Annotated in this window: 50 protein-coding genes and 5 pseudogenes (2 of these 55 only partly in view); 27 read left to right on the forward strand and 28 right to left on the reverse strand. The window is 59.2% G+C overall.

The features are described 5' to 3' along the window. From ACKFRY_RS10275 to ACKFRY_RS10330, 12 genes and pseudogenes are all read left to right on the forward strand, one after another. Positions 1 to 1,062 (forward strand): annotated as a pseudogene (locus tag ACKFRY_RS10275) (MFS transporter); it begins 134 nt to the left of the window's first position. A gap of 67 nt (positions 1,063 to 1,129) precedes the next feature. Beyond that, positions 1,130 to 2,575 carry a bifunctional UDP-N-acetylglucosamine diphosphorylase/glucosamine-1-phosphate N-acetyltransferase GlmU gene (gene glmU / locus ACKFRY_RS10280; RefSeq protein ID WP_316981125.1) on the forward strand — a complete coding sequence of 482 codons (1,446 nt, stop codon included), beginning with the start codon at positions 1,130 to 1,132 and terminating at the stop codon, positions 2,573 to 2,575. A 15-nt stretch (positions 2,576 to 2,590) separates the two neighbouring features. Further along, positions 2,591 to 3,565: a ribose-phosphate diphosphokinase gene (locus ACKFRY_RS10285; protein WP_005323655.1), complete on the forward strand. Its 975-nt coding sequence runs from the start codon at positions 2,591 to 2,593 to the stop codon at positions 3,563 to 3,565. 243 nt (positions 3,566 to 3,808) lie between these two features. After that, positions 3,809 to 4,462 (forward strand): 50S ribosomal protein L25/general stress protein Ctc, encoded by a 654-nt coding sequence (locus ACKFRY_RS10290; RefSeq protein ID WP_005329025.1) that lies wholly within the window; start codon positions 3,809 to 3,811, stop codon positions 4,460 to 4,462. A 91-nt stretch (positions 4,463 to 4,553) separates the two neighbouring features. Further along, complete coding sequence (gene pth / locus ACKFRY_RS10295) at positions 4,554 to 5,084, forward strand: aminoacyl-tRNA hydrolase (protein ID WP_408921328.1); 531 nt, start codon at positions 4,554 to 4,556, stop codon at positions 5,082 to 5,084. Positions 5,085 to 5,089: 5 nt separating this feature from the next. Then, a complete protein-coding gene (locus ACKFRY_RS10300; RefSeq protein WP_408922803.1) occupies positions 5,090 to 5,950 on the forward strand; it encodes a fumarylacetoacetate hydrolase family protein in 861 nt (286 codons plus the stop codon). Positions 5,951 to 6,026: 76 nt separating this feature from the next. Next, positions 6,027 to 6,914, forward strand: coding sequence for a polyphosphate kinase 2 (gene ppk2 / locus ACKFRY_RS10305; RefSeq protein WP_150851573.1), 888 nt, complete (start codon positions 6,027 to 6,029; stop codon positions 6,912 to 6,914). Positions 6,915 to 6,943: 29 nt separating this feature from the next. Beyond that, positions 6,944 to 8,104, forward strand: a complete 1,161-nt coding sequence (locus tag ACKFRY_RS10310) for a sensor histidine kinase (protein ID WP_408922804.1) — start codon at positions 6,944 to 6,946, stop codon at positions 8,102 to 8,104. Positions 8,105 to 8,114: 10 nt separating this feature from the next. Continuing rightward, positions 8,115 to 8,774 carry a response regulator gene (locus ACKFRY_RS10315; protein WP_150851424.1) on the forward strand — a complete coding sequence of 220 codons (660 nt, stop codon included), beginning with the start codon at positions 8,115 to 8,117 and terminating at the stop codon, positions 8,772 to 8,774. An 87-nt stretch (positions 8,775 to 8,861) separates the two neighbouring features. Beyond that, on the forward strand, positions 8,862 to 9,575 hold the full coding sequence (locus tag ACKFRY_RS10320) for an ATP-binding cassette domain-containing protein (protein ID WP_200436277.1): 714 nt from the start codon (positions 8,862 to 8,864) through the stop codon (positions 9,573 to 9,575). 82 nt (positions 9,576 to 9,657) lie between these two features. After that, positions 9,658 to 11,049 (forward strand): hypothetical protein, encoded by a 1,392-nt coding sequence (locus ACKFRY_RS10325; protein ID WP_234447488.1) that lies wholly within the window; start codon positions 9,658 to 9,660, stop codon positions 11,047 to 11,049. 18 nt (positions 11,050 to 11,067) lie between these two features. Then, positions 11,068 to 11,187: pseudogene (locus tag ACKFRY_RS10330) on the forward strand (HNH endonuclease); the annotation flags it as partial. 31 nt (positions 11,188 to 11,218) lie between these two features. On the opposite strand, the pseudogene ACKFRY_RS10335 reads toward ACKFRY_RS10330, so the two are convergent. The 6 genes and pseudogenes from ACKFRY_RS10335 to ACKFRY_RS10360 form a co-directional block, all read right to left on the reverse strand. After that, positions 11,219 to 12,455 (reverse strand): annotated as a pseudogene (locus ACKFRY_RS10335) (IS3 family transposase). A 218-nt stretch (positions 12,456 to 12,673) separates the two neighbouring features. Then, on the reverse strand, positions 12,674 to 13,018 hold the full coding sequence (locus ACKFRY_RS10340) for a pentapeptide repeat-containing protein (protein ID WP_366512268.1): 345 nt from the start codon (positions 13,016 to 13,018) through the stop codon (positions 12,674 to 12,676). A 3-nt stretch (positions 13,019 to 13,021) separates the two neighbouring features. After that, positions 13,022 to 13,576 (reverse strand): hypothetical protein, encoded by a 555-nt coding sequence (locus ACKFRY_RS10345; protein WP_239274536.1) that lies wholly within the window; start codon positions 13,574 to 13,576, stop codon positions 13,022 to 13,024. A gap of 318 nt (positions 13,577 to 13,894) precedes the next feature. Beyond that, complete coding sequence (locus ACKFRY_RS10350; protein WP_200435976.1) at positions 13,895 to 14,488, reverse strand: recombinase family protein; 594 nt, start codon at positions 14,486 to 14,488, stop codon at positions 13,895 to 13,897. 343 nt (positions 14,489 to 14,831) lie between these two features. Beyond that, entirely contained in the window at positions 14,832 to 16,286 is a 1,455-nt protein-coding gene (locus tag ACKFRY_RS10355; RefSeq protein WP_394371996.1) for a glyceraldehyde-3-phosphate dehydrogenase, read from the reverse strand. A 64-nt stretch (positions 16,287 to 16,350) separates the two neighbouring features. After that, positions 16,351 to 17,334 (reverse strand): nitronate monooxygenase, encoded by a 984-nt coding sequence (locus tag ACKFRY_RS10360; RefSeq protein WP_234447410.1) that lies wholly within the window; start codon positions 17,332 to 17,334, stop codon positions 16,351 to 16,353. Between the two features lie 35 nt (positions 17,335 to 17,369). Between ACKFRY_RS10360 and pth (ACKFRY_RS10365) the strand changes: the two genes are divergently transcribed. Then, entirely contained in the window at positions 17,370 to 18,017 is a 648-nt protein-coding gene (pth, locus tag ACKFRY_RS10365; protein ID WP_200435978.1) for an aminoacyl-tRNA hydrolase, read from the forward strand. Positions 18,018 to 18,026: 9 nt separating this feature from the next. On the opposite strand, the gene ACKFRY_RS10370 is transcribed toward pth (ACKFRY_RS10365), so the two are convergent. Then, positions 18,027 to 18,719 (reverse strand): TrkA family potassium uptake protein, encoded by a 693-nt coding sequence (locus ACKFRY_RS10370; RefSeq protein ID WP_200435979.1) that lies wholly within the window; start codon positions 18,717 to 18,719, stop codon positions 18,027 to 18,029. Then, positions 18,712 to 20,064, reverse strand: coding sequence for a potassium transporter TrkG (locus tag ACKFRY_RS10375; protein WP_200435980.1), 1,353 nt, complete (start codon positions 20,062 to 20,064; stop codon positions 18,712 to 18,714). The genes ACKFRY_RS10370 and ACKFRY_RS10375 overlap by 8 nt, the downstream gene beginning before the upstream one ends. 80 nt (positions 20,065 to 20,144) lie before the next feature. Between ACKFRY_RS10375 and ACKFRY_RS10380 the strand changes: the two genes are divergently transcribed. Beyond that, entirely contained in the window at positions 20,145 to 20,981 is an 837-nt protein-coding gene (locus tag ACKFRY_RS10380; protein ID WP_200435981.1) for an SDR family NAD(P)-dependent oxidoreductase, read from the forward strand. 24 nt (positions 20,982 to 21,005) lie between these two features. Continuing rightward, the gene (locus tag ACKFRY_RS10385; RefSeq protein ID WP_408922805.1) at positions 21,006 to 22,640 is read left to right on the forward strand and encodes a peptide chain release factor 3; all 1,635 of its coding nucleotides are present in this window, start codon (positions 21,006 to 21,008) and stop codon (positions 22,638 to 22,640) included. 72 nt (positions 22,641 to 22,712) lie between these two features. On the opposite strand, the gene ACKFRY_RS10390 is transcribed toward ACKFRY_RS10385, so the two are convergent. Both ACKFRY_RS10390 and ACKFRY_RS10395 read right to left on the reverse strand, forming a co-directional pair. Then, on the reverse strand, positions 22,713 to 24,278 hold the full coding sequence (locus tag ACKFRY_RS10390; RefSeq protein WP_408922806.1) for a TrkA C-terminal domain-containing protein: 1,566 nt from the start codon (positions 24,276 to 24,278) through the stop codon (positions 22,713 to 22,715). 152 nt (positions 24,279 to 24,430) lie between these two features. Continuing rightward, on the reverse strand, positions 24,431 to 25,300 hold the full coding sequence (locus ACKFRY_RS10395) for a patatin family protein (protein WP_408922807.1): 870 nt from the start codon (positions 25,298 to 25,300) through the stop codon (positions 24,431 to 24,433). A gap of 25 nt (positions 25,301 to 25,325) precedes the next feature. Here ACKFRY_RS10395 and ACKFRY_RS10400 point away from each other — a divergent pair, with 25 nt between their 5' ends. After that, positions 25,326 to 25,667 (forward strand): hypothetical protein, encoded by a 342-nt coding sequence (locus tag ACKFRY_RS10400; protein ID WP_408922808.1) that lies wholly within the window; start codon positions 25,326 to 25,328, stop codon positions 25,665 to 25,667. Between the two features lie 197 nt (positions 25,668 to 25,864). Here the strand turns inward: ACKFRY_RS10400 and ACKFRY_RS10405 are convergent. The 5 genes and pseudogenes from ACKFRY_RS10405 to ACKFRY_RS10425 form a co-directional block, all read right to left on the reverse strand. Further along, positions 25,865 to 26,341: pseudogene (locus ACKFRY_RS10405) on the reverse strand (gluconokinase). Between the two features lie 108 nt (positions 26,342 to 26,449). Next, complete coding sequence (locus ACKFRY_RS10410; protein WP_408922809.1) at positions 26,450 to 26,836, reverse strand: hypothetical protein; 387 nt, start codon at positions 26,834 to 26,836, stop codon at positions 26,450 to 26,452. A 48-nt stretch (positions 26,837 to 26,884) separates the two neighbouring features. Beyond that, a complete protein-coding gene (locus tag ACKFRY_RS10415) occupies positions 26,885 to 27,133 on the reverse strand; it encodes a homocysteine S-methyltransferase family protein (RefSeq protein ID WP_408923429.1) in 249 nt (82 codons plus the stop codon). 7 nt (positions 27,134 to 27,140) lie between these two features. Continuing rightward, positions 27,141 to 27,290 (reverse strand): hypothetical protein, encoded by a 150-nt coding sequence (locus tag ACKFRY_RS10420; protein WP_005329068.1) that lies wholly within the window; start codon positions 27,288 to 27,290, stop codon positions 27,141 to 27,143. Between the two features lie 18 nt (positions 27,291 to 27,308). After that, the gene (locus ACKFRY_RS10425; RefSeq protein WP_250413253.1) at positions 27,309 to 27,848 is read right to left on the reverse strand and encodes a hypothetical protein; all 540 of its coding nucleotides are present in this window, start codon (positions 27,846 to 27,848) and stop codon (positions 27,309 to 27,311) included. A 301-nt stretch (positions 27,849 to 28,149) separates the two neighbouring features. Between ACKFRY_RS10425 and ACKFRY_RS10430 the strand changes: the two genes are divergently transcribed. Together ACKFRY_RS10430 and ACKFRY_RS10435 are read left to right on the forward strand one after the other, a co-directional pair. Further along, positions 28,150 to 28,527, forward strand: a complete 378-nt coding sequence (locus tag ACKFRY_RS10430; protein ID WP_408922810.1) for a hypothetical protein — start codon at positions 28,150 to 28,152, stop codon at positions 28,525 to 28,527. 19 nt (positions 28,528 to 28,546) lie between these two features. After that, positions 28,547 to 29,086, forward strand: a complete 540-nt coding sequence (locus ACKFRY_RS10435; protein WP_408922811.1) for a gamma carbonic anhydrase family protein — start codon at positions 28,547 to 28,549, stop codon at positions 29,084 to 29,086. On the opposite strand, the gene ACKFRY_RS10440 is transcribed toward ACKFRY_RS10435, so the two are convergent. After that, a complete protein-coding gene (locus ACKFRY_RS10440; RefSeq protein ID WP_408922812.1) occupies positions 29,083 to 29,736 on the reverse strand; it encodes a hypothetical protein in 654 nt (217 codons plus the stop codon). The genes ACKFRY_RS10435 and ACKFRY_RS10440 overlap by 4 nt on opposite strands. Before the next feature lie 233 nt (positions 29,737 to 29,969). Here ACKFRY_RS10440 and ACKFRY_RS10445 point away from each other — a divergent pair, with 233 nt between their 5' ends. From ACKFRY_RS10445 to ACKFRY_RS10455, 3 genes are read left to right on the forward strand one after another with little or no spacing between them, the layout of a single operon-like run. Continuing rightward, complete coding sequence (locus tag ACKFRY_RS10445; protein ID WP_408922813.1) at positions 29,970 to 32,348, forward strand: MMPL family transporter; 2,379 nt, start codon at positions 29,970 to 29,972, stop codon at positions 32,346 to 32,348. Beyond that, complete coding sequence (locus tag ACKFRY_RS10450) at positions 32,341 to 32,940, forward strand: TetR/AcrR family transcriptional regulator (protein ID WP_408922814.1); 600 nt, start codon at positions 32,341 to 32,343, stop codon at positions 32,938 to 32,940. The genes ACKFRY_RS10445 and ACKFRY_RS10450 overlap by 8 nt, the downstream gene beginning before the upstream one ends. 42 nt (positions 32,941 to 32,982) lie before the next feature. Further along, positions 32,983 to 34,158, forward strand: a complete 1,176-nt coding sequence (locus ACKFRY_RS10455) for a DUF6882 domain-containing protein (RefSeq protein WP_408922815.1) — start codon at positions 32,983 to 32,985, stop codon at positions 34,156 to 34,158. Here ACKFRY_RS10455 and ACKFRY_RS10460 read toward each other — a convergent pair. Further along, positions 34,135 to 35,178, reverse strand: coding sequence for an enoyl-CoA hydratase/isomerase family protein (locus ACKFRY_RS10460; RefSeq protein WP_408922816.1), 1,044 nt, complete (start codon positions 35,176 to 35,178; stop codon positions 34,135 to 34,137). The genes ACKFRY_RS10455 and ACKFRY_RS10460 overlap by 24 nt on opposite strands. 69 nt (positions 35,179 to 35,247) lie before the next feature. Between ACKFRY_RS10460 and ACKFRY_RS10465 the strand changes: the two genes are divergently transcribed. Next, the gene (locus tag ACKFRY_RS10465; protein WP_408922817.1) at positions 35,248 to 36,045 is read left to right on the forward strand and encodes an HAD family hydrolase; all 798 of its coding nucleotides are present in this window, start codon (positions 35,248 to 35,250) and stop codon (positions 36,043 to 36,045) included. A gap of 120 nt (positions 36,046 to 36,165) precedes the next feature. Then, the gene (locus ACKFRY_RS10470) at positions 36,166 to 39,918 is read left to right on the forward strand and encodes an acyltransferase family protein (RefSeq protein WP_408922818.1); all 3,753 of its coding nucleotides are present in this window, start codon (positions 36,166 to 36,168) and stop codon (positions 39,916 to 39,918) included. A gap of 188 nt (positions 39,919 to 40,106) precedes the next feature. On the opposite strand, the gene ACKFRY_RS10475 is transcribed toward ACKFRY_RS10470, so the two are convergent. Further along, on the reverse strand, positions 40,107 to 40,430 hold the full coding sequence (locus tag ACKFRY_RS10475) for a putative quinol monooxygenase (RefSeq protein ID WP_005323747.1): 324 nt from the start codon (positions 40,428 to 40,430) through the stop codon (positions 40,107 to 40,109). 88 nt (positions 40,431 to 40,518) lie between these two features. Next, the gene (locus ACKFRY_RS10480) at positions 40,519 to 41,109 is read right to left on the reverse strand and encodes a hypothetical protein (RefSeq protein WP_408922819.1); all 591 of its coding nucleotides are present in this window, start codon (positions 41,107 to 41,109) and stop codon (positions 40,519 to 40,521) included. 165 nt (positions 41,110 to 41,274) lie between these two features. Here ACKFRY_RS10480 and ACKFRY_RS10485 point away from each other — a divergent pair. Further along, positions 41,275 to 42,190, forward strand: a pseudogene (locus ACKFRY_RS10485) (AEC family transporter). Between the two features lie 7 nt (positions 42,191 to 42,197). On the opposite strand, the gene ACKFRY_RS10490 reads toward ACKFRY_RS10485, so the two are convergent. Beyond that, positions 42,198 to 43,931, reverse strand: coding sequence for an alpha/beta hydrolase (locus ACKFRY_RS10490; RefSeq protein ID WP_408922820.1), 1,734 nt, complete (start codon positions 43,929 to 43,931; stop codon positions 42,198 to 42,200). Continuing rightward, on the reverse strand, positions 43,898 to 45,706 hold the full coding sequence (locus ACKFRY_RS10495; protein WP_408922821.1) for an ABC-F family ATP-binding cassette domain-containing protein: 1,809 nt from the start codon (positions 45,704 to 45,706) through the stop codon (positions 43,898 to 43,900). Before ACKFRY_RS10495 ends, ACKFRY_RS10490 begins: the two co-directional genes overlap by 34 nt. Positions 45,707 to 45,798: 92 nt before the next feature. Between ACKFRY_RS10495 and ACKFRY_RS10500 the strand changes: the two genes are divergently transcribed. Beyond that, a complete protein-coding gene (locus ACKFRY_RS10500) occupies positions 45,799 to 47,130 on the forward strand; it encodes a hypothetical protein (protein WP_408922822.1) in 1,332 nt (443 codons plus the stop codon). Here the strand turns inward: ACKFRY_RS10500 and ACKFRY_RS10505 are convergent, their stop codons facing one another. From ACKFRY_RS10505 to ACKFRY_RS10520, 4 genes are all read right to left on the reverse strand, one after another. Further along, the gene (locus ACKFRY_RS10505; RefSeq protein ID WP_200435989.1) at positions 47,131 to 48,111 is read right to left on the reverse strand and encodes a 4-(cytidine 5'-diphospho)-2-C-methyl-D-erythritol kinase; all 981 of its coding nucleotides are present in this window, start codon (positions 48,109 to 48,111) and stop codon (positions 47,131 to 47,133) included. Then, complete coding sequence (gene rsmA, locus ACKFRY_RS10510; RefSeq protein ID WP_316981113.1) at positions 48,112 to 48,972, reverse strand: 16S rRNA (adenine(1518)-N(6)/adenine(1519)-N(6))-dimethyltransferase RsmA; 861 nt, start codon at positions 48,970 to 48,972, stop codon at positions 48,112 to 48,114. Positions 48,973 to 49,044: 72 nt separating this feature from the next. After that, on the reverse strand, positions 49,045 to 50,226 hold the full coding sequence (locus tag ACKFRY_RS10515; RefSeq protein ID WP_250409561.1) for a resuscitation-promoting factor: 1,182 nt from the start codon (positions 50,224 to 50,226) through the stop codon (positions 49,045 to 49,047). A 285-nt stretch (positions 50,227 to 50,511) separates the two neighbouring features. Further along, positions 50,512 to 51,366 (reverse strand): TatD family hydrolase, encoded by an 855-nt coding sequence (locus ACKFRY_RS10520; RefSeq protein ID WP_005323765.1) that lies wholly within the window; start codon positions 51,364 to 51,366, stop codon positions 50,512 to 50,514. Between ACKFRY_RS10520 and ACKFRY_RS10525 the strand changes: the two genes are divergently transcribed. Both ACKFRY_RS10525 and ACKFRY_RS10530 read left to right on the forward strand, forming a co-directional pair. After that, positions 51,365 to 51,859 carry a GNAT family N-acetyltransferase gene (locus ACKFRY_RS10525; RefSeq protein ID WP_005323767.1) on the forward strand — a complete coding sequence of 165 codons (495 nt, stop codon included), beginning with the start codon at positions 51,365 to 51,367 and terminating at the stop codon, positions 51,857 to 51,859. The genes ACKFRY_RS10520 and ACKFRY_RS10525 overlap by 2 nt on opposite strands. 10 nt (positions 51,860 to 51,869) lie before the next feature. After that, positions 51,870 to 52,370: a GNAT family N-acetyltransferase gene (locus ACKFRY_RS10530; protein ID WP_005323769.1), complete on the forward strand. Its 501-nt coding sequence runs from the start codon at positions 51,870 to 51,872 to the stop codon at positions 52,368 to 52,370. Positions 52,371 to 52,497: 127 nt separating this feature from the next. Here the strand turns inward: ACKFRY_RS10530 and metG are convergent, their stop codons facing one another. The 3 genes from metG to rsmI form a co-directional block, all read right to left on the reverse strand. Beyond that, complete coding sequence (gene metG, locus ACKFRY_RS10535) at positions 52,498 to 54,330, reverse strand: methionine--tRNA ligase (RefSeq protein ID WP_084771677.1); 1,833 nt, start codon at positions 54,328 to 54,330, stop codon at positions 52,498 to 52,500. Positions 54,331 to 54,482: 152 nt separating this feature from the next. Then, a complete protein-coding gene (locus ACKFRY_RS10540) occupies positions 54,483 to 56,339 on the reverse strand; it encodes a BCCT family transporter (RefSeq protein WP_408922823.1) in 1,857 nt (618 codons plus the stop codon). A 246-nt stretch (positions 56,340 to 56,585) separates the two neighbouring features. Continuing rightward, positions 56,586 to 57,408 carry the 3' portion of a 16S rRNA (cytidine(1402)-2'-O)-methyltransferase gene (gene rsmI / locus ACKFRY_RS10545; RefSeq protein WP_408922824.1) on the reverse strand. It continues 32 nt past the right edge of the window, so the window shows 823 of its 855 coding nt (coding positions 33-855); its start codon lies beyond the right edge, outside the window; the stop codon is at positions 56,586 to 56,588.

Genomic DNA, 57,408 nt, shown 5'->3' on the forward strand with positions numbered 1-57,408 from the left:
GCTCACCCCTATCCGCGAGTCCGGTTCGATGCTCCCGCAGGCGGCGCTGACCCCGTGGGTGACTACCTATAGGGCCCGCAAGCGCCTGTGGATTATCGGTTCGCTGGGACAAGCGGTATCCGCCGCGGTCATCGCGCTCGCGGCATTTTTACCCGCGGGGCGGTATTGGGCGTGGTGGTGCTGGTGGCCTTGGCGGCGCTGTCCCTCTTCCGCGCGCTGTGCTCGATTGCGGGCAAGGACGTGCAAGCGCGCACGATTTCTAAGGGCGCACGCGGCCGAGTGACCGGTAGCGCGGCAGCCCTCGGTGGCGGTGCCACTTTGCTGACCGGCATTATCCTTTACTTTCTCGGCGAGCTCAGCATTCCCATGATGGGCACGGTCCTCGCCGTTGGTGCGGCCACGTGGGCCATTGCCGCGTGGGTCTTTTCGCACGTGGATGAGCCGGTGCCAGAGGAAGCCGAAGGGGGCATCGATAAGCGCTGGTGGCAAGATACCTGGCAGCTTTTTACCAGCGACGGCCAATTTCGTAACTTCGTCATCGTCCGCGCGCTGCTGCTCGTTTCGGCGCTATCGACCTCTTTTATTGTGCTGCTCAGCAGCAACCTTTCTGGGCTCTACGGATTCGTGCTAGCTTCCGGCCTAGCCTCCCTGGTGGGCGGGCGCATCTCCGGCGTGTATTCGGATAAGTCCTCTAAGAACACCATGGCCGTGGGCGCGGCCGTGGCTTCCGTCGTGCTGGTGCTTTTGGTCGCCAGCTCGCACTGGGCACCGGATGCGGTCAATGCCTGGGTCATGCCGATTGGCTTCTTCGCCGTGAACCTGGCGCACACGGCTATTCGCGTGGCGCGTAAGACCTACGTGGTGGATATGGCCGGCGGCGACAAGCGCACCCAGTATGTGGGTGCGGCCAATACGATGATGGGCGTTATCTTGCTTATCGTCGGTGGCATTTCCTCCGTGGTGGCACTGGCCGGACCTGAGGCGGCGCTGCTCTTCCTTGCCCTCATTGGTTTCCTCGGTGTGTGGCGCGCCCGCGGCCTGAAAGAGGTTTCTCACACATAAATCGCACTTGGGCTATAGGATGTAGTCCGGATAAGAATCAGACTCGACCCCAGGAGTTCAATAACCCGTGGTAGCAACAACCTCGTGTGCTGTCGTCGTCCTTGCGGCTGGCGCCGGCACCCGCATGAAGTCCACTAAGCAGAAGACCTTGCATGAGATTGGCGGTCGCACTTTGCTCGGCCACGCTCTGCATGCTGCGGCCGGGATCAACCCGGAGCGCATCGTGACGGTGGTGGGCCACCAGCGCGATCAGGTCTCCCCCGCCGTGGATGCCATCGCCCAGGAGCTGGACTGCGAGGTACTGCAGGCGGTGCAGGAAGAGCAGCTGGGCACCGGTCATGCCGTGGCCTGCGGCTTGGAGCCGATTCCGGACTTCGAGGGCACCGTCATTGTCACCAACGGCGATGTCCCGCTGCTTACCCCAGAGACCATCGAAGGCCTGCGCACCACCCACACCGAGCAGGGTAACGCGGTCACTGTGCTCTCGATGCGCCTCGATGACCCGACCGGTTACGGCCGCATCATTCGCGCTGAGGACGGCAGCGTGTCTGCCATCGTGGAGCAAAAAGATGCCACCGAAGAACAGCGCCAGGTCAATGAGGTCAATTCCGGCGTTTTCGCCTTTGATGGGCGCGTGCTTGCCGACGCCCTCCAGAAGCTCGACTCCAATAACGCCCAAGGCGAGCTATATATCACCGATGTGCTGGAGATCGCCCGTACCGCTGGGCACGGCGTCGGCGCGCACGTAGCAGCAGATCCGGCCGAGCTCGCGGGCGTCAATGACCGCGTGCAGCTTGCCGCTGCCGGCCGTGAGCTCAACCGCCGCATGGTAGAAAAAGCGATGCGCGGTGGCGCCACCATCGTGGATCCGGAAACCACCTGGATTGGTGTCAACGTCACCGTGGGCTCCGATGTCATTATTCACCCAGGCACGCAGCTGTGGGGCGCTACCAGCATCGCCGATAACGCCGAAATCGGCCCCGACACCACCCTGACCAATATGCAGGTGGGCGAAGGCGCTTCCGTCGTGCGCACCCATGGCAGCGATTCTGTCATCGGCACCAACGCTAAGGTCGGCCCGTTTACCTATATCCGCCCGAAGACCGTGGTGGGCGAGGACGGAAAGCTCGGCGGCTTCGTAGAGGCAAAGAACGCCCAGATTGGCCGCGGCTCCAAGGTTCCACACCTGACCTATATCGGCGATGCCACCGTGGGCGAGCAGTCCAATATCGGCGCTTCTTCCGTCTTTGTAAACTACGACGGCGTAAACAAGCATCACACCACCATCGGCAGCCACGTGCGCACCGGTTCTGACACAATGTTTATCGCTCCGGTCAATGTCGGTGATGGCGCATACTCCGGTGCGGGTACAGTAATTAAAGACGATGTTCCTGCGGGAGCACTCGCAGTCTCCGGTGGCAAACAGCGCAACATCGAGGGCTGGGTTCAAAAGAAGCGTCCGGGTACGCCCGCGGCTGATGCCGCAGCCCGTGCGCAGGACAACGAAAAGTAAGGGGCATATTCTCCCATGACTGGCAAGGTAACTGGTAGCAGCAAGAACATGAAGCTCTTCTCTGGGCGTGCACACCCAGAGTTGGCAGAGGCTGTGGCTAAGGAGCTCAAGACTGATCTGGTTCCTACGACCGCCCGCGACTTCGCCAACGGCGAAATCTTCATTCGCTTTGAAGAGTCCGTGCGTGGCGCCGACTGCTTCGTAATGCAGTCTCACACCCAGCCGCTCAATAAGTGGCTGGTAGAGCAGCTCATCATGATCGATGCTTTGAAGCGCGGCTCCGCTAAGCGCATCACCGCCATCCTGCCCTTCTACCCATATGCACGCCAGGATAAGAAGCACCTGGGCCGCGAGCCTATTTCTGCCCGCCTGGTGGCAGACCTTCTGCAGGCTGCCGGCGCGGACCGCATCGTGTCCGTGGACCTGCATACCGATCAGATCCAGGGCTTCTTCGATGGCCCGGTCGATCACATGCACGCTCAGCCCATCCTGACCGATTACATCAAGTCCAAGTACGCCACCGATAACATCACCGTGGTTTCCCCGGATGCTGGCCGCGTGAAGGTGGCAGAAAAGTGGGCCCACGACTTGGGCGATGCCCCGCTGGCCTTCGTGCACAAGACCCGCTCCAACACTGAGGCCAATAAGACGGTGTCCAACCGTGTGGTCGGCGATGTAGAGGGCAAGGACTGCGTGCTTCTCGACGACATGATTGACACCGGTGGCACCATCGCCGGCGCCGTGCGCGTTCTGAAGGACGCCGGTGCGAAGAAGGTCATCATCGCCTGCACCCACGGCGTCTTTTCCGATCCAGCCCGCGAGCGCCTGTCCGAGTGTGGCGCGGAGGAAGTTATCACCACCGATACCCTCCCGCAGTCCACCGAGGGCTGGTCCAACCTCACGGTGCTGTCCATTGCACCGCTGTTGGCACAGACCATCCACGAAATCTTTGAGAATGGTTCCGTAACCACCCTCTTCGATCGCGCCTAAAGCGTATGGCCGCCGAGATTTCCCTCGGCGGCTTTTGATTTGCTTCTGGTGCACGTGCTAATCTAACTCAGTCTCGGCGAGGGCGACCTCAGGATGAGGAAGCCGTTATCGACGCGATTGAAGTTAGAGCATGTTGCTTTTTATATACGCCTGCGATGACTCGTCCAAGACGTCCATCGGCAGGCTTTCGTCGTTTTTATCGCGTTGGCCGCGCCGCACTACTTTAACTAAGGAGAATGAAGCATGGCACAGCGCCCAGTAATTAAGGCTGAAGCACGTACCGAATTTGGCAAGGGTGTCGCACGCCGCCTGCGTCGCGAGTGGAAGGTTCCAGGCGTCATCTACGGTTCCCACCAGGAGCCGGTCCACTTCGCAGTTCCGCTGCTGGACATCCAGTCCCTCGTCCGCAACAACGGTGTTAACGCCGTTCTGGAGCTGGAGATTGACGGCGAGCAGTACCTGACCATGGTTAAGCACGTTGACCAGAACGTCCTGACTTTCGACATCGACCACGTTGACCTGCTGGCTATTAAGCGCGGCGAGAAGGTTGAGGTTGAGGTTCCGGTTACCCTGACCGGCGAGCCAGCTGCAGGCACCATGCACATCCAGGATGCTGACGTACTGCTGGTTGAGGCAGACGTACTGAACATTCCGGAGGAGATCGAGGTTTCCATCGAGGGCCTCGAGGACGGCGCAGTTATCACCGCGGGCGACGTCACCATGCCGGAAGACACCACCCTGGTGGCAGAGGAAGACACCGTTATCGTCTCCATCTCCCTGCCTGAGGTTGATGAAGAGCTCGAGGAAGCAGCCGAGGCTGCTGAGGAAGGCGGCGCTGACGCTGGCGCCGAGTCCGCAGAGGATTCCGAGGAGTCCGCTGACTCTGACGAGGAGTAATCCCCTCCCCTTCACACGCATAGGCCGCCGTGAGATTCGCTTCTCGCGGCGGCCTTGCCGTTTTCTCTCTGCCTATGAGACAATTGAGCGCGTGACTCCACTTCTCGTAGTAGGCCTTGGCAACCCCGGCCCCAAGTACGCAGGCACTCGACACAATATCGGCTTCGATGTGGCAGATGAACTCGCAGGAGAGCTCATGAGCGGTTTTTCTGTACACAAAAAGACCAACACCGAAGTCGCCGAGGGCATAGCTGGCGGCCGCAAGATTATCTGCGCAAAGCCACGGTCCTTTATGAACCTTTCCGGCGGGCCGATCAAAGCTTTGGCCCAATACTTTCATCTCTCCGCCGCCGACATCATCGTTGTTCACGATGAGCTAGAGCTCGATTTCGGCACCATTAAGCTCCGCCAAGGCGGCGGCGACCATGGCCACAATGGGTTGCGTTCAACCACAAAGTCCCTGGGCACCAAAGACTATCAGCGCCTTTCGGTAGGAATCGGGCGCCCACCGGGGCGCATGGACCCTGCTTCGTTTGTGCTCAAGCCTTGGGCAAAGCAAGAAAAGGCAGAAATCCCCATCCTTTGCGCCGACGCGGTCGAGGAAATCTTGCGCGTAGGATAGTCGCCATGAAATTGGCTACCCTACGCACTGGCTTTGGAACTTCCGCTATCCGCATCGACGGCGATAACGTGGGAGTTGAGTTGGATTATGAGGACGTGGGCCAGCTGCTGCGCAGCGAAGATTGGCGCAAGGCCGCCCAGCTTTCCGGCGAGCCCGTGGTCTTTGACCACGCTGATTTGGAAGCCGTCGTGCCAGCTCCCGGCAAGGTCATCTGCGTGGGGCTCAATTACGCCAAGCACATCCGCGAGATGGGACGCGAATTCCCCGAACATCCCACCTTGTTCATCAAGTTCGCCGACGCCCTCACCGGCCCCTATGATGATGTCTTCATTCCCGAATATGGCACACAGAAGCTGGATTATGAAGGTGAGTTGGCGGTCATCATCGGCGAGCGCGCCCACCGCGTCTGCCGCGACGAGGCGCTAAATTATGTGGCGGGCTACGCCATCATGACTGACTACACGCTGCGTGACTTCCAACGCCAGACTAGCCAGTTCCATGCCGGTAAATCCTTTTATCGCACCGCCGGCTTCGGCCCTTGGCTTACCACCGCGGATGAGTGGTCACCGGGGTCCGGAGCTGTGCTCACCACTACCGTAGACGGTGAAGAGAGGCAGCGCGATAATACCGATGACCTCATCTTTTCCGTAGCTGAGCTCATTGAGTTCTGCTCGCAGCTCTATCCACTCAATCCGGGCGACGTCATCGTTACCGGCACGCCAGAAGGCGTGGGTTTTGCCCGCACCCCGCAGCAATTTATCGAGGATGGCCAAAACGTCACCATCGCCGTCGAAGGCTTGGGGCATATTTCTAATACCACCCGCTATGGAGAGCCCGGCTGCGGCCCCGGCTGTACTTGTTCCTAAGCTGTGCCCAGGTTCTCACTCCAAAGTGGGCGGTAGCGTTTTCATCCCAGCCGCTTGCGCCGGTTAAGCTGTATTAATGAGCACAAAAAGCAGTAAAGCCCCTAAGAAACTCAACAAGAAGGCCTACGAGAAGGAGCTCGAGCGCCTCCAAGCAGAGCTCGTGGACATGCAGCAGTGGGTCGTTGAAACCGGCGCCCGCGTAGTCATCATCATGGAAGGCCGCGACGCCGCCGGCAAGGGCTCCGCGATTAAGCGCATCACCCAGTACCTCAATCCGCGAACCTGCCGCATCGAGGCGCTGCCCGCACCGAACTCTCGCGAACAGGGCCAGTGGTACTTCCAGCGCTACGTGGAAAAGCTGCCCACCAAGGGCGAAATCGTCATCTTTGACCGCTCCTGGTACAACCGCGCCGGTGTCGAGCGCGTCATGGGCTTTTGCACCGATCAGGAATACGTCCGCTTCCTGCACCAAGCACCCACCTTTGAGCAGATGCTGGTAGAAGACGGCATCATGCTGCGCAAGTACTGGTTCTCTGTCTCCGATGAGGAGCAGATCAAGCGCTTTGAATCCCGCCGCAACGATCCGCTGCGCCGTTGGAAGCTCTCCCCTATGGATCTGCAGTCCATTACCCGCTGGGAGGACTACTCCCGTGCCAAGGATGCGATGTTCATCCACACCGATACCCCAACCGCACCGTGGTACACCGTGGAATCTGAAGACAAGAAGCGCTCGCGTATCAACGTCATCTCGCACCTGCTGAGCACCATTCCATACGAGAAGATCGAGCGCGAGATGCCGGAGATCCCGCAGCGCCCAGATTCCGATGGCGAAACCTATGAGCGCCCCGCCCGCGAAGAGTTCCGCTACGTGCCGGACGTCGCTGCCAAGCTGGAGCGTAAGTCCGAGCAGAAGACGGCAAAGAAGACGTCCAAGAAGGGCAAGAAGAAGGATAAGAAGAAGTAGCAGCAAGGGCTGTATTACTATCTTCCTTTATGAGCACTGACACCGTCGCGCAAGCGCGCTTAGGGGATAAAATCCTCACCGCGGTGGCGGTGCTCATTGCGCTGTTTTATGTGATTTCTGCCGCGAAGAATCCCAACATAATTGAGATTATTCAGGCGGGACTATCGTTGCTATTCCTGCCATTTATGTGGATCTGGCGGAGCCGTCCCGTGCTCAGCGCCACGGGCTTTATTGTGCTGCTCGCGGCATGGGCCGTGGCTTGGATGAGCCAGCTGCCCACCAATCTAGGGCTTACCCCTTGGGCCCTGACTGCCCCCATGGCGGTGTATGCGACCTCCCGCTACGTGGAGCGCCGCATTATTCCCCGCACGGTGCTGGCGCTGACGATTCTTGGCTCCTTCATCTCGCCCGTCATGTGGCGCATTGATCCGGAGTCATTCCTGCTGCACTACCAGATAGACCGCCGTTATCTGGCCATGGTGGTGGTGCATTGGGCGGTTTTGGGCAGCACCTACTTCATCGCCGCACGCTACTTTGACTTGGCGCGCCAGCGCGAGCGGCTAGACCAGGAGCGTTTCCACCAAGCCCAAGAAGAAGAGCGCCTGCTCATTGCTAGGGAATTGCACGATGTACTCGCGCATTCCCTAACTTTGATCAAGGTTCAGGCGAATGCCGGGATCATTGCCGGGCGTGTAAATAGTGAGGCTGCCCAGGATGCTCTGGCCGCTATCCGTGATGGCGCGGATTCTGCATTGGAAGAGGTTCGCGGCATCGTCACGGCACTGCGGAGCACCGGTCCTTCCGCTCTCAAGCCGACAGAGCAGCTTGAGCACATCGAGGGCATTATCGATGGGTTCCGCGCGGCGGGCTTAGAAATTGCAGCGGACTTACCGGAGACCTATGAGACGCCTGCACTGACGCAATTGGCCTTGGTACGCATCATTTCTGAAGCCTTGACCAATGCACTGCGTCACCAAGGCCCCGGCACGCAGGTAGAGGTAGAGCTCGCGCTTGCCGACGCCGCCCGGATCACCCTAACCTCTACCAATCCCTCCCCGACTCCCAGCGAAGTTACTGGCAGCGGAGTTGGCCTCATCGGCGTCGAAGAGCGCGCCCACGCGCTGGGTGGAAGACTAGAGTGCTCGGGTGATGCAACAAAGTTCATCCTGCATGCCGAACTACCCTTGTAGAAGGAAAGCCGTGTCTAAGATTCGAGTCCTACTCGCCGATGACCAAGCGATGCTAGTTGCCGCATTGTCTACCATCCTTAACGCTCAAGATGATATTGAGGTCGTGGCCACCGCAAATACCGGCTCAGAGGCCGTAACCGCAGCGTTGAGCCACCGCACTGACGTAGCCATCTTGGATATCCGAATGCCCGGTATGGACGGCATCGCTGCGGCCCAAGCGATCCTTTCCCGCGTCCCCGAATGCCGAATCATCATGCTCACCACGTTTAATGAAGAAGAATTGGTGGCTCAATCTATCGCCGCTGGCGCGCATGGGTTCCTTCTCAAAGATGCAGATCCGGAGGTGCTAGTGGGAGCAGTCCGGGACGTCGCCAAGGGCGAATCGGTGCTGGCCTCTCAGGTCACCGGACCAGTTTTGGAGGCCTATCGCACCGCCCTTACCCGCGGCCAGTTGAGCGCGCAGGAGCGCCAAGGGCTCAGCCTGGTGACCCGGCGCGAAATGGAGGTCCTTTCGCTCATCGCCCGCGGGGCCACCAACGGGGAAATTGCCCGTGAAATGGTCATCGCGGATACGACTGTCAAGACACATGTTTCCTCTCTGCTTTCCAAACTGGCTGCACGCGACCGCGTAGCTCTAGTGCTCTTGGCGCAAAAGGCTGGCATCGCCTAAGCCTCCTACCGTGGTAGGAGAACCTCGCTCGAAGGTCCATAGCCTAGGCGGAGGTTATTGCGGCGCTCTGCCGCGAGACTAGGCGGTATGAGTTTTGAGATCTCCTTTGAACGCGTCAGCAAATCCTTTGGCTCCCACGCGGTACTGCGAGATGTGGATTTTCGTATTGCCCCTGGCCGAGTCCACGCCTTGCTTGGACGCAACGGGGCCGGAAAATCAACTCTCTTTTCCATCTTCCTTGGCCTGCTGCCGGCAGATTCCGGAATAGTACGCGTGGCTGGTGCTCCTTGGTCACGTGAAGTACTCGACCACGTGGGGGCATCCGTGAACGGGCCCGCCTTCTACGGGCATCTTTCCGCCGCTGCCAACCTGCGCGTACATACCCGCTTGCTAGGTCTGCCGGAGTCTGAGGTAGAGCGTGTTTTAGCCATTGCGGGGCTCGCCGAGGTCGGTTCTAAGAAAGCCAAATCCTTTTCCACCGGTATGAAGGCCCGCTTGGCATTGGCGCAGGCTTTATTAGGGGATCCGGAAATTTTGCTGCTGGATGAACCTCAAAATGGTCTTGATCCACAGGGCATAGTGGAGCTGCGTACTTTGCTGCGAGACTTGGCAGCAGCCGGCCACACTGTTGTGGTCAGCTCTCATCAGCTTGGCGAGGTCCTTCATTTGGCCGACGACATCACCATTTTGTCTCAGGGCACCATTCGCTATTCCGGGTCCTTGCAGGAGCTTGCCCCCAGCGGCCAATTGGAGTCCGAGTTCTTCCGCCTCACCTCCCTGGGTGGTGAGTCTGATGTTTAAGCGCTACCTTTCGGCAGAGTTGCTGCGCAGCCGTGGCAGCGCTGTGCAGTGGCTACCTCTTCTCGCCTTACCGCTTGCGCTAATGACCATAGTCTTTTCTGCTATCGCTTCCCCGGCTAAGGATGCTACCGGTGTTCTCGGCTGGCAATCTATGTTTGTCACCGGCATGTACGCGCCGCTCGTTGCGGTATTTGCCGCGGTTACAGAGCGCCGTGAGGTTCTTGCCCGTGGCGGCGGCACCTTGTGGCGCCGCCTCACTACTCGTTACGAACACATTGCCCGCTTAGTTGTAGTGCTCGCCAGCCTGGGCGCGTTCCATCTCCTCAACTTTGGGGTGTCCTGGGCAGTAGTGTTCGCACAAGGCCGCGAACAGCACCACCTTGTGGCACTCGCCGGGCTGTATTCCGCCCTCGGTGCTATTGGCATTGCTGGTCTTGCTTCTGCCTGCTCGCGGCGCTATGGCCTTGGCGCGACACTAATACTCAGCGTTATCTGGCAGGTTTCAAGCGTGACCTCCAAGGTCGTCGAAGGCCTTACGTGGTGGGCTTTTCCACCAGCTTGGCCCATGCGGCTAATGCTTCATTCACTGCACATTCATCAAAATTCCGTGCCCTTGGATCCAGGCGATCCACTCCTGCAAGAAAGTCCGCTGCCGGCCCTCGCTCTGACGCTACTTCTCGCAGCAGTGGGCGTCTATGCGGCCATCGTCACTCCGCGCCGCCTGCGCCGTCTCGCTTTACCTCGCCGCGGCCAGACGACCGCTGTCTCCAGCGGCACCACTGCCACGTGGCGCCCGGCCACAGCACCGCGTGCCACCGCCCGCCCCCGCTTGGTAGGCGCGCTGGTTGGTCTCCACCGAGCGGCGTGCAGCCCAGCGGTTATCGCCTGCTTGGCGTTAAGTGCCTTGGCACTGCTATTTCTTGCCCTTTTCTACCCTCCGACTTATGTCCAGGGCTTCTTTATTTTTCTGCTTCTCCCTGTAGGAGCGGGTGTGTTACCGGTTGTGGTGTGGCCATTACTCGCGCCGGTATGGCCACTCAGCCACATTGAATCCCGCCATTGTTCCAGCGCGCTCCTCTGGTGGCTTTTCGGGATAGTATCCACAGTATGCGTGGGCGCTTCGCTCGCACTTAGTGCTTCTGGCAGCTCAGCTTCGGCGACGGCCGTCCAACTGCCCCTAGCCATTGGGGTGGGATATGTTATTTCGGTATTCTCTCTTCTCATCGTGATTCGTCTGGGCATCATGAGTGGCCTGGCACTGTGCATCGTCTGCACTATCGTCTCCGTGACCTTGGGCGGAGACGTCCTCGCTAGAACCCCGCTGTGGTTGATCGCCTTCCCCGCATGGCCCATGAACGCGGATTCTCCTGCCCGCTATATTCTTGCGACGGTGCTGATAGGAATCTTCGCCACGGCTGGTACGTGGATGGTGATCCGGCTGCTTAAAACTAAAGCGCTGCGGCCGGCTAACTAAGCCTCGCAAGAGTATCGCTCTGCTAACGGGTTGACCTGGCACCACCATCAGGAGACTGGAAGAATGCAGCTAGTTGAAAAAGGCGCACACAGAACACCTCACAAAGGTGGATTTAGCCTTTGGGGCAAGAAAGGATAAATAAATGAATGAAGTGCCCCGAGTTTTGTTCCTAGGCATTTGCCTTGATTTCTATTATTGCTTGTGGCGGGTTCTGCTTCCAAAATTCGGTTTCCACCTCGACCGGGGTTCGGTATCCCAAGCTTTGGTGGAGCCTAGTCTCGTTCCACCATGACACCCATTTGAGCGTCGCGATTTCGACCTCGACAACATCATCCCACCTGCGGGTATGGATCAGCTCGTTCTTGTAGGAGCCGTTAACGTTTTCAGCAAGAGCATTGTCATAGGAGTCACCAACAGTTCCGGTGGAAGCTGCAATGCCATGCTGGGTAAGTCGCTCGTTGTAGACCACGCTGACATACTGCGACCCGTGATCCGAATGGTGAATGAGACCTGTTGTTTCCTCAGCACACACGATTGCCTGGTTGAGAGCTTGCAGCGGCAACGCTTCGGAGCGCATGGAGTCTGATAACGCCCACCCAACGATCCGTCGAGAATAAACGTCGGTGACAAACGCGGCATACACAAAGCCTTTCTTCGTGCGCACATACGCAAATGTCAGCCACCCACAGCTTGTTCGGGCCGGGGGCTTTGAATTCACGCTCGACCAAGTCCGGGCGCAGATCAGGCACGTTAAGCTTTTCGGGTTGTGATAGGTGATCCGCCTTTGCCTTTGCCAGAAACACCGGCCAGGCGCATTAAACGGGCGGTTTGTTCACGACCGATATCAATTCCTTCACGGCGAAGAGCATGCCACATTTTCCGTACACCGTAGACGCCGTAATTATCCCGATGAATAGCACTAATGCGTTCGACCAGCGCAGCATCGCGAAGGCGACGAGCACTTAGTCCACGGGCCTTGGACTGGCGATACCCACGCGAGGTGATAAGCCCACCAGCGCGGTTATTCTTCAACGTCTTACAGATGAACTCGACAGAAAAACTACTCCGGTATTCATCGATGAACCGGATCATTTCCGACGTTTTGGACCTGGTTCCGACGCGAAAAAAGCTGAGGCAGCCTTCAGAAGTTCATTGCTCTCGCGTAGCTCTTGATCTTCACGGCGTAGCCTCGCGTTTTCGGCGACCAAATCTTCAGGCACAGACTCTGGGATGTTTCCCGAACGCCGGGCAGGCTTAAGTCCATTGACGAGCTGTGTGCCACGAGACCCCAGCTTTGGAGCTACTTCCTGGCACGCGGCTTGCATCGACATGTTTTCCGCCAAGATGCGATCTTCCACGAGACGGACCACACGGTCCTTTGCATCCTGGTCAAATTTCCTTGGCATGTTCCAGATTTTCCCATCTACTCAAGCGGAACAAAACCTGGAACACTTCACACATACGTGTCCGTTCTGTTAAAACGTAGTTGTGCCATATGCCTACACATATGTCCTGCCATACGGCATGTACTGTGGGGCGTATATTCACCCGCCCCATCGCGGTAGCTATGCGTTTTCAACGCCCGATACACCGTAGGGCTTGAACGGAATTCGCGTAGGCGCAATCAGGGGCTATAAAGTATCGCATTACTTGCATCCCAACCTGTACATTCAGAGAATTGCCTTGGACTGGCGGTAACAGGTACCAGATATGCGTTCGTAAAATTCGCGCGCGTTAATGTCGCTCCACGAAGGTCTGACTCGCTAAGAATTGCGTTCGTAAAATCTGCGTCGGTGAAATCCGCCGATTTCAAGTTAGCCCATGCCACCATGGAGCCGCGAAACGAGCATCCTTTGCATATGCTTCCTTCGAGATTGATATCCGTCAGGTCATAGTTGGACATATCTTTCCCGGAAATGTCTTTCCCAGCGAGCTCCGTGGCCCACGATTGAGGCATCGTTTTGTACATTTGCTATTTAATCTGCGGTGAATTGATAATCCATTGCGGGCAACGGCCTTGGTAGCCAAGGCAGTGGGTGGTTACAACTCCGTAAGGTTTGCCGTCCCTTATCTTGTTGAAGCCAACCACCGTTAATATGTCTGTGGTTTCAACTTTCCGGCACTTCTTAAAAGGTCCCCAACCTGAGCAGGAAATATGATCCATGGGCAGGCGATATTCATAGCGGTCGCCGGAGCGCTTAATTTTTGGCGCATATTTTGTTGAAGCTTGTGAAGCACGAATGGATAGACCGTGTTTGTTCTGGTTTTTCGCCCGAGCCTTTTCCCGAAGGTAAACCAGCTTTCCATTTTTATCCGTCCACTGCGACACGATAGTGTAAGGGCCTTTATTTCCAAAGAAAGATAATTCCGAGTCGACAGAAGTGTCGAGGTTCTTCGAAGCGGCAGCTTCTGTCAAGATTTCCTCCGCTGTAGAGTCATAGCTTTCCACTGTTCCTGGGATTACCCCGAAATCTTCTGTAGGGGCAGAGGTAGATGCATTGGCAGCTGGTTGAGACAAATTAGCCATTAGAAGTAGAGCAGCCATTGTCTTGCCTAGTGCGTTTTTGGTCCAGTATTTCCGCACGATAGAGTCTCCCACTTGTAGAAAAGCACTTATCCTAAAAGTACCTTCTCTAATTAACGAAGGGAATGCTCATATGCGTGATATGAAATACAAACTGGATGAGTGGCCGATCTGTATTGCGAGGGTTTCATAACAGGAGAACAATCTGTGCGGAATAACTTCCCTACATATCGGGCATGTGCCAAGAGGGTGTTTTAGCGTATTTTCTGCCGTATGGCGGGACTGACAGGTGCGCAGATTTACCGATACGGCTGCACCGCTCTAGGCGTTTTTCAACGCCCGATACACCGTAGGACGGGTAACTCCAAATTCCCGCGCTAATGCTGCCTTTGACTCCCCCGCCAGTGTGCGTCGCTTAATCTCCGCTACTTGGTCGGGTGTGAGGGCGGGTTTGCGGCCTTTGTACTTGCCGGCCTTTTTCGCCAACGCAATACCTTCCGCCTGGCGTTCACGGATAATGGCCCGCTCAAACTCCGCAAACGAACCTAAAATGCCGAGCATTAAATCCGCGCGCGGATCCGTGGTGCCTTTCGCAAAGATAAGATTCTCATGCAGGAAGGTAACAGTCACACCTTTGCCGGTAAGTTCATCAACAATCCCGCGCAGATCTGTCAGCGAGCGGGCGAGGCGGTCAATCGACGACACGACAAGCTCGTCACCGTCGCGCACATACGCCATACACTCCCTCAGTCCTGGGCGGGCAGTCTTGGTGCGGCCGGAAATCTTATCCTCAAAGAACCGGTCAATCCTGCCGGAAGCATTGAGTAGTTCTTTCTGGCGCTGATTATTCTGCTCCACTGTGGAAACCCGGATATAGCCCACCCGCTGCCCACGCGAACCAGAACTTTTGGCCATTAGTCTTCGCCCCGCGAGGGTGTAAAGGCAGCATTCTCCTGGGCGATGACCGCATCACGATACGACTCGATTGCATCCGAGAGGGCATAAAGCTGAATGCCGTCGAGAGCATCAGCGTCAGCAAGTAAAGATGAAGTGCCCCAAGCAGCATAGCTAACCCCCGACGTGTCTACTTTCCGGGGTCGGGCCCCAGCTACACCGGCTGGGGTGCCCCAACCATTCAATCAGCATCCAAGAAGACCAAATCTAACCCCACCAACACGCTGAATCACAAACGTTTAGCCCTAAGCCCTGGAAAACGACTTAAGCCCGCGGATAACCGCGGGCTTTAGACCACTGAGCCTTAAAGCTCAGCAGGAGATACGCGCTTCGGCAGAACAACCGGGCGGGTACCCGCCAGTTCTTCTACGATGCGTACTACCTGGTTGGAGTAGCCATACTCGTTGTCGTACCACACATAAAGCACGAGGTGCTTGCCGGAGGCGATGGTAGCAACGCCGTCGACGATGCCGGCGTGGGTATTGCCGATGAAGTCAGAGGAAACGACCTCTGGAGAGGCAATGTAGGAAATCTGCTGGCGCAGGTCGGAGTGCAGGGAAACGTTGCGGAGGAAGTCGTTGACCTCATCGCGCTCTACTTCCTTTTCCAGCTCAAGGTTAAGCACGGCCATGGACACGTCCGGGGTAGGAACGCGGATGGCGTTGCCGGTGAGCTTACCCTCAAATTCCGGCAGGGCCTTAGACACAGCCTTAGCAGCACCGGTAGCGGTGAGCACCATGTTCAGGCCCGCGGCGCGGCCACGGCGATCACCCTTGTGGTAGTTATCGATGAGGTTCTGGTCATTGGTAAACGAGTGCGCCGTTTCCACGTGACCGTGGGTTACGCCGTAGCGGTCGTTGATGACCTTGAGTACCGGGGTGATGCCGTTGGTGGTGCAGGATGCGGCGGAGAGGATCTGATCCTCATCGGTGATCTTTTCGTTATTGATGCCGTAGACGATGTTCTTAATATCGCCCTTGCCCGGTGCGGTCAAAAGCACGCGAGAGATGCCCTTGGCCTTGAGGTGCTGAGACAGGCCCTCGCGATCGCGCCACGCGCCGGTGTTATCCACCAAGATGGCGTTGTTGATGCCATAAGAGGTGTAGTCAATCTCGGAAGGATCGTTAGCGTAGATCATCTGGATCTTGGTGCCATTGGCCCAGATGACCTCATTTTCCTCATCCACGGAGATGGTGCCGTTGAAAGCGCCATGGACGGAATCGCGACGCAGCAAGGAGGCACGCTTGAGGATGTCCCCATCGCCCTTCTTGCGCAGGACGATGCCACGCAGGCGGACTCCACCATAAGCTGCCTCGCGGGCGACGAGCAGGCGGGCCAGCAGGCGGCCGATACGGCCGAATCCGTAGAGCACGACGTCGGTGGTTTCCAGATCCACGCCAGCACCGACGATCTCGCACAGCTCGCCTTCCAGGTACATGCGGAGGTTTTCCTCGTTGGACTCCTCCCAGCCCAGAACCAAGCGGCCCAGATCCACGCTAGCGGCGCCTAGGTTCATGTCTGCCAATTCCACCAGGATTGGCAAGGTCTCCGCCGTGGACAGGTGGCGCTGCGCAATGCGGCGACCGTAACGGTGAGACTTGATGATGTCGATATCGGTCTGCCCCACCAGCGGGCGGCCGAAGATGGTGGTGACAACGTTATTGTTGCGGTGCAGCTGGTGGATGAGTGGAATCATCTGCTGCGCCAGCTCAAGGCGCTCGTTCCAATCATCATGGCCAACATGTGCGTTCGCGGTCACGTAATTCATTCCTTTTCTGTCACGGGGGTGGCATTGAATCTACAAACATAAATATTAGCGCCTACTAGTGTGGGTTTTGGCATAGTCGGTTAAGGATGTCGGCCACAGTACCCCCGTTAATTTTGGCTACCTCTTCACCTACGAGGCAGTAGGCCACGGCATCATCGTGCTGCGCACGGCGTTTCTTTAGCACCGGATTCAAAAGTGGGTAGACCGGGGGCAAGTCAGGGTGTCTCCGGGTGTACTCGGTCTCCAAGCCGCGGGCGAAGCGGCCTGAGAAAGCACGTGTGGACACGGTCTTTCCACCACGGCGAAGAAGCTGCCGGTTATAGTCGCTCGTGCCGGCCTCTGCGGCGAGCAAAAAGGCGGACCCGCAAGAGCAGGCGGCAACTCCACTCCAGGACATAGCGTTGGCTACATCAGCCGCGGTGCGCATGCCACCTGCTGCGATAAGGGGAAGTTCAGGCACAGCGGCATGCACGTCGGATACTAGCTCTTCCAACTGCCTGGAATCAGGAGTCACGGTTATATCCCACGTGCCGCGGTGACCACCGGCGGCGGGCCCTTGGACGCAGAGCACGTCGACGCCGCCACGTGCGGCCGCAATTGCCTCCGTAGGGGTGGTAACGGTGGTCCATGCCTCTGCTCCTGCGGCATGAATTTGCTCTACGTGATCAGCGTTAAAGGTTCCAAACATGGACCACACCACCCGGGCGCCGCCGCGCAGGGCTAGCTCCAGCTTTTCTGCATAGTCAAAGGAGTAGTCGGGCTCGGGTAGCGGCTGGTTTTCTGCTTGAGCCAGCTCGCGTGCAGCTGCCAAGTACGGCTCGGTAAGTGGATCTTGAGGGCAAAAGAGGTTCACCCCGAACGGAATTCCGGCGCACTGTTCTATCTGTGTGCGAGCAGAGTCGATGCTGGCAGAGCCCAAACCTAGGGTGCCGAAAGACCCAGCCGCATAGGCTGCGTGCACTAGTTCCGGGGTGGTGGGACCGCCGGCCATGGGCGCGGGAATTACGCTACGGGAAAGGGAGCTAATAACCTGACTCATACCACCCCACCCTACCGAGAGAGGAAGCTAGCGCAGTGGCAGATTTAGGAGATTTTTTCGCGCGGATCTTTGGCGCAGGAAAAAAGACGCAACCGGGGCTCAATCCGAATGACCTGGAGGCAGACTGGCTTATCGTGGGCTTGGGCAACCCCAGCGCGAAGTATGCCGCTACCCGCCACAATGTGGGCTATATGGCCATCGACGATCTACTGGCTGCAGGCGGAGATGTCCTCGAACCGGTGCGCGGGCTAGATCTGCAGGTAGCTTCGCTTAATTGGGAGGGCCACAAAGTACTTGCCGTGCGTTCGGGCACCTTTATGAACCTGTCGGGGGATCCTGTGGCACCGCTAGCGCAGCAATTAGGAATCGCTCCAAACCATGTGATTGTCCTCCACGATGAGCTCGATCTGCCGGCCAATAAGGTCCGGCTCAAGCAGGGTGGCAATGAAAACGGGCACAACGGGCTAAAGTCCCTCACCGAGCGCTTAGGCACGCGCGACTACTTGCGTGTACGAATTGGCATTGCACGGCCGCCCAAGGGCTCGTCGATTCCAGACTATGTATTAGGCCCGGTGGATACCGGCGCGGACTTTGATGACGCCATTGCCACTGCAGCTAAGGCGGCTCGGCTCATCGTGACCGAAGGGCTAAGCAAAGCCCAAAACCAGATCCACTCGCGTTAACCACTCGCGCTAGCACTGGGAGAATTTCTCTAGGGCCTGGGGACTGCCGGCGGCGACGATGAAATCGGTGGGGGCAAGTTCGGTGGCGTCGGCAAGCGGGGCCCATTCCCCTTCCGCACAGCGCACCGAAACCAATTGCACGCGGTGGGTGCGCCAGATGGCGGAAAGGTCGAGCGGTCGGCCCACCAATGAGCTAGGAACGGCCATCTGGGTCACGCCGTAATCGGTAGCGATCTCCGCGAAATCACGGAAACGCCCGCCCAAAAGGTAGGCCACACGGCGGCCGGTATCGCGCTCCGGACGGATGACATGGTGGGTGCCTATCTGGCTCAAAATGCGCGCATGCGCCTCCGAATCTGCCTTGGCCCAGATATCTTTCACCCCCAGCTCCACCAGGTTAGATGCGGTAAGAATGGAATCTTCTAGGTGAGAGCCGATAGCGACGATGACGCGCTCGACCTCTTCCACGCCCAGCTGGCGTAGGGCTTCCGGGTCAGTGGTATCTGCCGCAATGGTCTCGGTAAGGTATGGTGCCTCTTCGCGCACGCGCTTTTCGCTGGAATCAATGCCAAGGACCTCTACGCCATTGGCCATCAACTCATGGGCTAGCGAGGAGCCAAAGCGCCCCAAGCCGATGACGACAACGGGTGGAATATCGATGCCGGCGCGGGTGCGGCCCAGCGCCTTGAGAATATTAGCCAAGGAACGGCCTTTCTTCGGGATAGCTAAAACGTCGACTTACGGTTTTTGCAGCCAGCGCCGCTACCAAGGTGGTTGGGCCAACACGGCCCAGGTACATAATGAGGCACAGCACTATCTGCGAGGGTGCAGATAGGCTCGCGGTAATTCCGGTGGACAAGCCCACCGTAGCGAATGCGGAGAGCACTTCGAAAGAAACTTGGTCACCGCTGAATTCTGGATCGAAAAAGCGCAGGGCCGCCACGCCGAGTGTGACCACCATGACTCCGGCAAAGCTCAAGGCCAGGGCCTGGCGGGTCACCGAGCGCGGAAGGCTGCGGTGCCCGATGGTGGTGGTTTCGCGCCCGGTGAACTCTGCTGCCATGGCTGCCAGGAGCACGCACGCGGTGGTGACCTTGATGCCGCCGGCGGTACCGGCCGAGCCACCACCGATGAACATCAAGATATCGGTGCCCATCAGGGTAATGGGGTGAGCCTGCCCGTAGTCGATGGCATTAAAGCCGGCCGTGCGCGGAGATGCACTGGCAAAGAAAGAGTTGAGCAGTTTTTCTCCCAGCGACATGGACGACAACAGTCCGGTCCATTCCATGCAGGCGAAAAAGACCGCACCCGCTACCAAAAGCATGGTCGTAGCCACCAAAGTCATGCGCGCGGTAATGGAGATGCGGTGGACCACGTAACGGTTGCGGCGCACGAGGCGTACCAGCTCCGCCCATACCGGAAATCCCAAGCCGCCACCAATCAGCGCGGCGGCCAGGGGCAGCAGAATCCAGGCATCTGCAACAAAGGGCACCAGGTTATCGCTATTGGTGCTAAAACCCGCGTTATTGAATGCAGAAATGGCGTGAAAGATGCCTTCCCATACCGCGCGCGGAAAGGAATGACCATAGCCAATCATCAACCGCGCAGCCACGATGACAGCGATGATGATCTCTGCCACGGCGGTAAAGGCAAAGGTAAAAATCAGCGTCTTGCGAATTCCGCCAGGAGCAATGGGGCGCCCCTCATAGGCACCCGTCTTGCGTGCTTTGAAGCTAATCCGGCCGGTAAAAAGCAGGCCGGATAGCGAGGCCAGGGACATGATGCCCAAGCCACCCAGTTGGATGAGTGCCAAGATGACTACTTGGCCGGCCGGGCTCCAAAAACTACCGGTATCCACCACGATAAGTCCGGTGAGCGATACCGCAGACGTAGCGGTAAAAAGGGCAGACAGAAATGATGCACGGGCGGTGCCGGCCTCGGCGAACGGCAGCATGAGCAAAACCGTTCCCAGCAAAATGAGCAAAAGAAAGCCGGCTGCGGTTAAGCGCGCCGGTCCCCAGTGCCGTATGGAAAACAGATGTTTCACGAGCGGAAGTATAGACCTGCTTGGGGTGCAAGGAAACTGCTAGCGAGCACCACCCCCGCCTCGAAGTTAAGATTGGGGCTATGACTTCGCCACATAGCACTGCCAAGACGATTGTGATTACGGGCGCATCGGGCGGGCTGGGCGCCGCGGCCGCACGCCAGTTGCACCGCACCCGCCCGCAAGACAACCTGGTTATTATTGGCCGCAACCCGGAAAAGACTCGCGCGGTGGCACAGGAAGTGGGCGGCCAGTACTTCCTTGCCGATTTCGAGTCTTTGGGGCAGGTGCGCCGCCTGGCTGGAGAGTTGAGCGAGCTGGAGCATATCCATGCGCTAGGCAATAATGCTGGCGGCATTTTCGATGGCCCCTCCACCACTGCTGATGGATTTGAGCGCACCTGGCAGGTCAACGTGGTTGCACCTTTCCTGTTGACCTCATTGCTGCGCGAGAAGCTGCGCGCAGATTCCGCCAACGTAGTCCAGACCGCTTCGCTGGCCAATTTCCTCATGTCCAACTTTGACCCGAACGATCCCGATACTGTGGAGCGCTTTAGCCCCGAGCGTGCTTATGGCAACGCGAAGTTGGGGGATATCCTGCTTACCCGCTATTTCGATGCCCACGGGCTTAATGCAGTCTCTTTCCACCCGGGCGTGCTGGCCACGGACTTTTCCAAGTCCTCGACGGGCATGATGTCCAAAATGTATTCCGGACTGATCGGCAAAACCTTTGGCAAGCCTGCAGACGGCGGCGATAACCTCGCCTACTACCTGACCGGCACGGAAGGCATCCACTTCAAATCCGGCGAATACTACAACGACAAGCGCAAACCCGGCCTGCAGCGTCCCATTGCGAAGAAGCTATCGGTAGCCCGCCGCGTCTTTGATGATTTGGGGCGCCGCCTCAATGTGGAGTGGTAGCGCAAACCCACTAGACTATGCCGCATGAGTTCTGTCGTTTCTGAGGCCTCGCGCCGCCGCACGTTTGCCGTTATCGCCCACCCCGATGCTGGTAAGTCCACGCTGACGGAGGCGCTGGCGCTGCACGCACACGTTATTAATGAGGCCGGCGCGGTCCACGGCAAAGGCAACCGCAAGTCCACCGTGTCTGACTGGATGGACATGGAAAAGGACCGCGGTATTTCCGTGGCTTCCTCAGCGCTGCAGTTCGAGTATGCGCCCGAGGGACACGAGGGCGAGCCCTACATGATCAACCTGGTTGATACCCCAGGCCACGCGGACTTTTCGGAAGATACCTACCGCGTGCTCACTGCGGTGGATGCGGCAGTCATGCTTATCGACGCCGCCAAGGGCCTCGAGCCCCAGACCCTCAAGCTCTTCCGCGTGTGCAAGGCCCGCGGCTTGCCCATCGTCACCGTGATCAATAAGTGGGACCGTGTAGGCCGCGAGCCCTTGGAGCTCGTCGATGAGATCGTCAACGAAATCCAGCTGCAGCCCACTCCGCTGTACTGGCCGGTGGGCATAGCCGGTGATTTCCGCGGTCTGGCGCATATCAATGACGACGGCGAGGCGGATGAGTATATCCACTTCATCCGCACCGCTGGCGGTTCCACCATTGCTCCAGAGGAACACTTCGACCCGGATGCCGCCGGTGAGAAGGAAGAAGAGGTGTGGGAGACCGCAGTGGAGGAAGCCGAGCTTCTTGCCGCCGATGGTGCCCTGCATGACCAGGAGCTTTTTGAACAGTGCGTGACCTCCCCACTCATCTTCGCTTCTGCGATGCTGAACTTTGGTGTGCACCAGATTTTGGACACCCTGTGCGCCATTGCCCCGGCTCCGCACTCGCGCGACTCCGATCCGAAGGCAGTTGAGGCTGCCACCAGCGCCATTGATGAGGTTCGCGAGGTTAGCGATGACTTCTCTGGCGTCGTCTTCAAGGTCCAGGCAGGCATGGACCAAAAGCACCGCGATAACCTGGCCTTTATGCGCGTGGTCTCCGGTGAATTCGAGCGCGGCATGCAGGTCAACCACGCCCAATCCGGCCGCAGCTTTTCCACCAAGTACGCCCTGACTGTCTTTGGTCGCACGCGCGATACCGTGGACACCGCCTATCCGGGCGATATCGTAGGCTTGGTCAACGCCGGTTCGCTTGCCCCTGGTGACACCATCTATTCCGGCAAGAAGGTGCAATTCAAGCCCATGCCGCAGTTCGCGCCGGAGGCCTTCCGCATTCTGCGCGCGAAGTCGCTGGGCAAGTACAAGGCCTTCCGTAAGGGCTTGGAGCAGCTGGCGGCCGAGGGCGTGGTCCAGATTCTCAAGAACGAGGCGCGTGGCGATGCCTCCCCGGTCATGGCGGCGGTGGGCCCCATGCAGTTCGAGGTGATGCAGGCCCGCATGGAGTTCGAATACAACGTGGAAACCGTCACCGAGCCTATTCCCTATTCCGTGGCTCGCCGCACCGATGCCGAATCCGCCCCAGAGCTCGGGCGTCAGCGCGGCGTAGAAATCTTCACCCGCCAAGATGGCGAGCTCATCGCGCTCTTTGGCGATAAGTGGAAGCTCGCCTTCATTGAGAAGGAACACCCGGAGCTCACCATGGAAACCCTCGTGGCGGATTAGAAACCACACAGCTTCACACGGCAGAGAAAAGGGCCGCTTCCCGTTCAGGGAAGCGGCCTTTTCCGTTGCGTGTTAAACCATCAACATCACAGGGACAACGGCAATCTTGACCACCTGCCCCACCACAATGGTGGCCGCATAACCGGTCATGATGCGCGAGTCGGAGCTCAGCCCCGTGGCGTAATTGACCACGGCCGGCTGAGCGAAGATGCCAGAGAGTCCGCCAGAGGTACGGGTTTCGGACTGCCCCATGAAGCGATTCGCTACAGCGAATAGGACCGAAACCACCACGGTGACAATGGCGGCGAGGATCATGCACTTCAGACCCATCCAGGAGAAGGCGGTGGACAAGAACGCCTCGCCGGATGAGAGGCCCACAGACGCCAAGAAGATGACGAGGCCCCACTGCTGGAAGGCGGTATTAATGGAAGCCGGCACCTGCCATGGAATGCGGCGGGTGCGGTGCAGCGCACCGAGGATAAGACCGGTAATCAGCGGGCCGAGCGCGAAGCCCAGCTCGAAGGATGCGCCACCCGGCATCGGAACCACAACCTGGCCCAGCAGGTACCCCAAGAACAGGCCACCGCCCAAGGCCACCCAGTTCAGCTCGGAGTAGGACTTAATGGAGTCGCCGAAGTAATCCTGGATATCGCCCAAGCGGTCAAACTTCACAATGAGCTCGAGGGTATCGCCGGAAGCCAAGTGGGTTTCATTATTGGCCAAGAATTCCTCATCGCCGCGCTGCACGCGCACGATGCGACCGCCATAGCGGGAGAACAGGTTGAGCTCCTCAACGGTACGGCCGGCAATATCTTGGTTAGAAATAGCCACGGTTTCGATGACCAGGCGCTTATCCACGAACGGAGTTTGCGGCTGGCGCTTGCCCAACATCTGTGTCAGTTCACGGGCCTTAGCCTTGGTGACCATAACGCGCAGGATATCGCCCTTGTGCAAATCGGGGCGATCGCCGGCAACCCGGACCTTATTACCGCGGCGAATGGTAGCGATAACAAAGTGATCCTTGAACTGTTCTTCCAAATCATCGTAGTTCACGTCTTTGGTAACGCGAATGGTGCGGGAGCGGAAGATCTTGGAGGCAGAATTGTCCTTATCGTGCTTGGCGGGCCAATTCTGCTTGAGCAGGAATGCCACGACCAAAATGGCCACCGCCACGCCCACGGGATAGCCCAGCGAGTAGCCCACGGCGGGTAGCTCTTCACCGGTTTGTTGCTGGGCAACTGCCAGCGACGGCGTCGAGGTCGTGGCGCCGGCAAATACACCAACGGAAGCCAAGGTATCCAGCCCCAGCATGCCACCAAAGAGGATGGCTGCGCCCGCGGCCACCACAATCGCAATGGCCGCCGTGAGCATGTGCTTCATCTGCTTGGAAAAGCCCTTGAAGAAGCGCTCACCGGCGGACAGGCCTTGCATATAAATAAAGAGTCCCAAGCCCAGCTCTTGCAGGGAGCTTAAGATGTCTTTATCTAGGTCAATAAAGGAGCCGAAGGCCAAGCCCACAAACAGCGTGCCTGCCGCGCCAAAGCGCAGCGGACCGAAGGGGATCATGCCAAATAGCGTGCCGAGCAGCACTATGAAAAAGATGCTCAGCCATATATTTCCATCAAAAATTGCTAACACGCTGGAATATTTTAGGCATTTCCCCCCAAAGTTCCACGTGAAAGGCACATTCTTTAACGACCACCAATGGCATCGCTACTGCTTAGACCCTTTTCGTCCGGGGCCACCCACCCCCAGCAGCGGCACATCTCACAGCTAACGCCCATAGTGAACTAATCGAGGAGGAATTCCTTCCACCGTGGCCACTCCGTGTAGGTCTGGGCTTTCCCTGCCTGATAGTTCGCCCGCAGCTTGTGTACGTTGCGTTCGGTGGAGGCCACCTGCATATCTTCCGGGAAAAATAATTGCGCCTTCCCTTGGCGCTCCAACTCCAAAAGCCGATCTTTGGCTGCGTTATAGAGGGCAGGGCGGGCTATAAGGGCGTCGGCAATAGCGGGGTACCTGCGGAAGATGCGGCGGACGAAGGCTGGGCGCGCGACCTCCGGGCGCACATACCCGCGCGGCTTAGTACCAATAAACAGGAACCTTTCGTATCCGGCCTCTTCTGCTTGCGCAATAGTAATGCCACCGGAAGAGCCCAAAGCACCGTCCACGTACGGCGCGCCGTCGATAAATCGCATCGGCATAATCAGTGGCAGCGTGGAAGAAGCGCGCACGCGCACGAAGAGATCTTCCGGGGTGTGGATGTCCTGGCGAGTCCAGTAAACAGACTCGCCGGTATCGGCGCGCGCTGCAGCAAGCACCATATCGGCCGGATGCTCGCAGTAGGACTGCCAATCAAAGGGCAAATCCCTGTCTGCTGCGCGCTCATAGATGTACTCGGCATTGAAATACCCGGTGCCACGCACCAGCGAACCCACGCCACCGAAGCTAGGGTTTTTAGCAAAGTCCGTAAAAGACTCTTCGGCGCGGCGGGCATCGCGCGACAAGTAATTAACGGTGTGCGATGCCCCGGCAGAGACGCCGCCTACCCAGCCAAAGTCCACGCCCTCTTCGATGAGTTTGACCATACAGGCGGCCGTATAGGAATTGCGCATGCCGCCGCCTTCAATAACGAGTGCGGTGTTGCTGGCGTCAATCATGGTGCCCCATACTACGCTGGGCCCAATGAAACGCATTTTCCGGCAATTGCTCGCGGACGAAGAAGGCACCTTCGATATCGAAACCGGCCAGCAACCCCGCACCGGGTTCGCCTATAACCCCACCGGAAAGGCGCTCCTGCGGGTGACGGAGCCTACCCCAGCCGCGGTGAGCAAGGCCTTGGCCTTAGCCAAGGAACACGGCGCGCGGTATCTCGGCACATGGCGCCAGCCCGATGGTCCACTCGTCTTCCTCGCCACGGCCGTAACCCACGATGAGGCCGTGGCCCGCGAGCGCGTTGCCGCCACCGGCCAACGTGCCTATTTCGACCTGGAGCGCTGCCGCACCATCACCGTGAGAGCTCACTAGACTGGGCTCCCATGGGATTAAAAGATGCACTTGCCCGGCTGACCGGCGCGCAGTCCCCGCGCCTGGCGCGCCCCGATTCCGCCTGACTTAGGCCATTTTAGTGCGGAACAATCCCACCCCACCGCCAAATACCACCAGGTAGCAGTGTCAAGAGAAACGTTACTCACCCACACATGACCTAAGTCGGGAAGCGCCAGCTAACCCCGTAAGTATTCGGCCGCCGCGGCGGCAAGTTCCTCTGGGGCCTCGCTGACATCCAGCACGGTGCCCGCTTCCCCCGGCTGCAGTTCCTCGAGTGTCTCGAATTGCGAGTCCAGAAGGACGACCGGCATGAAGTGCCCAGAGCGCTGACTCATGCGCTCCTTGAGCAGCTCATAAGAGCCGTGCAGGCCCACAAAGATCGTATCGATGATGTCGCGGTAGGAGCGCTTGAGCGCGGAGCAGCCCACAATGGCACCGGCGTCCTAGTCCGCGAGAAAGCGGCCTAAGGACTCGAGCCAGGGCTTGCGGTCGGCGTCGTCAAGGGCCTGCACCGAGGCCGTCTTCTAGATGTTCGCCGCCGGATGCATATCGTCCCCATCCCGAAAAGGCAGGCCGGTGCGCTGCGCCAGCAACTCCTCGACCATGGACTTACCGCAGCTCGAGACTCCCTTGATCACCACGTGCTTGCGCATCATCCCTCCTTGCAGCATTCCACCAAATCGTACGCGCTGCGCACTGCCTGACGCAGCGCTATTCAACGCAACATGACGCAACCACCGTGCGGCTCGATAAAGCGCGGTTTAACCCAGCGGCGCGTACATGAGGTTCGCGCGCTGCACCTCGCCGCGTGTGGTCGGGTCAAAGGTCGCGCACAGGGCAGCCGCCACGTAGCGCACGCCACCCACCGGAGCAGAGGAGCCGACCCGCTCGGCGCAGTTCTGCAAGGCCGGCAGGCCGATGTCGTCGCCCGGCGAAGTCATGGAGAAGAAGGACGCGGCCATCATGGTGTCACCATCGGCACGCACATACTCGGAAGAGCCCTTGATGGCCTGCCAGGCAATCGCGCCAACGGGGTCGGTACGGAATTGGTCCCGCTCAATCTGGGTCAACTCGGCGTTGGCGGCGGGTACGGACAGAGATGCGACGAGGAACGCAGCGCATGCTGCGAGGAAAGAAGACTTTTTCATAGCAATATTGTATCCCCCATGCATTGGGGTTGTCCTGGTATTCCTTCGCTATTGTCCAGAGGAACCGCTTGTTGCGCGAAGGATGGAAGCGCGCAGCTGGCGTATCTCAGTGGACCCCACGCGGCAGCACCCGCCCAGCAGGCTAGCACCGGCAGCCACGAGATCCGTTACGGCCTCAGCCAGGCTCGCCGCGCCAACGGGGGCTGGCCGCCAATCATGGGCGCCGTTGTCCCCAGCCGAGTCTTGTGTCCAGATCTGGCCGTGGGCGTAGTCTTCACCGGGTTTTCCCGCCGCCAGGTTTCAATCACCTCAGGCACGGTGGAGGTTTCACCGACAAAATGTAGTGCAGACCTGCATCGATGAGTGCTTGCTTGTTCGCCGCTGAAACCATGCCCGCATCAGCAACGACGGTAACCTCGTCGAGCTGGTAGGCATCTTGGAACCGTGTGATCATCAGTAGCATCGTGTGGGTTTATGTCGAGTTGCCAGCAAACGCACCCACATGCAGTGGAAACCCGGTGGCATCAGTAAGCAGCCCGACAAGGTTTTGTGGCTCCACACGGCGTTCTTTGGAAAATAGGGGTTTGCGAAGCTCATCAGGAGTATCGGCTTCAAAGTACAAGATGGTCACGTCGTACAAGATAAATGCGCTTGGCCCAATACCTGCATGATGGGCCAACGCTTGGGTTTGTATCTCCCCGAACGATTCGGTGGCGAAGGAGGAAAGACGCCTCTGGATGGTGCGGTAGCTTGCGCTGGTGATGCCAACCTCGGCAAGAGTCTCGATGGAATCCAGCTTTGAGCTGGGATGGATGTTCCGGGCACGCACCAGAACACGAAGCACCGGATCATCGCCGCTTGCTGCTGCAAGGCCTAACTCGTTGAAACACGCATCAATACAGTCCAGCAAGTATCCAACCCGCTGACCGGCTACCGGCAGCGGGTTGGAAACACTGCCTGTTGCCGGTGGGGTGTGTAACCTCGCCGAAGTCCATTGCGAGTTGGTCACCATCGACGATGCGTTGAGCCTCAGCCCGCAAAAGCACAAGCTCAGACTCTGAATGCGCTGAGCCGATATGCTTCATTCTTTTCGCACTTTTGCGTTCAGAGAACACCACGTGCACCGCTATCGCTCCTGAGGCGGTCTTGACGGTGCGAATATAAGGACTCACCAAAATCAGACTACTGAACACCCCGGAACTACCCACTTAGTGCGGAAAAATCCCACCCCACAAACAAAACCACCAGGTAACAGTGTCAAGAGTGACGTTACTCACCCGCCCATGACCTAAGTCAGGTTAGACTAAGGACTTATGGGATTAAAAGACGCCCTCGCCCGACTTACCGGCGCGCAGCCCCCGCGCTTAGCTCACCCCGATTTCACCGCCCCTACCGCGCGGGTAGAAAAACTGGAAATCCACACCGCCGGCCCGCTTATCATTGTGGTCACTAATCAGCCCGGCGCGGAAGTGCTCTGCGAGGTAGCCCGCGCCCGCGAGTCAGCCACATTGGCCTCCCCCACCACGACGGTGCATTTTCCCGCCGCGAAAAAAGATGCCTTGCCCATCAAAGATCCCCGGCGCGGCTGGGTCATTCCGATAACGCCCGCGCTTGCCGACGCCCTCGTAGACAACCTCCCCTACCCCGGCGACTACGAGCTTTCCTCCGCCGTAGCCGTGGTGGTGGAATAGTTTCCTTGAAAGGACTGACATGCTGCTTTTGCCTTGTGCTGGGAAGAAGCCGCGCATCCACCGCAGTGCGTGGATTGCACCCACTGCCATCATCATTGGCGATGTAGAAATCGGCCCGGATTCCTCCGTCTTTTATGGCAGCGTGCTGCGCGGCGACGTGGGCGCGATTCGCATTGGTGCTAGGTGCAATATTCAGGACAATTGCGTCTTCCACGTAGAAGAGGACACGCCGTGCGTACTAGAAGATGATGTCACGGTAGGACACATGGCGATGGTCCATGCCGCGCATGTGGAGGCCGGTTCCCTGGTGGGTATGTCCTCTTCGCTGCTCTCGCGCTGCACTATCGGTGCGGGCTCGCTTATTGCTGCCGGCGCCGTGGTGCTAGAAGGCACCGAAATCCCGCCACGGAGCCTTGCCGCAGGTGTGCCAGCCAAGGTGCGCCGCGAGCTCGGCCCAGAGGAATCGCAAGCCTTCATTCCGCATGCTGCCCGGTACGTGGAGTGCGCTCGCAACCAATCCGATGTGGCGTTGAGCCTGGATGAGGTCACCTTTGATTAAAGGGAAAGCACGCCCATGAGGATGAGGAAGACCGCCACGAGGTAGCCGCCAAAGAGCGCCACCTGGGTGCTATTGGCGCGCGCCGCGGCAAAAAGACGGCCGGCGGCCGATTTGGGATGGGCGCGCACCACCGCAATAAAAAGACCACAGATGGTGGGCAGGGACAAAGCCAGGCTGGCGTACCATACCAAGCCGCCGTACTGAGCGGCCGGAGCGATATTTTCGGTAGCCAAGTGCATGAGCCCGTAATAAAACGGCACCGAGGTCAGCGATTGCACCACACCCATTACGAAGCCGATGAGTGCGGTAATCGGTGACGGCGTGCGCAGCGGCTCTAGCAGCCGATTGACTAAGGCATTGGGCTGGCCTTGAGAGCGCCACGCACCGAACCCTACCGCGATGCCGACTGCGACAAGTACCCAGCCGGCAACAGGCGAGTTTAAGATGGCCTCGATCTGGTCTTTTACCCCTAGCAAAACAAACATCACCACGGCCGCCGCGGCGAGAACGCCAATCCAATCTCCTACCACCACCAATGCAGCAATGCGTCGATACTTGCCGCGGGGCAAGATGATACCAATGGCCACGAGGATGCCAATGAGTAGCGCATTGACGGAATCCAAGAGGGCAAAACTAACGGCGTGGAGCATGCCGGTCAGTCTACCGCCCCATACCGCCATCGCCGATACGCCCGAGGGCACAAGCCGTATATCTCACGAGCAGCTTCCTATGGTCCACCGCACAGATCTTTGCACACATTCCGCAATTTTGCGTACACTATGCAATGTTTCGCACGGGGTGCAGACTTCTCCCCGCGGATTCCATATTCACTGTCACCCGCGCGCAGAGTATTGCACGCATACTGCACAAGAAAGCACATTTTATGTCTAAATTCCTCTACCGGCTAGGTAGCTGGTCCTACCGCAAGGTGTGGCCATTCCTCGCCTTTTGGCTCATCGTCTTGGTGGCCATGGCGGGACTTACCGCCGGCTTTGCCAAGTCCCCGAACCCTAATTTCTCCATGCCGGAGATGGACTCCACCACCACCCAAGACAAGATGATGGAGCGCTTCGGCCAAGACACCGATGCTATGAGTGCTCCCGAAGGCACGGTGGTCATCCAAGCACCGGAGGGCAAAACCCTCACCGATAAACAGGTAGCCGGCAAGGTAGATGACCTCCTTAACGAGCTCAAAGACACTGGCGCACTCAAGGACCAGGACAAACTGGTCAGCCCGGTGATGGCTGCAGCCGGCATGGAAAAGCAAATGGGCGAAAAGATGAAGGCCCAGCACATGCCAGACGAGCAGATTCAAAAGAACCTGCAGCAGCTCTCCCCTCTGAGCGAGGATAAGTCCACCGGCACCGTCACCATCAACTTCGATGCGGACAGCGTCATGGATATCCCAGAAGAGGACATGACCAAGGTCACGGACGTCCTCAACAAATACGACGAGGGCGATCTCACCGTGAAGTACCAGGGCAACGCCTTTAGCTCCGCGGGCCAAGAGATGGGTGGCAGCGCCGAGATTATCGGCCTCATCGTCGCCGCAATCGTGTTGCTGATTACCTTCGGTTCCTTCGTGGCCGCTGGCATGCCGCTAATTTCCGCCATCATTGGCGTGGGCATCGGCATCCTCGGCGTACAGGTATCCACGGTCTTTACGGATACCGTCTCCGATATGACCCCAACGTTGGCTTCCATGATTGGCCTGGCCGTCGGCATCGATTACGCGCTGTTTATTGTCAACCGCTTCCGCAACGAGCTCATCACCTCCTCTGGCCTCAACGATCTTTCGCCAAAGGAACTGGCCCAAGAGCTCAAGAAGATGGATAAGGCCACCCGTGCCCACGCCATGGGCATGGCGCTGGGCACCGCGGGCGGTTCCGTTGTCTTCGCCGGCACCACCGTTGTCATCGCCTTGGCCGCGCTGACCATTATCGGCATTCCATTCCTGGGCACCATGGCCATCGCCGCCGCGGCAACAGTGATCATCGCCGTATTGGTTGCCAATACTTTCATTCCCGCCCTGCTGGGACTTTTGGGCATCAAGATCTTCGCCGGCCGCGTGCCTGGCCCCAAGGTTCCAGACCCAGAGGACGAAAAGCCCACCATGGGCCTGCGCTGGGTACGCCGCGTGCGTGCCCACCCGTGGCTGCACCTTATCGCGGGCGTCGTCTTGCTAGGCATCCTGGCTGTACCTTTTGCCCAGCTGCGCCTGGCCATGCCTACCGATGGCACCGCAAAGCCCGGCACCCCGCAGCGCGAAGCTTATGAAATCACGGCAGACGCCTTTGGTCCTGGCCGCAATGCGCCGATGATCGCGTTCGTTGATGTGGCCGACGTTCCCGAGCAGGACCGCATGCCGGCCTTCCAAGACCTCCTGCAGGAAATCAATGGCAATGACGGCGTAGAAAACGCCCAGATCGTGCAGACCACTGACAACGGTGATGCTGCGCAGATCATGATTACGCCCACCACCGGCGCGACCGACGAAGAGACCACCGAGACCCTCAACCACCTGCGCGATTACCAGGGTGAGTTTGAAAAGACCGGCGGTTCCTACGGCATTACCGGTATCACCCCGATCTTCGATGACATTTCTGAGCGCCTCAATAACGTGCTTATCCCATACGTAGCCATCGTGCTGGGCCTGGCTTTCATCGTCTTGATGCTGGTCTTCCGCTCCATCTGGGTACCGCTCATCGCTGCTGCTGGATTCGCACTTTCGATGGCCGCCACCTTCGGCATCACCGTGGCCATTTGGCAAGAAGGCATGTTCGGCATCGTCGACGACCCACAGCCGCTGCTTTCCTTCCTGCCCATCATGCTCATCGGCCTGACCTTCGGCCTGGCTATGGACTACCAGGTCTTCTTGGTCACCCGCATGCGCGAGGGCTTTGTCAATGGCAAGACGGCCGGCAACGCCACCTCGAATGGCTTTAAGCACGGCGCCCGCGTGGTCACGGCCGCGGCCCTCATTATGATTTCCGTCTTTGCCGCCTTCATCTTGATGGACGAGCCATTCATTAAGACCATGGGCTTTGCCCTGGCTGCGGGCGTGCTTATCGATGCCTTCGTGGTCCGCATGATGATCATCCCAGCCACCATGTTTGTGCTGGATAAGAAGGCCTGGTGGTTCCCGCGCTGGTTGGATAAGATCACGCCAAACATGGACATCGAAGGCGAGGCCTTGCACTCTGACCGCGAGGACCTCCTGCGCGCCCAGCGAGAAAAGGTAGGCGAGACACACCGTGGCTAGTCTGCGCGAAGAAAAGAAGCGAGCTACGCGTCAGGTCATGGCCGATGCGGCAGCGCGCCTCGTCCTCGACGGCGGCGCCGAAGCCGCTACGGTCTCCGGCATCACCGCGGCCGTCGGGGTCTCCCCGCGCACTTTTCACAACTACTTCTCCTCGGTGGCTGATGCGCTACTGTCCTTTAGCACCGATGTGCTTGCCAAGTTTTCCAAGGAAGTTCCCACTGTCTTTCCTAATTCATCCATTTCTGAATTCCTCGAACAGGTAACGCTCGATGCCACCGAAAACGAGGGCAAAGAGCTACATTCTTTTACCTCTCTTTTCACCATTGGCGAGGCTTTAGAAAACTTGAGCCATACCTCGAAAGAGCGCCAACAATTCCAAATCGTAGCTGACCAAGTTTTGGAAGCTTTCCACCAACGCGTCCCAGATAAGTCGCGCTTTGAGATCGCGGTCATTCTCCAAGCGTGTGCGGGTGCCAGTGCGATGAGCATGAAAGAAATCCACCGCCGCTCCCAAGCCGAAGAATCACTGGACGCTCACACAAAGCATGAGATAGTTCGCACAGCCTTTGCCACCGTGCGCGCCATCGACTAGCTAGCCTAATGGGCGCTTTAATCCGTATGCTCGGCAATAGTTATGGATAAGAAAGCCCCTATATCGAGCACCGCGCAAAACACCCGCTTCATTCAAGCGGGCGTTAATGCCGCATTTCAAGACCGCATCGGGGAGGCGACCGACGTGGAATTTAATTTCCTCGGCCCCTCCACTGACGATAAAGACAACTTTGTCACCGATCAGCTAGTGGAGGCGAGGATAAGTTCCGCGCGGCACGTTTCTGATTTCCGTGGCGTGCGTCTCGCCGTCATCGCCGCAGGCACCTGGCACTGGACTACCGCTGCGACCGAGCACTTTGCTGACCTTCCGCAGTCAAGTACGGCCACCGCAGACATTGACCGAATGGTTGCTTATGCCTCCCTCATCGTGGGCACCATGCCGGTACTGCGCGCCCAGCAGGGCGAGCACGTGGCCATTGTTGCGGTAGATTTCCACCCTTACCTGGACTTTCGCCAGACCTTGCTGCGGGGTCTCCAGCACAGCAGCGCGGAAGCGGACGAGAAGGGGCCGACCCTCGCACTCGCCCGCTACCTGGACATGGAGTCCACCGAGGAAGAGCCCTACCTGCATTTTTCTGATGGCACCACAGTGCGTTTTGAGCAGGCAAGCCCCGAAGTACACAAGATTTCCGGCATCACCCCTGGCTTAGCGGCCGCGCGCGTCCTAGAGGATGCTTTTTACTTAAGCACCGAAAACCAAATGTTTTTCCAAGGCAGCTTCCCAGATGCCACGGTAGAACTCGATGTGGATAAGGCCACCGCCACGGTGTCCTATCGTGGCGGGCAGATGACGGCCAATGCGGTGCTTATCGCGACCATTTCGGACGAGGAATTCACGTGGGCTTGGGCAGATCCGCAGCTCAAGGACACCACGGCGGCGCGGTTGGCAGGAAACCTAGCGCGCTTCGGCATCGACGAGGCCGTGCCTGAATTGGTGCGCCCGCACCTTCCGCTTCAGCTGGCGCGCGAGCACCAGCTACCGCACCTAGCTTTGCCCATTTTGGGGATCTGGACGCTGGCGGGCACTACGCTTGCCGACGCCCGCGTGGGCCTCGTCCTGCTCGACGCCCCACAGCTGCACCTTCCGGAGCCGACCCCAGCCGCCACCGACGCTACTTTGGCGGTTCCCCCTCCTTCATGGATCAACGCCGATCGCGCCCGCGCCGCTTATGGATCATTTCGCGGGGTGGAGGTGTAGGGCGCTGCGGAGGGCGTCCACGTCGACGTCGGCAAGCGCGGCAGGCTCAAATGCCGCATCATTGGTTTTATCCACCAAGATCGCTCGCACGCCCTCGGCAAAGTCCCCACGCCGGTACATATAAGCGCCCAGGTTGGTCTCCATATCTAGGGCCTCGCGGATGCTGCTGCACTCCTGCTCGGCGTGGAATAGCTCCATGGCCGCCACGATGGAGGTCGGGCACGCCTGCGCGGTCAGCTTTTCTACCTGTTGCTTCAGTTCTGGGTACTTTTCTAGGGCCGCAGAAATGTCTTGCCAGGTGTTGTGGGAAAAGGCGTCCTCGATGGCGTCGATAAGCTCGGCCAAGGGGGCCTCGCCGCTAGGTGCGGTGGCGTGCTGGGCTAGCGCCGTGGCTAGTCCATGCTCGATAACCGCACTAGCAAAGGCCTCGCCGTCCGCCACATAGTGGGTGGCCAGCCCGCTCCACAGAAGGTCTGCGGCATACATGCGGTAGCCGGTAATCCCCCAGAACTTTGCAAACTCGGCCGAGGCCTTCCCTCGCGTTCCCACCGCACGCTGGGCGGCATAGGCCATGCCTACGTCCGTGACGTAGCCAATATTCATCTCTGGCATGGAGGCAAAGGTTTTCTCCGTAACCACGCGGTGGGACCCATGGGCAGAAATGCCGAGACCGCCGCCCATAGCGATGCCATCGATGAGCGCCACGATGGGCTTGGGATACTCCGCGATATCACCGTTCAACGTGTATTCGGTGGCGAAGAAAGCATCGACCTCATCCACCTTGCCCTCCTTGACCCCTTCGCGGGCGTAGCGAACATCGCCGCCGGCGCAATATGCCTTGGGACTAGTCGAGGTAAACAGCACCTGTTCCACCTCATCATTGTCGCGCCACTGCGCCAACGACTCCGCAATGAGGTGGATCATTTCCGGGGTGAGGGAATTGAGAGCCTTGGGGCGGTTGAGCTCAATGACTCCGGTATGGTTACGGATTGAGGAAACGATAGGTGCAGTATTAGTCATAACCCCTAGTGTGACACAGAACGCATGCACCTATCCACCATCAGCTAATTCACAGTTAGGTTCGGAATTTTGCTCCCACAGCTCATCGCCCTGGATATGGACGGCACCCTACTGGACGGCAACGGCCAGCTTCCACCAGATTTCGCCGCGATCAGCACCCGTGCCCACCAGCTCGGCGTCACCCTAGTACCCGCCTCGGGCCGCCAGCTCGCCACCCTGCAAGAGATGTTTCCGCACGAAGACACCTTCATCGCCGAAAACGGATCCGTGGTCGTCCATGACAATCGCGTCATTAGCGCCACTACCCTGCCCAGCGCAGCCGTGCGCGCCGCCATGGCCGCACTTCATTTCGTTGAGACCCCGCATACCGTAGTGCTATGCACGCCGGATACCGCCTATGTACACAAAGGCGCCAATGAACAGGCCCGTGCTGAAATTGCCAAGTACTACAGGTCAGTGGAATGGGTAGATGACCTCGATGCGCTACTGGATGCAGACATCATCAAAATCGCCGCTTACTGTGCCGACGGCAGCGAAAAGCACCTCCACCAGCCCCTTCTTGCGGCCGTCCCGGAACACAATATCGCCATCTCTGGTGCCGTATGGCTCGATGTCATGGCCGCTGGAGTCAACAAGGGCGTAGCACTACACACCATGGCCGAGCTCCTTTCGGTCCCCATGTCTCGCACCGCCGCCTTTGGCGATTTCCTCAATGACTACGAGCTCCTCCGCGAGGCGGGCACCGCTATCGCCATGGAAAATGCGCACCCAAAGTTGAAGGAAATCGCCGATCGCATCGCCCCACCCAATACCGAATATGGGGTCATGACAGTTCTGCGTCAGCTTTTTGACAGCGAAGAGTCCTAGACTCGAATTTTCGCCTCCGCCCCGCGCGCCGCACCATAACTCCCCCGCATGGGGAGAAGTGCTGGTGCGCAGGCTAAAATAGTCCGTTTAGAAAATATACGTAGTGCTTTGGGAGTTTTTGTGAAGCAAATTTTGCGCTCACTGCTGGGGAAGAAGAAACCTGGGCGTTCGAACGAACCACGCACACCGGTCTATCAGCCAGTACAGCCCAAAGCTGGCTCTACCAGTGCGCCCCAGACCCCTAATAAAAAGGATTCTGCGCCCCAGAAATCAGCCAACACTGAATCCACCACGGGTGCACAATCCACCGAGCCGAAGGGCAAGCCCCAGGACCGCACCGCTAAGGACAGCGAGTCCAAGAACCAGGCTAAGCAGGCACCCGCGCGCAAGCCCACCCCGGCGAAGGCTGCACAGGCTTCCGAATCCAAGCCTGCTACTGCGAAGCCTAAGGATGCGAAGCCTGCCGTCAAGCCCGCAGCTAAGGGCACCACTCGCCCCAGCACTGAAAAACCACAGGCAAGCAAGGCCACTCCCGCAAAGCCGCAGCAGCCTAAGTCGACCTCGCCATCGCCTGCCGCCAAGGCGCCGAAAGCCAAGCCTGCAGCCCAAGAATCTTCCGCTAAGCCAACCGCCGCACAACAAAACAAGGCAGAATCCTCCCCCAAAGCAGCTGTTAAAAAGCAACCAGACTCGCCCGCTCAGGCCAAGAAGCCACAGCGCAAAGCGCACGAACCGGTTCAGCAACCGCGCCGCGGCGCAAGCTTTAGCACTACCCCGTCTAAGTCCTCCCCAAAGACTCCTTCTGCCCGCAGTAATTCCCCGAAGCCGGCCGCGAAGCCTGTCACCCAACCCTCTCAGAAAGACGCGGTAAAGCCCGCACAGCAGGCTCACCCCACCGCCCAGAAGCCGAAGCAGACGCCCAAGCCATCCTCTTCTTCCAGCGCGAAGAAGGCTTCCCCGCAACCGGCCAAGCCGCAGAAATCCCAGCCGGCTAATTCGAAGCCGGCCACCGGCCAGCAGCAAGCGCAGAAGCCTGACTCTCCCAAGCGCGTACCGGCAAACTCGGCAAAGAAGCAACCACAGCCGCAACCTGCGCCGAAGAAAAATGCGCAGCCGCCTAAGCCCTCGCAACCGTCCAAAGGCCAAGGCTCAGCGCGTACTCCTGAAACTGCAAAGCAAAAGGCTGGCCCACAGGCCTCGACGCCTAGCGCTCCAAAGCCGAAGAAGGGCACCACTGCCCCCAAGCCGAAGGTGGCTGCGCCAAAGACTGCAGCCGATGCTTCTCAGCAGAAAGCTCGGTCGACGCAGAACAAGACTGCCGACAATGAAAACAAGGTAGTCCAGCCGAAATCGCAGCAGGGCGCCTCCTCTAAGGACGAAAAGCCCAAGCAACAGGCACAGAAACAACAGCCGCAGCCGAAGGCAAAGGAGGCAACGCCTCAGAACGAGGCCAAGAAGGTAACCGGGCGCCGCCCGCAGGTTAAGCCCTCCGATATCAGTCGCGGATTGGCCCGCAAATCACAACAGGTGGGCACTCCTTCCGCAGCGCAGCAAAAGCCGTCGCGAGCTGCCCAAAAGCCCAAGGCAAAGCAGCAGACTGAACAGCCCCAGCCAAACAAGGCCGAGCCTCAAGCAGCTCCAAAGACGCCGCCTGCGCAGAAGGGAAAGTCCGCTGCTACAGGCGCTGTAGCAGCCGGAGCGGGTTCAGCCGCTGCCGCTGCTGCCGCAGAGAAAAAGCGGGAGAAGGCACAGCCGTCGAAGGAGCAACATCCAGCCCCTGAAAAGCCACAGGAAAAGGCCGCACCGAGCCAGCCACAACAAGCTGCGCAGAAGCCAGCATCACAGAAGGCCTCGGCAACGCAGGTAGATACTAAGTCTAAGTATCCGCTACAAAAGCAGGCCAAGGACCCTGAAGCGCTGGCTACGCCGCCTGAGAGCAAGGTCGTTAAGAAGAAGCGCCACGCCCGCCTGCGCCAGGTCAAGGGGCTGGATGGACTGCGCGGCCTCGCGGTTATTGCCGTGGTGTTGTACCACTTCTTCCCTTCCCTGCTTCCCGGTGGTTACTTGGGCGTTGACCTCTTCTTCGTCCTTTCTGGATTCCTCATCACCTCGTTGCTGGTGCGCGAATTCCGCACCTCCGGCACAATCAGCCTGAAGGACTTCTGGGTGCGCCGATTCCGACGCATCCTACCGGCCGCAGTATCCGTCTTGGTCATGTGTACCGCTTTGGTGGCATGGATAGGCGGGGACCTCGCGGTCGGCTTGCGCCAGCAGTTCTTGGGAACTCTGTTCTTTGTCAATAACTGGACCCAGATCGCCACCTCCCAGTCCTACTTTGCGGACAATGAGATTCAGGTCTTTGCCCACTATTGGTCGTTGGCCGTGGAGGAGCAGTTCTATGTCATCTGGCCGCTTCTTATCACTGGCGTTTTCCTGATTTCTCGCCGTAAGCCGCGCCGGCTTCCCATCCTCGTAGCCGCAGTCTTAGCTATCGGTTCCGCCGTGGCCATGGCGCTTCTTTACGTGCCGGGTGAAGACCCGACGCGCGTCTACTACGGCACCGATACCCATGCTTTCGGCCTGCTCACTGGCGCCGTGCTGTCTTTGCTGATGACTTCTACCAAGTCCGATCCACAGGCGGACTCGTGGGCGGCGGCAGGCAAAGCCGAATCGCGCATCGCCGGAATCATCGGCACTTTGGCGCTCATCGGCTACGGTGCCCAGCTATTCCTCATGCCGGATGACGCGGAGATCACCTACCGGGGTGGGCTCTTCCTCACCAGCGTGCTTGGTGTCCTGATGGTGTGGGGCGTGGTTCGCGAATACGGCCCGATGACCCCGCTCTTTAGGACCAAGGTCATGCGCTGGTTTGGCCAGCGATCCTTCTCGCTGTATCTCTGGCACTGGCCGGTCATCATGATGCTCAAGGCGCTTTTCGAGGGCAACCAGAACTCCGATAAATCCTGGATCCTGGGCCTTGTAGCCGTGCCTATTTCACTGCTTCTGTCCGAGATTTCCTATCAGTTCATTGAGAATCCTTTCCGCCGCGGCGGCTATAAGAAGACGTGGAAGACCTACTGGTCCTCCCGCCCAGGATTTAGCGAATTGCGCGATGGCTTTGGCAAGACCATGTGGCCAGTAGTTCCGTTCTTGGTCATTGCCTCTGTAGCCGGCGTGGTCTACGGCGTTGTTAATTCCAGCGATAAGACCGAGTTGGAGCAGCAGCTGGAGCAGCTCCAGCAGCAGAACCAGAGCAGCAATAATGCCCCGGCGCAGCCGAATGATGCTGCCCCACAGCCGCCTGCTGAGGACAACGACGATAAGGCTGCCGCGAAGGATAAGAAGACCCGCCCGATGCCGCAGGGCAAAGACATCACCGCTGTCGGCGACTCCGTGATGCTGGGTTCTAGTGGCGCCCTCAAGCAGCGCTTCCCGCAGATTTACGTCGATGCAGATGTATCCCGCCACTACACTGCGGGTATCCAGATTCTGCAGCAGCTCAAGGATTCCGGCCAGCTGCGCGATACCGTCTTCCTCGGGTTTGGTACTAACGGCCCTGCCTTCCCGGACCAGATCAAGGAAGCTCTAGACATCATCGGCGAAGACCACACCGTTGTCATGGCTGTCCCCTATGGTGACCGCGAATGGATGGCCCAGTCCCAACAGGATGTCCTCGACGCAGCCAAGGAATACGACAACGTATATGTCGCGGACTGGTGCGGACATGCACAGAGCGACCCCGCAATCCTCTATTCCGATGGTGTTCACCCGATTCCGGAACGCGCTGGCGAGTACTCGGATGCCTTCTACGATGCTCTAAAGCAGTACTCGAATGGCGACAAGACCGTGTCTTCGCAGTGCGTGCCGCAATAGAGCGCAGGCGGGCGCGAGGAGGGGCGTCGGAAAGCGCTTAGCTCCCTCCCCTCCCTTCGCGCTCACCGGAAGGTGTGTGCTCCGCTAGCAGCATCATCCGCAGTGAGCGCGAAGGGCGCGGGTGCGCCTAGGCATAGAAAAAGCTCGCCCTCTACATCGCAGTAGAGGGCGAGCTTTATTCGTTGGGATTAGTCGACGGAGAATTCGCCCATCTTGTCCCAGCCGGTGCGGCCTTCGATGTGAACGTTAATGATGTCCGGAGTTTCCACGAGGTACTTCGGGAATTCCTCGCAGGAGCGCTGGAAGTGCTCGCTCTGGACGTGCTCTACGTCCTTTCCATCTGCGTAGGACTCCAGCAGCAGGAAGCGCTGACGATCTTCCGGATCGCGGAACCACTTGAAGTCGATGCAGCCCGGCTCTGCATTGCAGGCCTCGGTGTACCAATTGATTTCATCGAGGAAGGTTTCTGCGTATTCGGGCTTGACGTGGAACTGTACGTTGATCAAAATCATGCCCCGATTCTACCGGCACCGTGTAGCTTCGTCATCGTCGCAGATTAAGACCACGAATGCGGTGAAATCGGGGCTAGGGAAAAGCGGTTTAGTTGAGGAAGAACTCCGCAACGTAGATGTAGGTTCCGTCATAAGCAGTTGCTACGCCGAAGCCGTGCGGGGAACCAGCATTGACTGGAACATCGCGGTTGAACCAGTTCAGGCGGTCTTGTGCTTGCTGCTCGGTGAGGCGGTGAACGGAACCTTGGCCTTCGTCCTTGTGATTCAGGCCGTGGGCTACCCCGCCCTTGTAGTCAAGCTTGCCGGCGGCACCCTGGTTGGCCCATTCTTGGGCGATGGCGGTCGCGCGGGCGTCCTTGCGGTGCCCAGCCTTCTCAAGGTGGGCGGTGGTGGCGGCCCCCAACTCACCAGCCACCTTGGGCGCGTGGCCCACCGGCTTGGCCAGGAATTCTGGCAGCGAGATATTGTACTTCTCGGCCAGCTCATAAGCCTGCGGTGGCAAGGTGAGGCGGAAATCCTTGACAGCGGCGAAAGGATCAGAAGAAAGCTGCTGAGCCTGCGAAGAAGCCTGCTGAATCTGCGGCGGCAAGGCCGGCTGAGCAGAGGCCATGGTGGAAGTAGCAGTAATGACAAGAGCGGTGGACAGGGCGGTTACGGTGGCACGGTGAGAAAGCTTCATGCCCTCCACCGTGCCATAAGTGGCCGGCAGTCTGGAAGGAGTTTCCGGGCTGCGCAGGAAATTCGATACCACTTTGTTATGGTGCCTGTGTTCTTGGAGAAATACGGATGGTGGGACAATATCCTCACCGCGCATTTTTGGAGTACTGCGAAAGGTTGTTGACTGTTGCTGGACGTATTGACCGGGTTTGCGATCATTTTCGTAGTCATCGGCGTCGGGTTTGTACTGGCCCACAGGGGTGTCATTGGCAAGGGCGAGGCGCGCTTGCAATTCAATCGCACGGCCTTCTGGGCGGTCACGCCGGCGCTCATCTTTTCCAGCGTGGCTACATCCGATACCTCCGCGTTTGCGTCCCCCCGTGGTGGCCGTCATTGCCGCCGCGTCCGTCGCCACCATGGCCGTGTACTGGCTGTGCAGCCGGCTACTCTTTCCACGCAGCGGCGCCGAAACCATGGCGGGTGCCGCGGCGGCGAGCTACTACAACTCGGTCAATATTGGCCTGCCCATTGCCACCTATGTCATCGGTGATGCCACCTACGTCATCCCGGCATTGGTTCTCCAGATGGCGGTGCTCTCCCCTTTTATCATTGCAGGGCTTAATGCGCAGGGCACGAGCCTGCGATCGATATGGAGCTCCGTGGTCTCGGGGGTTACCGCGCCGGTGGTGTTAGCTGCGGTGGCGGGATTTATTGTCTCCGCGGCGCAGTGGCAGGTACCGGATGTGGTGATGAAGCCGCTGGAGATTCTGGGTGGCGCTTCCATTCCTATGATCCTGATGAGCTTTGGTGCCTCGTTAAAGGGCGACGGGCTGTTGGAGGAGGACCGTCTGCCCACCATTACCGCGACGATATTGAAGTTGGTGGGCATGCCCGCTGTCGCGCTGGCCGTGGGTGCAGCGCTGGGCCTTAATGGCGCGGAGCTATACGCGGCGTTGATTTTGGCGGCGTTGCCCACGGCGCAGAATGTGTATAACTATGCCGCTACCTATGAGGTAGGAGAAACCGTGGCTCGAGATACGGTCTTTCTCACTACATTCCTGTCGCTTCCTGCGATGCTGGCCATCGCTGCCCTGTTTGGCTAAGGAGCGCTCAGTAGATCCCGACGTCGAGCGCGGCAAATTCGCGCTGCAGCTCATCTGGATCGATAGCTCCTGCCACGTCTGGACCAGCGATGGCGGCAAAGCCGTCGAGTACCGATGCCCCGTAGTTATGACCGTGTCCATCGGGTACCTCCTTTGCGCCGGGCAGATCGGCGGCTACTTGGAGGGAGGAGATGATGGGTATCCACTGCATCACGCGCTCGGCAGAATACGGGGTCCGCTCGCGCATCCAATCCGGCTCCTTAAAGGCCATCTGTGGCGACCACCAGGCCACCGGGTCCGAGGGGTGTTGGATATAGAGCATGCGGGTGCGTCCCCACTCCTCTTCTGGGACCGTGCCCCATTGGCGCACCTGCGCGTCATCGTTGGCAAAGCGCACGACGAGGCCGCCGGCGTATTCAGGGGAAATCTCAGAGGAGCCAGGGTCGCGGCGCTCCACAAACTGGGTACGCAAGCGATTAAAGTGCGGCGGCCCCGTCAATAGGATGCCGTCGACGGAATTGGCGATATCGCGCACCCCGGAAAAGGCCGCTTCAATGCCCGTGGTGCCCAAGGATTCGCCGTACAGGTAGAGCTTCGGGCGCTTCTCCTCCGGCAGTCCGTTCCACCAGTCCACGATGGGATTGATGAACTCCTGCCCGGCGCGCTCTACCTGACCACCGCCGGACAGGAAATGCAGGGCTGAGGGCATGGCGGAGTATTGGGCGGCCGCGATGGCGGTGTCGCCGCCGTAGAGCAGCTCGAAGGCCTGGGCGGAATAGGACGACACCCATCCCGTTCCGGTGGTCATAATGAGAAGCAGGGCCTTGCGGTCTTGGGCATGGGTGCGCTCGAGTTCGTCGATAAGCAGCTGCGCTCGCTCCTCATTGGAGGCGCGATTGCCCAGGCCGGCATAGGCGCGAATGGGTTCTTTAGCGGGCTTTCCGGTTACCTCTTCCAATTCCGCGCGGTGCGCACCGGAGGAGAGGAAACGCGAGCCCTGCAGCCCCACCCCATTCCAGTCCACGCGGGAGTCTGGGGAGCCACTGCGCTCAGCAGACGTGGGACGCTGCGTTGCGGGATCAGGCTCGGCGTTTTGGGCGGTAAAGATCCTCTCGCCCACGCCCACAATGGCGCCGGGGATGAGGTTTTCCACGGTATAGGTGCCCACCAAGGCCACGATGATTACCGCGCCCACAACGCGGTAGGCGGCGCGGAAGCGCTGGGGGAAGTGACTAGAAAGCCAGCGCACGCAAAAGCGCAGCACGCGCAGGATGAAAAGGAAGGCGGTAAATACCGCAAGCGCCAACGGAACCACCAGCACGTAGCTGGCAATGGTGGGTGCCGGTGCGGACAGGGTGTCTGCGAGTTGGCGTTGCCACCGCACGGCAAAGATCGCGAAGCCTATCATCCACACCACAAAAGCGGCGGTGGCGATGCGGGAGGCTAGGCGGTAGCGCCGAGCTGGCCACGTGGTGGCATCAAGCCAGGCATGCCGGGGCGCCACATAGCGCACCACCAGCCGGTACCACACGAGCTTGAGGGCGATGCCCAGCGTATAGCCGAGCCCTGCGGCAATGCCGGAAACGAGCCCTTGGTAGAGCCAATCGCGCGGCAGAATGGATGGGGTAAGCCCCAGGGTAAATAGCGCTGCGGCGCCGATAATGCCCCACAGGTCGAGGTGGCTGACAATATCGGCGATGCGGGCTTCTACCCTTCGAGCTTCTCCCCCAACTCCAGCCATTCCATCTCCAATTCCTCGTAGGCGCTGCGGTTTTCCTTTAGTTCTCCGTCCAGTTCGGTCAAGGCCTGGGTATCAACCTTTTCCGCGGCGGTGGCCATCTTCTCATTGATCTGCGCGGCCGCCTTTTCCAGCTTCTGCATCTTGCGCTCGAGCGCGTTCATCTTCTTGGTGATTTCGCGCTCTTGCTGGGACGAAAGCTTCTTTTCTGGTTTCGGTGCAGCGTTGTCTGTCTTCTTTTCTCCCAGGTTGAGCACTCCGGAGCTCTGCTGGGCCTCAAGTGCGGCGCGCTTGCGCAGGTACTCGTCGATGCCGCCGGGAAGGTTGGTGAGCTTGCCATCGCCAAAGAGCGCGTAGGTATTATCCGCGATGCGCTCAATGAGGTAGCGATCGTGCGAAATGACCACCAGGGTGCCCGGCCAGGAGTCCAGGAGGGACTCCAGTTCCTGCAGGGTATCGATATCGAGATCGTTGGTGGGCTCGTCCAGCAGCAATACATTGGGCTCGGCCATCAGTACGCGGGTGAGCTGCAAGCGGCGGCGCTCGCCACCAGAAAGGTCGCCTACCGGGGTGCGCTGACGCTTGGCGGAAAATCCTAGGCGCTCGGCCAGCTGGGAGGCGGAAAGCTCCTTTTTGCCGAGCTGAACGTAGGTGGCGACGTCCTCGACGGCGTCGATAAGCCGGCGCTCCGGATCTAGGTCATCGAGTTCCTGGCGCAGCCAACCGAGGCGCACGGTTTGGCCCTCGATGCGTTTGCCCGCCGCCAGCTCGTACTCGCCGGCCAAGGTGCGTAGCAAAGTGGTCTTGCCGGAGCCATTAACGCCCACCAAACCGATGCGCTCGCCAGGGGCTAGGCGCCAGGTGAGGTGATCTACCAAGGTGCGACCGTCCGGGGACTTGACCGTGGCATCCTCAAGTTCGATGACCACGCGGCCTTGGCGCTGCTTGGAAAAGGCCATGAGCTCGACCTTATTGCGCGGCTCCGGTACGTCAGAGATCAGCGCCTCGGCGGCCTCAATGCGGTAGCGCGGCTTGGAGGTACGCGCCGGTGCGCCGCGGCGCAGCCAAGCCAGCTCCTTGCGGGCGAGGTTTTTGCGGCGCTGTTCCATGGCATCGGCCTGGCGGGCACGCTCGGCGCGGGCAAAGGTCCAATCGTTGTAGCCACCCTCGTAGGTATCGACCACGCCATCGTGTACCTCCCAGGTCCACGTGGCCACGGTATCGAGGAACCAGCGATCGTGGGTGACCACGACCACGGCCAGGTTGCGCTTGAGCAGGTGGTCCGCGAGCCACTGCACGCCTTCCACGTCGAGGTGGTTGGTCGGCTCGTCGAGCACCACGAGGTCCAAATCCTGCACCAGCGCGGCGGCCAGGTTCACGCGGCGACGCTCGCCACCGGAGAGCGAACCCACCGGAGTATCGAGCCCAAGATCTACAATGCCCAGCCCGCCTAAGACATCGCGCACCTTGGCATTGGAGGCCCACTCATAGGTCTCCAATTCCAGCGGCTCAATAATCACTTGCGCGATGGTCAGCTCATCGGGCAGGTCAAAGCGCTGCGTGACCACAGCCATGCGCAAATCAGAAGTATGGGATACGCGGCCGGCGTCGGGCGGCTCGATGCCTGTGAGTACCTCCAGCAGGGTGGTTTTGCCACCGCCATTAACGCCGACGATGCCGATGCGATCGCCGCTTTGCACACCTAGGGATACCCCGTCTAGCGGGGTTTTTAATCCATAAGTTTTGCTGACTTGCTCGAGGTTAATCAGGTTTGCCATAACAAGTGTCCATCTTAATACCTCCCTGCACATACCCCCGCATTTCTCCAAACTATTGCTATTGATTTTCACGTCCAATAGTGTGCCTATGTATGAAGCACTACACACTTTCTCTCTGCGCCGTGCTATCCGCTGCGGCGGTAGCCATCGCTTCCTGCTCTGCTCCTACCGAGGAAGAAAAGGACTCTCTGCACTCCCACGAGCACGCGCACAATGAGGATGACCACGACCATGAGCATGACCACGAGCACGGCCATGACCACGCCGGGCACTCGCACGAAGGCTTTGAAGCCGAAGAGGGAGAAACCGAGGTAGCCCAGCTGCCCACCCGCATCGTTATCTCCCATGCAGACGGCTTGAACGCTTATGACGCCAAAACGGGCAAAGTAATCGGCGAGGACAAGATGAATGCCTTCCTTCGTCTCAACGATGCCGGCGATAATCGCCATGTCATGGTCACCAAAGGCGATAGCTTTCTTACCTACGACACTGGGCGCATTACCAAGGGCCACGGCGATCACAACCACTACTACACCGCAGAGCCCTCGCATGGCGACGCCCCTATCAAGGCCCCGCATGCAGGCCACGTGGTCCACCACGACGGCTTTACCGCACTGTTTTCTGATGGCGATGGCGTAGCACGGATTTACAAGACCGAAGACATGGGCAAAGACGATGCCCAGCCGGTCAATACCGTAGATACGGGGGCCGCACACCACGGCGTTGCCGTACCACTGAAGGATGGCTCGGTAATTATCACCAAGGGGACCGAGGACGAGCGCCACACCATCCAGCATCTGGATAAGGAGGGCAAGGTCCTTACTGAAACCACCAAGTGCCCTGGCGTGCACGGCGAGGCCGCCGCTGGTAACGGCAATATCTTCTTCGGTTGCGAGGACGGCCCTGTAGTCTTCGATGGCACAAAGTTCCACAAGGTGGACGCTTCCGCCTATGCCGGAGCAGGCGGCTACCAGCGCTCCGGCAATGCTGCCGGTTCGGAGGAATCCGATGTCATTCTGGCCGATAATAAGACCGAAGAGGATGCAGAGCTCGAACGCCCCACCTCCGTGACCCTGGTGGATACCAAGGATTTTTCCGCCAAGAAGGTTGAGCTCGATGCTTCCTATTGGTTCCGCTCCCTGGCCCGCGGCCCGCTGGGCGAGGCGCTGGTGCTCACCACCGACGGCAAACTCAACATCATCGACCCAGATTCCGGCGAAATCACTTCGCAGATCGATGCCATCTCCAAGTGGAAAGAAAATAAGGAGTGGCAGCAGCCGGGGCCCATCCTGCAGGCTGCCGATGGCTACGCCTTTATTACCGACGCCCAGAAGAAGCAGCTCGTGGTCATCGACCTCCTCCAAGAAAAGGAAGTCAACCGCTTCGACCTCGACATCGAGCCCACCGAGATGACGGTGCTCTAGCTACAGCACCACGGCGCCGCTAGCGGGTCCATGGGTAGCCACGCCCTTGGTTCCGGGAATTTCCACCGTCACTTGGGAGACCACTTCCCTAGCCTCCTCTGCCCCGGCGCAGAGGAAGGCACAGGTCGGACCACTACCGGAGACGATGCCCGCGAGGGCTCCGGCGGCCACACCCGCCTCCAGCGTCTTGCGCAGGTCCGGGCGCAGGGAAAGCGCCGCCGGCTGCAGGTCATTATGCAAGTGCTCTGCCACCCGGTGCGGGTCGCCCGAGATCAGTGCCTGCGATACCGCCGCGGTATCCATGTGCGGTTCGCCGCCGCGACCCTTTTCTCGCATCTCATCCAGCTTGTGAAAGACCTGCGGGGTAGAGAGCCCGCGGTCCGAGGCGATAAGCGCCCAATGGTAGGTACCGCGCGCCATCATCGGGGTAAGCTGCTCGCCGCGCCCCGTTCCGAGCGCGGTGCCACCCAGCAAGGTAAAGGGAACATCCGAGCCCAACGCCGCGCCCAGCGCGTCCAAGATCGGCTCACCCACCGAGTCGATGCCGTAGTAGCCGCCATAGCAGCGCTCGGCTAAGCGCAGCGCGGCTGCCGCATCAGCAGAGCCGCCCGCCATGCCTCCGGCGGTAGGGATGGCTTTGTGGATTTCCAGCGCTACCTCCGGCAGCGCCTTCGGCCCACGGGTGGTGTATAGGTACTGCATGATGCGGTTTACCGCAGTCCACGCCAAGTTCGTGTAGTCTTCTGGCACACCCTGTGCATGAGGACCCGTAACCTTTAAGCCTTGAATGCGCGGCTTATCCACCTCGGGGTTACCCAAGTCCGTGAGCGTCACGGTGTCATGCAGCTCCAAAGACTGAAAGACACTGGCAAGCTCATGGAACCCATCCTCGCGCGGTTCCTCCACGCCGAGGTGGATATTGACCTTGGAGTGAGCGCGGGCGGTGTAAACGAATGGTTCGTTATCTAGCGGTGCACTCATTTAGATTCCTGCCAATCGTACGAAGTCCTCCACGGCGAGCTTCTCGCCGCGCTGCTTCGGATCGATGTCCGCCGCTCGCAGGGCCTCCTCAGCGGCGGCACCCGAACCAAAGTGGCCGGACAATGCCGCGCGCAGGGTCTTGCGGCGTTGGGCAAAGGCGGCGTCGATAACCGGCCAGACCTTAGCCCGCGACTCATCGGTGATCGGCCAAGGAGCATCTTCAAAGACGTCGATGCGCACCAGCCCGGATTCAATATTGGGCGCCGGCCAAAAGACGTTCTTGCCAATCGTGCCGGCCTTGGAGACCTTGCCGTAAAAGCCCGCCTTGACCGAGGGCACGCCATAGACCTTACTGCCGGGCTGGGCGGCGAGACGGTCCGCCACCTCCAGCTGGACCATCACCAGCACGCGGCGAATGGAGGGGAAGGTCTCCAGCAAGTGCAGCAAAACCGGCACAGCGACGTTATACGGCAGGTTGGCCACGAGGGCAGTCGGCTCCGTGACGTCAGAATCCGTCACGCGCAACGCGTCCTTTTCCACTACACGCAGGCGCTGCGCATACTCAGGGGCGCGCTCGGCCACGGTATCGGGCAGCTGCGCTGCCAGGCGGGAATCGATCTCTACCGCGGTCACGTCCCCCACTGCCTCTACGAGGCCAAGGGTCAGCGATCCCAGTCCGGGGCCTACCTCGAGGACGCGATCCGTGGGATCCAACTCCGCCGCGGCGACGATGCGCCGGATGGTATTCGGGTCATGCAGAAAGTTCTGCCCCAGCTTCTTGGTGGGCACGATGTCGAGCTTCTCCGCGAGGGCGCGGATCTCTACGGGACCCAAAAGCGCGGCGCCGGTGGAATCAGTCATGCCTTCTAACTTAGTAGAAGAGACAAAAAAGCCGCACACCACAGTGGGTGTGCGGCCAAGAAGCGCTGCGGTTTAGCGCAGGCCCAGCTTGGAAGTACATGCCGGCCAAGCGCCCCAGCCCTGCGCTGCCTGCACCTTTTCTGCCACGGCAATCTGCTGCTCGCGGGAAGCCTGCCATGCCTCCGGTGCATACTCGGTGCCGCCGAATGCCGCCCAAGTGGATGGGGTGAACTGCAGGCCGCCGGAGAAGCCGTTGCCGGTATTAATGGCCCAGTTACCGGTTGCCTCACACTGTGCAATGGAATCCCAGACGGAGCCATCGGCCACCGCCGGAGCAGCAGCACCGGAGTTGCCGCCCTCCTCCGGCTTTTCTTCCTCGGCCTTCTTGGTGCCGCGGGCGATGGTGGCAGCCTTAGGCTCGACGGTCACCTTTTCCTTGATGACGTCATTGGATTCTTTCGCGCCGTCCTTCATTACCAGCTTGTGGGTAATAACGCGCTTGCCCTTAACGCCTTCCTCGCGGACCTCTTCGGTGCCCTCTTCCAGCTCCGGGTCATCGACAAAGTTGGGCTCAGCGTCAAACTCTTCTTCCGAGTCATAGGTAGTGGTGGACACCTGGTCCACCTTGATGGACATGCCCTCGGTAACCTTGGTCTCCTTGGACGGGAAGACGCGGTCATCGTCATCAACGTCGATATTGCGGGCCTTGAGGACGTCCTCAACGGTCTTAGCGGCAATCTTGGTGTAGGTTACCTTGCCGCCATCATTAATCTTGACGATCTTCGGGGACACAACCTCAAGGTCCATGCCCTCTTCCAGCTGGGCGTCCTCGTCCACGTCAGCATCACCGGACTTCACAGAAGCACCCTTGACTACGCCGTCGAGGTTACCCAGCAGGTCAGAAACGGTGAGGTCGGTGGTGGACAGCTGCTGCTGCACGCCATCGATGGTCACGGCTACTGGCTTGGCGGTGCGCACGGAGATCTCATCGCCATCACCCACGGACTCGGACGGGGCCGGGGAGACGATGTCCTCCTCGCTCACCTGCACGCCGGCTGCCTCCAGCGCGCCGTCGACATCCTTGGCAAAGGTAGCCAGCTCCACCTTGTCGCCGTTGATGTCCACGGTGACGTCCTTTTGTGCCGCAACGGCTACCACGCCGCCGACGGCCAGGGTGCCCAATACGCCACCCGTTGCCAGACGCAGTGGCAGCGAGCGGGAGTTATTGAGGCGCTTGATCTGATGAGGTGACATGCTGAATGAATCTCCGGTAGTGCAGGTTTCAACAATTACAAGAGTTTAGGCCAGCAGAGTTGTCCACGCAGGCGTTTGCCCTACTAAGATCCGCTGCTGCCGCACCGAGGGTGGCGCTGCAGGATCCCAAAACCTAAACGAACGATTAATAACGATACGATAACAGCACCACAAAGTCGAGGACCAATCCACCACACGCCTCACTGGACACACAACCGCCACACTAAGCACCCCCGCAACTTCTGACCAGCGGGTTTTATTTTTGTGAAAACCGTCACCTAGGCATTAGCGCAGGCCGTAAACGCGATCAAAAGTGTCGTTTACCTCCGCTGCTAGCGCCTGCACCGTCTGGTGGCGCACGCGAGCGATGCATTCATATGTGTGCCCGATAAGAGCCGGTTCATTGCGCTGGCCCCGGTAAGGCTCTGGCGTCATATATGGCGCATCGGTTTCCACCAGAAGCTGGCCGGCCGGTGCCTTCGCCGCCGCCTGCCGCAGCTCGGCATTGCGCTTGAAGGTGACGTTGCCGGCAAAGGACAATACGTAGCCGCGCTCCAAGGCTTCCTCGGCGACTTTCAGCGGCGAGGAAAAGCAGTGCAGCATAACGGTGTCGGGTGAGGGGGCGTCGGCAAGAATGCGCAGCAGGTCCGCATCCGCCTCGCGGTTGTGGATCATCAGCGTCTTGCCATGGCGCACCGCAAGGTCAATATGCCAGCGCAGGGATTCCTCCTGCTGGGCCATGGTCGCGGTGGTCTCCGGCTCGTGGTGGACCCAATAGGCATCGAGGCCGGTCTCTCCCACTGCTACGCAGCGCGGATCCGCCACCATCTCCTCCAGCGCCACCTTCGTGGGTGCATCCAACTCATTGGCGCGTACCGGGTGGATGGCACAGGCGGCATAGACATCCGGAAAGACATGCGCGGTAGCCAGCGCCGCTGCTGATTCACGGCGGTCATCGCCCACCGTCACCATGCGGCTAATACCGGCGGTGCGCGCGCGATTAACCAGAACCTCATCGGTGTCCTTGTGAGAAAACAGGTGCGTGTGCGCATCGATGAGGCCGCTTAGGCCCGGTGCCGGAACGGGAGTGGGACGTCGCTTCTTTTTAGCCATACGGGCAATTGTAATATTGGCTGCCATGTTGATCAGACCCGCCGGCCTTGCGGATGTGCCCGCCATGACCGAGACCCTCAACTGGGCCATCGAGCACACCGACGTCATCTTCCGCACTACCCCGGCCAGCATCGCAGAACGCGAGGCCTACCTGCGCCACATCTGGGAAGAGGGCTGCCCGTGCTTCATCGCGGAGTCCGATTCCGGTGCCTACCTAGGGTGGGCTCTCTACCATCCTTACCGCGATCCGCAGGTGTGGACCGGCTGCTATGAGACGACCATCTATCTCTCCCCCGCCGCTCAGGGCCAGGGCGTGGGCACCGCGTTGCTGGGTGCTTTGGTAGATGCGGCCCGCGCCGATACAAAGGTTCATTCCCTGCTCGCCCTCATCGTTTCCACCAATGCGGCATCGCTAAAGTTGCATGAAAAGTTCGGGTTTGAAAACGTGGGTACTCTTAAAGAGGTTTGCTACAAGTTCGATCACTGGTTGAGCCTCACCCACCTACAACTTCTGGTGTAAAGGAATTTCTATGCATATCCGTCCTGCTGAGCTTGCCGACGCCCCCGCACTCACCGCTATCTACAACGCCGGCTCCGCAGCGAAACCCGCCGCTAACCTGGTCACATGGCAAGAAGATGTGTCTGACCGCGAAGAGTGGCTCAAGGAGATGTTTAAGGCTGGCTCCCCAGTCTTTGTAGCCGTGCACGATGATGAAGTCATTGGCTGGGCGGCCTACTTCCAGTTCGTCACCCCCGCCATCTATTACGGCACCGTGGAAGATTCCGTCTACATTGCGCCCTCCGCTCAGGGTAAAGGCGTGGGCTCCGAGCTTCTCGACGCCCTCATGGACGTCGCCGCCGACGACGCCTACGTGCAGACGATGATCACCTATATCGTCGATACCAACGAGGGTTCTATCGCCCTGCACAAGAAGTTCGGCTTCACCGAGACCGGCCGCATGCCAAATATCCATACCAAGGATGGCGTCCGCCTCGGCCTGGTGCACCTCCAGCGCGATTTCGAGCGCTAAACCACCCTTCCTGGCAAGGATTCGGGTATTTCGTACTCCTTCCTTCCAGACCGGAATACAGAAACGGCCGCGTTACGCCCTTTTCTCTGTTGGAAAAGAGGCAATAACGCGGCCGTTTTAGGTGCTATTACTTAGTAACAGGCGCCCACTCCGGGCCAGTCTCGCCCAGCTCTGGGTCAAGCTTAGAGATGAGCGGCTTCGGCTTGGCCAAGGCGGTGCCCGGCTCTACCTGGATGCGCTCCCACTTTGCCTGCTGCTGGGTGTAGTCACCCATGATGACCGGATACTCGTGGCCCTCTGGCGGCAAGCCAGCACCGACGAGCTCTACCGGGATATCGTCCTTGACATCATGGACCTCCGGCTGGGCCGCCCACACGCCCTCGCGGCCCAAGGTTTCATGGACCTTCTGCGCGGTAAACGGCAGGTACGGCGTGAGCATGACATTGCAGTCAGAGACCACCTGAAGAGCAGTCCACAGCACGGTAGCTAGACGCTCGCGCTGGGTCTCATCCTTGGCCAGTTTCCACGGCTCTTGGTCTGCAATATAAGCGTTGGCTTCGCCGACGACGTGCATGATGGCGGTAATCGCCTGCTTGAACTTGGACTGTTCCAGCAAAGAACCGGCGGTCTCGAAGGTCTCTTCCGCCAGCTGCAGGATTTCCTTATCCTTTTCTTCCAGCGCTGCTGGTGCTGGAACCTCACCGAAGTTCTTAAACGCCATAGAAACGGTGCGGTTGACCAGGTTGCCCCAGCCATTGGCCAGCTCATTATTGATACGGCGGACAAACTCATCCCAGGTAAAGTCCGTGTCGTTATTCTCCGGACCGGCCACGGCGATGAAGTAGCGCAGGGCATCTGGGCCAAACTCCGCCAAGAAATCCTTGACATAGATGACAACGCCCTTGGAGGAGGAGAACTTGGAGCCAGACATGGTCAAGTACTCAGAGGAGACGATTTCCGTGGGCAGGTTCAACTCGCCGTACTGGTGGAGTTCACCGCCCTTGTTGCCCTTGCCGGCATAGCCCAGAAGCTCGGCCGGCCAGATCTGGGAGTGGAAGGTGATGTTGTCCTTGCCCTGGAAGTAATAGTGGCGTGCCTCCGGGTTCTGCCAGAAGTCCTTCCACGCCTCAGGCTGACCAGTGCGGTATGCCCACTCGATGGAGGAAGACAGGTAACCGATGACCGCATCGAACCACACGTAGAGCTTCTTGGCGTTATTGTCCTGCCAGCCCTCAACCGGGATCGGAATGCCCCAGTCAATATCGCGCGTCATGGTGCGCGGGCGCATATCCTCCAGCAAGTTCAGGGAGAACTTCAAGACGTTCGGGCGCCAGTCCTCACGGGTGGACAGCCATTTTTGCAGCTCGTCCTTGATGGAGGGCAGATCCAGCAGGAAGTGCTCGGTTTCAATGAACTTTGGGGTCTCGCCGTTGATCTTGGATACGGGGTTGATCAGGTCCACCGGGTCGAGCTGGTTGCCACACTCATCGCACTGGTCACCGCGGGCGCCATCCGCGCCGCAGATAGGACAGGTGCCCTCAATATAGCGGTCCGGCAGGGTGCGTCCGGTAGACGGAGAAATAGCGCCCTGGGTGGTCTCTTTGAGCATGTAGCCATTGGCATACAGGCCCTTGAAGAGTTCCTGTACCACGGAGTAGTGGTTACGGGTGGTGGTACGAGTAAAGAGATCGTAGGACAGGCCGAGGTTGGCTAGGTCAGTGACGATCTGGCGGTTGTAGCGGTCTGCGAGCTCGCGAACGGACACGCCTTCTTTGTCCGCTTGAACCAATAGCGGAGTGCCGTGCTCGTCCGTACCGGAGACCATGAGTACGTTGCGGCCACGCATTCGCTGGAAACGTGCAAAGACGTCAGAAGGAACACCAAAGCCGGCCACATGACCGATGTGGCGCGGGCCGTTGGCATAGGGCCAGGCAACATTTACTACTACAGACTCAGTCATGGGTTCTACTGTATCGAAGCCGGCTCTTGTCCACACGATCAGGGCAGACATTTACTCCGCAGGTGAACCGTATTTTCAGAACAAAGCGCCCACCGCTTCCCCACTGCTGAGGAAACGATGGGCGCTATGAAAGCAACCGCAAAGGGCGCTAGCTACTTGCGCTTCATCGGGTGCTTGAGACGCTCGTTGCGGCGCTTCTTGAGTACCTGCGTGCGCTGGTACTCGCGGTGCAAGCGGCGCTCGCGGGCCATCTTGCGCTGGAACTGCTGTGCCTCGCGGTACTCGAGGTAAATAACATCCTCGCTCAGTGCCTTGTAGATGGCGAACATCAGGCCAACGACAATGAACAAGAATGGCAGTGCAGCAACGATGGTGACGTTCTGCAGGTTAGACAGTGCGTCCTCATTAGCCAGAAGCAGGGTCAGGCCTACCAAGGCAGTCAGTGCGCCCCATGCCGCGGATAGCCACGGCTTAGCGGTAGAAGCACCATTTTGGGACATGGAGCCCATCACCGTGGATGCGGAGTCCGCAGAGGTGACGAAGAAGGTAGCCAGAAGAATTGCTGCAACAATACCGGCAATGAAGCCGCCGGGCATGGACTGCAGGAGATTGAACAGCTCTTCCTCAGCAGACTCGCCGGTGATGGATTCGCCGTTTTGCTCCATGTGGATAGCGGTGCCGCCGAAGATAGCGAACCACAGGGTGGATACGCCGGCTGGAATAAGCAGGACGCCGAGGCAGAACTCGCGGACGGAACGACCGCGGGAGATGCGTGCCAGGAACATGCCCACGAATGGGGACCAGGAAACCCACCATGCCCAGTAGAAGATGGTGTAGCCGGACAGCCACTCACCGGCGGCGCCGTTTTCGGACTCGGCCGTGCGGCCAATCATCTCGGTGAAGTAGTTGAGGTAGTTACCGATGGAGCCAGGAATCTGGTTGAGGATGGTAACGGTCGGGCCCAAGATGAACACGAAGATGGCCAGCACTGCGGCGAGGACCATGTTTGCGTTGGAAATGTACTGAATGCCCTTGCCCACGCCGGACATCGCAGACAGGAGGAATGCGAGGGTAAGGACCAGAACGATGCCAATAACCACGGAATTGGTGGGGTTATCGATGATTCCGGATGCCTTCAAGCCGGCCTGAATCTGCAGGGCACCCAGGCCCAAGGAGCAGGCGGTACCGAAGACGGTGGCGAAGATGGACAGGACATCGATGAACTTGCCCACCGCACCATTGGCGTTACGCTCGCCGATAAGCGGCACGAAGGCCTGGCTCAATAGCTGCTTGCGGCCAATGCGGAAGGTGGAGTACGCGATGGCCAAGCCAACGATGGCATACACCGCCCAGGGGTGCAGCGTCCAGTGGAACATGGCATAGGCCATGGACGATCCAACGTTGCCAGTGCCCTCGCCCGGGGTGCCGTCACGGTAGTTAGCCAGCGGCTCGGAAGCGCCGTAGAACATCAGGCCAATGCCCATGCCGGCGGCGAACATCATGGCAATCCAGGATGGCGTGGAAAATTCCGGCTCCTCATTAATGCGGCCCAACTTGATGGAGCCGAACTTGGAGGCGGCAATAAAGACAACGAACACCACGAAGACGGTGCCGAAGAGGATATAGGCCCAACCGAAGTTGTCCACAACCCAGGTCAGGGCCGAAGAGGAGAAGTTGGCAAAGCTATCCGGGGCGGCCAAGCCCCACACAACGATCGCGGCAATCAGCACGCCGGCGATGCCCACGATGGACCAATCGATAGGCATATTGTCACGATCGGCCGCGATTTCCACCTCAGGATCGTCATAGCGCTCCGGGTGGAAACCATCGGAGTGAATCATATCCTGAAGCTGGCCGGTGGCAGATTGTGCGTCCAGCTGTTCGTCTACAGTCTGATAATTCTCAATAGGCTGCCCGCTCGAAGAAGCAGAGGCCGGCTGCGCCTGTGCGCCGACCGGTTCCTTTCCTTCTTCTGGCACGCCTGTGCCCATGTTTTCCGAGTTTGTCATGAGCTATACAGTGGTGCGGAACTACTCAATTATCAAACGAAGCACGTAGAAACTTCGCTGCTCAACGCCGTTTCCCAGGGATTTTCCACGATAATTTAAAAGGTTTTTACGCTTCATTTCCCCATGTAAATACCGCTTTAAGCCGCCTACACGCCCGAGCACTATAACAATTCAATTACAAAGCCCCGTTAGTGAAACCGTCTAGGAACGATGCGGGGTGTGACGTAATCGAAACGACCGGTGAGGCTAGGCCTTGCGTGCGTCCAAGGCGGCGTCGTAAAGCTCGCGGTTGGAAACCTCAGTACCTTTGGCTACCTGCTTGCACGCGTCCTTCAGCCGCATCCCCGCCTCCGCTAGCTCGAGCGCCTTGGGCACCAAGTCTGCGGCGGTAGCGGCAGCGGCTGTACCGCCCTCGATCACCACGGTGATCTCTCCCCGAGCACCGTCTACTGCCCACTCGGCAAGCTCACCCAAATTGCCGCGGCGGATTTCCTCATAGGTCTTGGTCAGCTCCCGGCACAACGCGGCCGGGCGGTCGGCGCCGAGAATTTCCGCTGCCTCGGCCAGGGTTTCGGCCACGCGGTGAGGAGATTCGAAGAAGACGATGGCTCGCTTTTCGTTGCGCAGTGACTCCAGCCACGCCTTGCGGGGACCGGGCTTGCGAGGAGGAAAGGCGTCGAAAAGGAAGTGCCCCACGCCCAGGCCCGAAAGCGCCAGGGCCGTCGGCACCGCGGAGGGGCCGGGAAAACAGGTCACGGGAATATCGCGCTCGGCTGCAGCGGACACAAGGGACAGGCCCGGATCAGAAATAATCGGCATTCCGGCATCGGTGACGACGAGGACGGTGCCTGACGCGGCGGCGTCGATAAGCTGCTGGGCCCGGTCCTTTTCATTGTGGTCAAAATTGGACACCACTCGCCCGGAAATCTCGATCCCTAAGGCCTGGGCCAGATTGCGCACGCGCCGGGTATCTTCGGCCGCGATGACGTCCGCATGCTGCAAGGCATGCATTAAACGCGCGGAGGCATCTCCTACGTTTCCCAACGGCGTGGCGGCGAGGATTACCCCG

Source organism: Corynebacterium tuberculostearicum (assembly GCF_046097255.1).
GTDB lineage: Bacteria > Actinomycetota > Actinomycetes > Mycobacteriales > Mycobacteriaceae > Corynebacterium > Corynebacterium tuberculostearicum_J.

Excerpts from the sequence above, each read along its gene's own strand:
- ACKFRY_RS10430 (WP_408922810.1), top strand. The coding sequence starts at position 28,150 with ATGGGATTAAAAGACGCCCTCGCCCGACTTACCGGCGCGCAGCCCCCG.
- ACKFRY_RS10455 (WP_408922815.1), top strand. The coding sequence starts at position 32,983 with ATGGATAAGAAAGCCCCTATATCGAGCACCGCGCAAAACACCCGCTTC.
- ACKFRY_RS10425 (WP_250413253.1), bottom strand. The coding sequence starts at position 27,848 with ATGGTGACCAACTCGCAATGGACTTCGGCGAGGTTACACACCCCACCG.
- ACKFRY_RS10435 (WP_408922811.1), top strand. The coding sequence starts at position 28,547 with ATGCTGCTTTTGCCTTGTGCTGGGAAGAAGCCGCGCATCCACCGCAGT.
- ACKFRY_RS10285 (WP_005323655.1), top strand. The coding sequence starts at position 2,591 with ATGACTGGCAAGGTAACTGGTAGCAGCAAGAACATGAAGCTCTTCTCT.
- ACKFRY_RS10520 (WP_005323765.1), bottom strand. The coding sequence starts at position 51,366 with ATGGCAGCCAATATTACAATTGCCCGTATGGCTAAAAAGAAGCGACGT.
- ACKFRY_RS10500 (WP_408922822.1), top strand. The coding sequence starts at position 45,799 with ATGAAGCACTACACACTTTCTCTCTGCGCCGTGCTATCCGCTGCGGCG.
- ACKFRY_RS10325 (WP_234447488.1), top strand. The coding sequence starts at position 9,658 with ATGACCATAGTCTTTTCTGCTATCGCTTCCCCGGCTAAGGATGCTACC.
- ACKFRY_RS10460 (WP_408922816.1), bottom strand. The coding sequence starts at position 35,178 with ATGACTAATACTGCACCTATCGTTTCCTCAATCCGTAACCATACCGGA.
- ACKFRY_RS10350 (WP_200435976.1), bottom strand. The coding sequence starts at position 14,488 with ATGGCCAAAAGTTCTGGTTCGCGTGGGCAGCGGGTGGGCTATATCCGG.
- ACKFRY_RS10320 (WP_200436277.1), top strand. The coding sequence starts at position 8,862 with ATGAGTTTTGAGATCTCCTTTGAACGCGTCAGCAAATCCTTTGGCTCC.
- rsmA (WP_316981113.1), bottom strand. The coding sequence starts at position 48,972 with ATGACTGATTCCACCGGCGCCGCGCTTTTGGGTCCCGTAGAGATCCGC.
- ACKFRY_RS10505 (WP_200435989.1), bottom strand. The coding sequence starts at position 48,111 with ATGAGTGCACCGCTAGATAACGAACCATTCGTTTACACCGCCCGCGCT.
- ACKFRY_RS10515 (WP_250409561.1), bottom strand. The coding sequence starts at position 50,226 with ATGTCACCTCATCAGATCAAGCGCCTCAATAACTCCCGCTCGCTGCCA.
- metG (WP_084771677.1), bottom strand. The coding sequence starts at position 54,330 with ATGACTGAGTCTGTAGTAGTAAATGTTGCCTGGCCCTATGCCAACGGC.
- ACKFRY_RS10310 (WP_408922804.1), top strand. The coding sequence starts at position 6,944 with ATGAGCACTGACACCGTCGCGCAAGCGCGCTTAGGGGATAAAATCCTC.
- ACKFRY_RS10300 (WP_408922803.1), top strand. The coding sequence starts at position 5,090 with ATGAAATTGGCTACCCTACGCACTGGCTTTGGAACTTCCGCTATCCGC.
- ACKFRY_RS10540 (WP_408922823.1), bottom strand. The coding sequence starts at position 56,339 with ATGACAAACTCGGAAAACATGGGCACAGGCGTGCCAGAAGAAGGAAAG.
- ACKFRY_RS10380 (WP_200435981.1), top strand. The coding sequence starts at position 20,145 with ATGACTTCGCCACATAGCACTGCCAAGACGATTGTGATTACGGGCGCA.
- ACKFRY_RS10345 (WP_239274536.1), bottom strand. The coding sequence starts at position 13,576 with ATGGCTAATTTGTCTCAACCAGCTGCCAATGCATCTACCTCTGCCCCT.
- ACKFRY_RS10445 (WP_408922813.1), top strand. The coding sequence starts at position 29,970 with ATGTCTAAATTCCTCTACCGGCTAGGTAGCTGGTCCTACCGCAAGGTG.
- ACKFRY_RS10290 (WP_005329025.1), top strand. The coding sequence starts at position 3,809 with ATGGCACAGCGCCCAGTAATTAAGGCTGAAGCACGTACCGAATTTGGC.
- ACKFRY_RS10530 (WP_005323769.1), top strand. The coding sequence starts at position 51,870 with ATGCATATCCGTCCTGCTGAGCTTGCCGACGCCCCCGCACTCACCGCT.
- ACKFRY_RS10395 (WP_408922807.1), bottom strand. The coding sequence starts at position 25,300 with ATGATTGACGCCAGCAACACCGCACTCGTTATTGAAGGCGGCGGCATG.
- ACKFRY_RS10385 (WP_408922805.1), top strand. The coding sequence starts at position 21,006 with ATGAGTTCTGTCGTTTCTGAGGCCTCGCGCCGCCGCACGTTTGCCGTT.
- ACKFRY_RS10495 (WP_408922821.1), bottom strand. The coding sequence starts at position 45,706 with ATGGCAAACCTGATTAACCTCGAGCAAGTCAGCAAAACTTATGGATTA.
- ACKFRY_RS10480 (WP_408922819.1), bottom strand. The coding sequence starts at position 41,109 with ATGAAGCTTTCTCACCGTGCCACCGTAACCGCCCTGTCCACCGCTCTT.
- ACKFRY_RS10410 (WP_408922809.1), bottom strand. The coding sequence starts at position 26,836 with ATGAAAAAGTCTTCTTTCCTCGCAGCATGCGCTGCGTTCCTCGTCGCA.
- ACKFRY_RS10400 (WP_408922808.1), top strand. The coding sequence starts at position 25,326 with ATGAAACGCATTTTCCGGCAATTGCTCGCGGACGAAGAAGGCACCTTC.
- ACKFRY_RS10490 (WP_408922820.1), bottom strand. The coding sequence starts at position 43,931 with ATGGCTGGAGTTGGGGGAGAAGCTCGAAGGGTAGAAGCCCGCATCGCC.
- ACKFRY_RS10360 (WP_234447410.1), bottom strand. The coding sequence starts at position 17,334 with ATGAGTCAGGTTATTAGCTCCCTTTCCCGTAGCGTAATTCCCGCGCCC.
- ACKFRY_RS10475 (WP_005323747.1), bottom strand. The coding sequence starts at position 40,430 with ATGATTTTGATCAACGTACAGTTCCACGTCAAGCCCGAATACGCAGAA.
- ACKFRY_RS10340 (WP_366512268.1), bottom strand. The coding sequence starts at position 13,018 with ATGTACAAAACGATGCCTCAATCGTGGGCCACGGAGCTCGCTGGGAAA.
- ACKFRY_RS10420 (WP_005329068.1), bottom strand. The coding sequence starts at position 27,290 with ATGATCACACGGTTCCAAGATGCCTACCAGCTCGACGAGGTTACCGTC.
- ACKFRY_RS10525 (WP_005323767.1), top strand. The coding sequence starts at position 51,365 with ATGTTGATCAGACCCGCCGGCCTTGCGGATGTGCCCGCCATGACCGAG.
- ppk2 (WP_150851573.1), top strand. The coding sequence starts at position 6,027 with ATGAGCACAAAAAGCAGTAAAGCCCCTAAGAAACTCAACAAGAAGGCC.
- ACKFRY_RS10440 (WP_408922812.1), bottom strand. The coding sequence starts at position 29,736 with ATGCTCCACGCCGTTAGTTTTGCCCTCTTGGATTCCGTCAATGCGCTA.